Here is a 54,192-nt window from a genome sequence, read left to right as displayed (position 1 = left end):
CGCCAACTGGCCCGGAGGCGCCCGCATCGCCGTACAGTTCGTGCTGAATTACGAGGAAGGCGCTGAAAACTGCATCCTGCACGGCGACGCCGCCTCGGAAGCCTTCCTGTCCGAAATCGTGGCGGCGCGGCCTTACGAGGGCGTGCGCCATCCCAGCATGGAATCGATTTACGAATACGGCAGCCGCGCCGGGTTCTGGCGCATCCTGCACTATTTCCGGCAACGCGAGATTCCGCTGACCGTGTTTGGCGTGGCGATGGCGCTGGAGCGCAACCCGCAGGCGGTCGAGGCCATGCTGGAAAATGGCCATGAAATTTGCAGCCACGGCTGGCGCTGGATCGACCACCAGTGGATGAGCCGCGAACAGGAGCGCGAACACATGCAGCGCGCCATCGACAGCATTGAGCACATGACTGGCGAAAAGCCCAAAGGCTGGTACACCGGGCGCAACAGCCCGCATACCCGCGAATTGTTGCTGGAACATGATGGTTTTTTGTATGACTCGGATGATTACAGCGATGATTTGCCCTTCTGGGTCAAGGTCAGCGGCAAGCACCATCTGGTGGTGCCGTACACGCTGGACAGCAACGACATGCGGTTCGCCACGCCGCAGGGCTTCAATAGCGGCGAGCAGTTTTTCCAGTACCTGAAAGATGCCTTTGATGTGCTGTACGCCGAAGGTGAGGAAGCGCCGAAAATGCTGTCAATCGGGATGCATTGCCGCCTGATTGGCCGCCCTGGCCGTTTCCGCGCCCTGCAACGCTTTGTCGAATACGCCCAGCAACAGCAGGATGTGTGGTTCTGCCGCCGCATTGACATTGCCCGCCACTGGATCAAGGAACACCCGGTAAGCTGATATGAAAACATCGATTGCAACATTGAACCAACTCAACCAGGCAGCGTTTGTGGCGCTGCTCGGCGGCGTTTACGAGCATTCCCCTTGGATGGCCGAACGCTGTTCCGCACAAGCGCCGTTTGCCGATGTGGAGGCGCTCTTGCAAGCCATGCGCGCCACGCTGGCGGCAGCCAGCCACCAGGAGCAGCTTGCCTTGTTGCGGGCGCACCCCGATTTGGCGGGCAAGGCCGCCCTGCGCGGCGAATTGACGGCGGAATCCACCCGCGAACAGGCAGGCGCCGGGCTTGGCACCCTGACGCCGGACGAGTTTGCCCGTTTCACCGCATTGAATGAAGGGTATCAGGCCCGTTTCGGCTTCCCGTTCATCATGGCAGTGAAAAACGCCAGCAAACACCAAATCCTAGGCGGTTTTGAACAGCGCATTGACCATACGCCAGAGGCGGAATTCACCATGGCGCTGGAACAGGTCAACCGCATCGCCGCTTTCCGTATTGCCGACCTTATTGAGTGATCCACCCATGCCATCCATGACTGAAATATTGCAGACTTTGCAGAGCTACTGGATTGATCTGGCCCAGCCCCGGCTGGGGGCGGAGGCAGTGTTCGCCACCGACGAATTCTTTGCGCCGCTGGAGCGCCTGATCCAGCCCGAAGAGCCGGTGTTCATCCCCGGCAAATACGACGACAACGGCAAGTGGATGGATGGCTGGGAAACCCGCCGCAAACGCGGTGACGGTTACGACTACGCCATCCTGAAAATCTGCCCTGGGGTCATTTACGGTTTTGACCTGGACACCTCGCACTTCACCGGCAATTTTGCCCCATCGGCCAGCATTGAAGCCTGTTACAGCAAGACCCCGCCGGATGAGAACACCCGCTGGTTTCCGCTGCTGCATGCGCGCGCGCTCCAGGGTGACACGCACAATGTGTTTGAAATCGGTTCCCGCGAGGTGTGGAATTACCTGCGCCTGAACATTTACCCGGATGGTGGCATCGCGCGGTTGCGGGTGTACGGCCAAGTTCGGCGCGAGCTGGGCAATATCCAGCCTGATGAGGAATTCGATCTGGCGGCGATGCGCAACGGCGGCAAAGCCCTATGCGCCAGTGACATGCATTTTGGCCATATCAGCAACCTGATTGCACCCGGCAAGGGCGTGAATATGGGCGATGGCTGGGAAACCCGCCGCCGCCGCGAACCCGGCTTTGACTGGATCATCCTGCGGCTGGCCTATGTGGGGGAAATTTCCCGGCTGGTCATCGACACCGCGCATTTCAAGGGGAACTACCCGTATGAATGCTCGGTGTGCGCCACCCTATATCGCGGTGGCAATGAAGACAGCATCGCCACCCAGAGCCTGTATTGGGAGGAAATTTTGCCACCGCAGCGGATGGCGCCCGACACGGAATTCACCTTTGTCGAGCAATTGCGGAATATCGGCCCAGTCTCGCACCTGCGCGTCAACATTTACCCCGATGGCGGCCTCAGCCGCCTGCGGGCCTTCGGCAAGATTCGGATGATTTGAGATGATGCTGATTCCTGAGCCGCTGACGGCGGCGGCGTTTGCGCCATTCGGCGACGTGATCGAAGCGGGTGATGAAAAAACGCATTACACCATCAACTACGGGCGCACCGAACGCTTCCACGATCTGGCGCAACTGGACGTGCTCGCCAACGGCGGCAAGCCCACCGTCAGCATTTTCCGTTCGCAACCCGCCAATTTCCCGTTGCGGGTGGAAGTGATGGAACGCCATCCGCACAGCAGCCAGGCGTTCATTTCCCTGCAACGCAAGCCGTTCCTGGTGCTGGTCGCCCCGCCGGGTGAAAAGCCGGAACCAGACCAGTTGCGGTTGTTTGAAGTCGGGCCGGAGCAAGGCGTCAATTACCATCCGGGTGTCTGGCACCACTACCAGTTCAGCCTGGATGAGGTGCGGGATTTCCTCTGCATCGACCGCAGCGGCGGCTACGGGGACAATTGCGACGAACACCCTTTCAGCGAGGAAATTTTCATCCAACGCAGCTGAAGCAGGCGCGCCTGAAAATCTGGCCCACACCAAACCAAATAAAAACGCCCGCCACATGAATGGCGGGCGTTTTTTATGGGCTAACCCAAGCGTATTTCAGCCGTTGGATGGCTTAATGTTGGCCGCCTGCTTCAACACTGGCCTTGATCGCCGCTTCTTCATCATGGCGGGCACCGTTGAAATACAGGTTCAGCAACACCGCACTGAATGACGCCAGCAAAATGCCGGATTCAATCAGGGAGTGGATGCTGTGCGGCATCCATTGCTTGAAGTTGGGGGCGACCAGCGGGATCATGCCCACGCCGACAGAAATGGCCACGATCATGCCGTTATTGCGGTTGTGCTTGAAATCCACGCCACCAAGGATGCGGATGCCCGTCGCCGCCACCATGCCGAACATGACCAGCCCGGCACCGCCCAACACGACGGTCGGTAAGGATTCAATCAACGCCGCCATTTTCGGCAACAGGCCAAGGAACACCATGATCAGGCCGCCCGCCACGCACACAAAGCGGCTCATGACGCCGGTCACAGCCACCAAGCCCACGTTTTGCGAGAAACTGGTGTAGGGGAAAGTATTGAAGATGCCGCCGATCAAGGTGCCCAGGCCATCCGTGCGCAGGCCGCGCGCCAGCCGTTTCTGGTCAACCTTGCTGCCGGTCATTTCGCCCAATGCGAGGAACATCCCGGTGGATTCGATCATCACCACAATCATCACCAGGGTCATGGTCAGGATCAGGATCGGGTCAAACTTGGGCAAACCGAACTGGAAAGGCAACACCAAACCAAACCAATGGGCCGCCGCCACTTTTTCAAACGTCATCATGCCCATGGAGGCGGTGATCACGGCACCGATAATGATGCCCAGCAACACCGAAATATTGGCCAAGAAGCCTTTGGCAAATTTGGCGATCAGCAGGATGGAAGCCAGCACAGCCGAAGCAATGCCAAGGTTGATCAGGGAAGCGTATTTGGGGTTAGGCACAGATGGAGCCAGCGCCAGGCCTTCCGGCAAGGGGGGGACTGTGCTGCCCATGGTCGCCGCCGTCTTGGCAGCGTCCAACCATTGCTGGTACTCAGGGTTGATGATGGTCGGCGCGGTCGGCCCCACCGGGTTGCCGAAAATCCAGTTGATGCCGATCCGCATCAGGGTGATGCCGATGACGGTGATGATGGTGCCGGTGACCACGGGCGGGAAAAAGCGCAACATGCGGCTGACCACCGGGGCAATCAGGATCGAGACAATCCCCGCACCAATAATGGAGCCGAAAATCATCTGGGCACCTTCTATGCCTGGCGTAGTCTTGGCCATGGAGACAATCGGGGCGACGGCAGCAAACGTGACGCCCATCATGACCGGCAACTGCACGCCAAACCATTGGGTCAGGCCAAATGACTGGATGATGGTCGCAATGCCGCATACGAACAAGTCCGCTGAAATCAGCATGGAAATTTGTTCCGGCGTCAACTGCAAGGCCCGGCCGATAATCAAGGGCACTGCCACCGCGCCCGCATACATGATCAGCACATGTTGCAGCCCCAAGGTCGCCAGCTGGGTCGCTGGTAACCGTTCATTGACAGGATCAGTCGCCATATTCATAGGAAGCTCCTTGGTAAGTAAGGGGTTATGGATAAAAAATGTCTGCACATTGGGGAATCTCCGGGCTACAGCCGCCATGAAACCATCGCCTGGCGCTTCAGGAATAAGGGCGCATGGCGCACGCATGGTTTATATTTTCTTAGTCTAGACATGTACGGCTACGATCTCTGCTTTATGGCACCTGACACGGGGATTGACAGGGGCGAAAAAAAAGTTGTCTACTCGGACAGGTTTTTCCAATGCAAAATGCCTGCCATCTAGAAAGGAAATCGTTAAATGCATGATCTTCAAACAATCTGGATCAAGAACCCACTGGCGATCCTGACGGCTGATGGGCAGCAAGCGGGCGGCGGCGTCGTGGTGGCAGGCGGCAAAATCGTCGAATTGGTGCCAACCGGCCAGCAGCCTTCCATACCGGCCACGCAAGCCACCGATGCCCATGAGCATGTTGTGCTGCCGGGGCTGATCAACACCCATCACCACTTCTACCAGACCTTGACCCGGGCGTATCCGGGCGCGCTGGACAAGGAGCTGTTCGGCTGGCTGACCGCGCTGTATCCAGTATGGGCCGGGCTGGAGCCGGAAATGCTGGCCATCGCCACCCGGCTGGCGTTGAACGAACTGCTGCTGTCCGGCTGCACCACGGCGGCAGACCACCACTACCTGTTCCCCACCGGGATGGAAAACGCCATCGACATCCAGGCGGAAGCGGCGCAAGCGGTTGGCATGCGGGTCACGCTGACGCGCGGCTCCATGAGCCTGGGCCAGGAACAGGGCGGCCTGCCCCCGCAGCATACCGTGCAGCAGGAAAGCGTCATCCTGGAAGACAGCGAGCGGGTGATCCGCGCCTATCACGACCCTGGCGAAGGCTCCCGGTTGCAGATTGCGCTGGCGCCCTGTTCGCCGTTTTCAGTCACGACCGAACTGATGCAAGCCAGCGCGGAACTGGCGGCGCAACATCAAGTCCGCCTGCATACGCATCTGGCCGAAACCCTGGATGAAGAAGCGTTCTGCCTGAAAAATTTCGGCATGCGCACCGTGGATTACCTGGAAAGCGTCGGCTGGCTGCATGAACGCACTTGGCTGGCGCATGGCATCCACTTCGATGACGGGGAAATCCAGCGGCTGGGGGCGGCGGGCGTGGGCGTTTGCCATTGCCCCAACTCCAATATGATGCTGGCTTCCGGCATCTGCCGCACACTGGAGCTGGAAGCGGCGGGCAGCCCGGTCGGGCTGGGGGTGGACGGCTCCGCCTCCAACGACCATTCCAACCTGATCAGCGAAGTGCGCCAGGCCATGTACCTGCAACGGCTGCGCTACGGCGCGGGGCGGGTTTCCCACTTCGATGCCTACCGCTGGGCGACGGCGGGTTCGGCGCGGGTGCTCGGGCGCAGCGATATTGGCGAAATTGCACTGGGCAAGCAGGCGGATTTGGCACTGTTCAAGCTGGACGAACTGCGTTTTTCCGGCAGCCACGACCCACTGGCGGCGTTGCTGCTGGCTGGCGCGCAGCAGGCTGACCGTGTCATGATAGCCGGGCAATGGAAAGTTACGGACGGGCGGCTGGTGGACACAGACATCCAGGAACTGATGTCCGCACACCGGCAAGCGGCGCGAAAACTGGCCAGTAAAATGTAAGGGCCGCCATGACCCGCCTATTTATGGTGCAACAAACGCCAGCGTGCACAACCGTAATGCCCATAACAGGCATGCAAACCCGCAAGTAGTGTTCAAGTTGCTGGCATGAAATATGCCTTGAGAACTGGCGCTGATTTTGAATGGATCAACAAGGAGCTCAGAAACATGCTGAAATCGCTGAAATGGCCGTTATTCACCCTACTGGCGTTGTTCTGCGGCAGTGCTTTCGCCCACAACAGCCCCTTTCCCCACCCGGAAACCGCTTCGGAATGGGCGCACATGGGCATGCATCTGCTGATGGCCCTGCCATTGGGCGCGGGTGTGTTTTTCTTGGGGCGCTGGTTGGCGCGCCGCCATCTTCAGGCCAAAACCCTGCCGTTGCATAAACGCTGATTGGCGGACTGGTGACAGCGCCCGTTCCGCCGCAACAGGCATCCGGCTGGCAGGCCGAACTGACGCTCGGATTTGAAGCCCGCGCAGACAAGACCGTCTTGGGCAAGCGCAGCCAGCGCGGGCCGTTGGCGGTGCAGCGTCCTTTTTACCCGGAAGGCCCGGTGTGCCATGCCTATGTGCTGCACCCGCCCGGCGGCGTGGTGGGCGGCGACCAACTGACGCTTAACGCCACAGTTGCACCTGCGGCCAGCGCCCTGCTGACCACGCCGGGAGCCACCAAGTTCTACCGCTCCAACGGCCAGCAGGCCAGCCAGCAACAACATTTCCGCGTGACCGGCGGCGTGCTGGAATGGCTGCCGCAGGAAAACATATTCTTTCCCGGCGGCAACAGTGTTTTGTCCACCAACATCCATCTGGATGCGGCGGCGCGCTACATTGGCTGGGAAATCCATTGCCTGGGAAGGCCGGTGATCCATGAGCCGTTTGCGCACGGCAACCTGTTGTCCAGCACCCGCCTATACCGGGAACGGCAGCCGCAATTCATTGACCGGCTGTCCATTGGCGGCGGCCAGGATTTGCACGGTGCCGCCGGATTGCGCCAACAGCCAGTCATCGCCACCTTGCTGGCCACCCCTGCCGGACGGGACACGCTGGCGGGCGTGCAGCCGCTATGCGCAACACCCCTGGCACACGGGCAAGCGGGCGTCACCCTATTGCATGACGTGCTGGTCGTGCGCTACCTGGGCGCGAGCACGGCTGAAGCCCACCACCTGTTCCGCCATATCTGGCACCATATCCGCCCGCTGGTGACAGGCCGCGCCGCCGTCACCCCCCGCATCTGGAATACCTAGGAGGATCTTCATGGAACTGACCCCCCGCGAAAAAGACAAGCTCTTGCTGTTCACCGCCGGACTGCTGGCGGAACGGCGCAAGGCGCGCGGTTTGAAACTCAATTACCCCGAATCGGTGGCGCTGATCAGCTGCGCCATCCTGGAAGGCGCACGCGATGGCAGAAGCGTGGCCGAACTGATGGATTATGGCCGCACCCTGCTGACCCGTGAGGACGTGATGGAGGGCATTCCTGAAATGATCCATGACGTGCAGGTGGAAGCCACCTTTCCCGACGGCACCAAGCTGGTGACCGTGCATGAACCGATTGTTTAAGGAGACGCCGCCATGATCCCCGGAGAAATCTTTCCCGCCGACGGTGAAATCGAACTCAACGCAGGCCGTGAAACCGTCACCCTCAGCGTCGCCAATACCGGCGACCGCCCGATCCAAGTCGGTTCGCATTACCACTTTTTTGAAACCAATAACGCCCTGACTTTCGAACGCGATAAAGCCCGGGGTTTCCGCCTCAACATCCCGGCAGGCACGGCGGTGCGTTTCGAACCCGGCCAGACCCGCGAAGTCGAGCTGGTGGCGTATGCTGGCAACCGTGAAGTCTACGGTTTCCAGGGCAAAATCATGGGCAAACTGTAAGGAGCGACGGCATGGCGACAATCAGCAGGCAGGCATATGCCGAAATGTACGGCCCCACCACCGGCGACCGCGTGCGCCTGGGCGACACTGAACTGATCATCGAAGTGGAAAAAGACCACACTGTTTACGGCGATGAAGTCAAATTTGGCGGCGGCAAAGTGATCCGTGACGGCATGGGCCAATGCCAGCGGGAAAGCGCCGAGGTGGTGGATGTGGTGATCACCAACGTCCTGATCCTCGATCACTGGGGCATTGTGAAAGCCGACATCGGCATCAAGAACGGGCGTATCAGCGGCATCGGCAAGGCAGGCAACCCCGATACCCAGGCAGGCGTGAACATCGTGGTCGGCCCTGGCACCGAAGCGATTGCGGGTGAAGGCCAGATCATCACCGCAGGCGGCATCGATTCGCACATCCATTTCATCTGCCCGCAGCAAATCGACGACGCGCTCATGTCCGGGGTGACCACCATGATCGGCGGCGGCACCGGGCCTGCCACCGGCACCAATGCCACCACCTGCACCCCAGGGCCGTGGAATATCCACCGCATGCTGGAAGCTGCCGACGCGCTGCCCATGAACCTCGGTTTTCTCGGCAAGGGCAACGCCAGCCAACCGGGCGGCTTGCGCGAACAGATTGCGGCGGGCGCCATTGGCCTGAAGCTGCACGAAGACTGGGGCACGACACCCGCAGCCATCGACACTTGCCTGAGCGTGGCGGAAGAAACCGATGTGCAGGTGGCGATCCACACCGACACGCTGAATGAATCTGGCTTTGTGGAAGACACGCTGGCGGCGATGAAAGGCCGCACCATCCACACCTACCACACGGAAGGCGCAGGCGGCGGCCACGCACCCGACATTATCAAGGCGGCGGGGCAGGCGAATATCCTGCCTTCTTCCACCAACCCGACCCGGCCTTACACCGTCAATACGGTGGACGAACACCTTGACATGCTGATGGTCTGCCACCACCTGTCACCCGCCATTGCCGAAGACGTCGCCTTTGCCGAAAGCCGTATCCGCCGCGAAACCATTGCAGCGGAAGACATCCTGCACGATCTGGGGGCATTCTCGATGATTTCTTCTGACTCACAAGCCATGGGGCGGGTGGGCGAAGTCATCACCCGCACTTGGCAGACCGCGCACAAAATGAAGGTGCAACGCGGCAGCCTGAAGGAAGATTCCGACCGCAGCGACAACTTCCGCGCCAAACGTTACGTCTCCAAATACACCATCAACCCGGCCATCACCCACGGCGTGGCGCACGAAATCGGTTCGGTGGAAGTCGGCAAGCTAGCTGACCTGGTGCTATGGAAACCGGCCTTTTTCGGCGCAAAGCCCAGCCTGATCATCAAGGGCGGGCTGATTATCGCCGCACCGATGGGCGACCCGAACGCCAGTATCCCCACCCCGCAGCCGGTGCATTACCGCCCGATGTTCGGTGCGCTGGGCAAAGCCAAGCACGCCACCACCATGACTTTCCTGTCGGGCGCGGCGCATGCGGCGGGCATCCACCAGCAACTGGGCCTGCACAGCCTGATTGGCGTGGTGAAAAACTGCCGCACCATCACCAAGGCCAATATGGTGCTGAATGACTACCAGCCGGTGATTGAAGTCGATTCGCAAACCTATGAAGTGCGCGCCGATGGCGAACTGCTGGTGTGTGAACCGGCGGCGGAACTGCCTCTGGCGCAACGCTATTTCTTATTCTGATTCTTTCCTCCTTGGGTGGTAGGCAGAATCATTGCCTATCATCTACTCACTACATCATTGGTATTTACGCAAAAAAACGTACTGCCACACCTCTGCGGGCTTGCTATTGTTATTACATCAGCATTGAGTTACCCGCATTCTTGGTGTGGTGGCTAAACCAATACCCTAGTCAGCAATACTTTCAGCGTGAAGCCGAAGGCAGTGTGACCAAAAGCATCCGCCGCAGTGTGCTGGAAAATGTCCCTATCGTTGTGCCGTCGCCAGGCAAACAATACGCCATTATCCAACTTGCCAACACGCTTGCACGGGAACAACAAGCGCTTGCACAACTACGGCGTAGCGGTGAACACCTGATGAATACCATTGCCAATGACCTGCTCAACAACAAGTGAGGTAGCAGCATGAACGAACAGCACCAATCTTTTGAACAATTGAGGCAGCTCACAACCGATGGCTTCGAGTACTGGTCGGCACGGGATTTAGCCCCACTCCTCGAATACCGTGACTGGCGAAATTTTCACAAAGTCATCGGAAAAGCGATGCAAGCCTGTACAACTAGCAACCAGCTCAGCCGTTTCCGGCGCTGCATTCCGCCCAAAACCAAGGGTGACTATGCCTTCATCCTGCACATGATCGAAACACTGAAACCGGATACAGGGCGCATAGGCGTGGTTGTGCCCCCTCTTCACTCCTCCCCCTGGCAAGGAGGGGGGAGGGAGGGGGTCTTCTTCAGATTGAGGAAAAACGTATGTTGACATTCCCCATTAAAATCGAAGGACTCAAAGGCGTAGGCAGCGTCGAGTTGAACCTACAGGATAACCAGCGGGTTTATACGCTGATAGGTGCTAATGGTGTAGGCAAAACCAAGACACTCGAAGCGTTGTTTCAGATTTTGTTTTATAGCCACCAACTAGTCAGTCAACCGACAAATAACATAGCAATTAGAGTAGATAGTTGGGTTTTTAGGGCACTAGGAACAGGAAAGAGTAGCTTTAATGTTCCTTCACAGAACATCGTTCCAAATAGCCTGAATGTTTTGGCAAAGCACATGCTCCACAGCTTACCCGTTGTGTTTCTCGCTTCGCAAAACCGAGGATTTATCCAACACGACAACAAACCAGCCAAAGCCATTGGCACATTGGAACAACGCCGTAATGCCTATTTCAGCCGTTTGATCCAGGGCATGAACAACAGTTTCACCAGCCTGAATATGGATACGGGCATTGAAGAATGGTTTGTCACCCTAGCCCAATCCGCTAACCCTTACCAAAAGCAGGAAGATAACCGCGACATCGAAATCCGGGTGGTGCTGGAGTTGCTAAACAAGATCGACAGCCGTATCGACCCCAAATACATGCAAATCAGCGGTGATGGCCGGGTCAATCTGAAAATTGATGGTCAGCCGCGTGAGCTTTCCCATTTGAGCACCGGCTTTGCTTCCATCCTGAAAATGCTACAGGCGATTGTTTCCGGTTACGGCTATTTCACCAATGAAACCCGCTTGCAACAGGTGAAGGGCATCGTGCTGATTGACGAAATCGAAAGCCACCTGCATCTGTCTTGGCAAGCAAAGATCATCCCCTTGCTCAAACAGTTATTCCCGAATACCACGTTTTATATCACCACCCATTCTTCCATCGTGCTGTCACAACTCAAGGCGGGAGAAGCCTACCGCCTGCAACGTGATTCCGATGGCGTGGTGCGCACTCAAGCGATTACTTCGCCCAATACCACCTCGTTGATTGATGTGTTGCAAGAAGCCTTTGATATTGACCTGAATCGCCTGAAACTGGACAGTCTCGTTCCCGTTGATCAACAACAAGCGAAACAGCAGTTGTTGGATCTGATCAATAGGCAAGGGGTGTAGTGACCATGCGCAAGGTTTTATTGGACGCAAACTTATTGATCGCCGCCTTGGATGACAGTAGCACAACATCTGAAGCCGACCGTACCAAAGCCAAGCAGACCTTGGCAGCCTTATTGAGCAATGCGGAGGTGACACTGATTATCACCCCACTGATTCGCTACGAAGTGCTGCGCGGCATTGGCTGGCAAGATCAGGTACGTTTTGCCCAGTTAAAACAATCACTGGATGGCTTGGCCGAGTTGGATGTCAACCGCCATGTCTCCGAATTGGCAGCCAACTTATTCCGCTTTGACCGTGCAGAGAATACAGGCCAGCAACGCAATATTGAAAAGCGCAAGTTTGATGTGTTCCACCTTGCCAGTGCCAAGTGCCATGATTTGGAACTGGCATCACAGGATTCAGATATTGCTGGGTTGGAAGGGTTGTATGAGCGTTATACGCAGGCAAGCTCATGAAGCGATCACGAATTCAGCAAGCCACCTCTTCTTCAGTGAGCCAACCATGCTAATTTTTAACTGCACCAAAGCCGCCACCGAGTTTTTCACCGTCACCCGCAAAGGTGTGAAGCAATCGTTTGTACACGCACCGCCTAACAAAGACATCGCCGCAGATGGCCAATACCTGCAAAATGACGAAGGCAAGCCGACGCTGGCTTTCCAGTGGGTACTGCACGCCATCACGGTCAAGCGCAAACATTGCCTGATAGCGATGGAAATCAACACCCGTTTCAGCGTCATCCTCACCGCCATGCCCAAAGGCAACCCTGATGCGTTCATTGACCGCTTCAAACCCCGTCTGCTGGATCAGCTATTCGGGTTTGCGTTGCAATCTGGCATCTTGAAGGAGGAGCAGTTCGCCATCTTCATTGACGAATTCATGGCACAAACTGCCGATATTTTCTTGTGCCAGCGTTCCGACCGCAGCGTACAAACTCATATCAACGATGTGGTTTCACAGTTCACCGAAACCGTGGATGCCAGCGGATACGTGCCGGATAACGAAGGCGAAATGCTGCATTTCAGCAGTTACATCAACCGTCTATTGCGTAAAACCAAGCAAAGCAGGGACTATACCCAGCCAGATGAGCAAATGCTGTTGTTTTGGCTACAGCAATTTTGCGGTTTCACACCAGAACAGGCTGCGGGCATCAAGCAACATTTTGCTGACCTGCACCGCAGCCGTTTTAGCGCATGGAATGACATACCGGATGATGTGAAGCTGCCGCCATATACGGATAAAATTGTGATATTGGAAGACTTCAAGGCACAAAAAGGGAATAAATAATGCCAGCCTTACCACGCTTTCAGGAAGAATACAGTGCCAAACTCCCAGCCTTGGCACTGTTAAGCAGCAGGGCGGTATGTGTTGGCATGAAAACTGCCTCGCTACGTGTACAACGATGGTTTCTTCTATTAGGTTGAATAATGCTCAAAATCGAACGTATCCTCGACAAAAGCAGCGTGCTGCCCCGCCAGCCGTACCTGTCGCTGACCCTGCCACATGAGCGCCGCATCATCAGCCGCCAGCGCGTCACCCTCGACGATGGCAGCGATGCAGGCTTGTTCCTGCCACGCGGTTCCAACCTGCAACACGGTGATGTCTTGCAAGGCGCAAGCGGCGAACTGATCCGGGTGCAAGCCGCCGCCGAAACCGTTTCCACCCTGCATTGCGACGACCCGCTGTTGCTGGCGCGCGCCTGCTACCACCTGGGCAACCGCCATGTGCCCTTGCAGATTGCGCCGGGCCTGATCCGCTACCAGCACGACCATGTGCTGGACGAAATGCTGCACGGCATGGGCTTGCATGTGGTGGTGGAACAAGCGCCGTTCGAGCCGGAAACAGGGGCTTATGCGGGCGGGCATTCGCACAGCCACGAACACTCGCACGCTCACGGACACGGCCATTCCCATGACTACTGATCTTGCTTTGCTGCGGCTGCTGCATCTGGTCAGCCCAACCTTGCCCATCGGTTCCTTCACCTATTCGCAGGGGATCGAATGGGCGGTGGAGTGCGGCTGGATCAAAACGGCGGACGATTTGGAAAACTGGCTGGAAAACCTGCTGCACACCGGCATGGCCCATCTGGATTTGCCCATCCTGCAACGCCTGTATGCCGCAGTGGAGCAGCAAGATCGTGACCTGCTGCAATACTGGATCAGCTACCTCAACGCCAGCCGCGAAACCGGCGAGCTGTTGCAGGAAGAAAAAAACCGGGGGCGGGCGCTGACCGACCTGCTGATCGCGCTGGAGATCCCGCAGGCGGCAACGTGGAAACCGCAACTGGCGCAGAACCAAGCCGCCGCTTTCGCCTTCGCCGCAGTGCACTGGCGGATTCCACTGCAACAGGCGGCTTACGGCTATGTGTGGAGCTGGCTGGAAAACCTGGTGCTGGCAGCAGTGAAAATCATCCCGCTCGGCCAGACACAGGGGCAGAAAATCCTGCACAGCATGACGCCGTTGCTGCCCGCCGTGGTGCAAGCCGGGCTGGCGGTTGGTGATGAGGACATCGGTGCCTCTTCCCCTGCGTTGGCGATCGCCAGCAGCCGCCACGAAACCCAATACACGCGCTTGTTTAGATCGTAGTTTTACCCCCCATCCCCAACCCTTCCCCCGCAAGGGGGGAAGGGAGTAAGAAAACCAGTAAAGACGCTTTGGTTCATATTGTCGTTTGGCTCCTTCCCCCCTAGTGGGGGAAGGGCTGGGGAAGGGGGGAACATTTGACAAAGGAGAAAATCATGTCCACCCCCTTGAGAATTGGCGTCGGCGGCCCGGTCGGCTCCGGCAAAACCGCCCTGCTGGATGCGCTGTGCAAGGCGATGCGCAACGACTACGACATCGCCGTGGTCACCAATGACATTTACACCCAGGAAGACGCCCAGTTCCTGACCCGCAGCGAAGCCCTGCCGCCAGAGCGCATTGTCGGCGTGGAAACCGGCGGCTGCCCGCATACCGCCATCCGCGAAGACGCCTCCATGAATCTGGCGGCAGTGGAAGATTTGCAGGCAAAGTTCCCCACCCTGGATGCGGTCTTCATCGAAAGCGGCGGCGACAACCTGTCCGCCACCTTCAGCCCGGAATTGGCCGACCTGACCATTTATGTGATCGATGTGGCGGAAGGCGAAAAAATCCCACGCAAGGGCGGCCCCGGCATCACCCGTTCCGACCTGCTGGTGATCAACAAGATCGATCTGGCACCGTATGTGGGCGCGTCGCTGGAGGTGATGGCAAGCGACACCAAACGGATGCGCGGCGACAAACCGTTTGTGTTCAGCAACCTCAAGGAAAAAACCGGCTTGCAGGACATTATCGGTTTCATCGTCGACAAGGGTATGCTGGGCAGTTGATCCCACTGTTAGGTACGCCGCCATGTGTTTTGCCCTGCTCGCCCTCCAGCAACGCCCGGATTACCCCTTCATCCTGGCCGCCAACCGCGATGAGTTTTTTCACCGGGCAGCGTTGCCGCTGCACGCCTGGGAGGATTTCCCCGGCGTGGTCGGCGGGCGCGATGTCGAATCCGCCGGTTCCTGGCTGGTGTTGAACCAGCAGGATGCGCGGCTGGCGCTGGTCACCAACCACCGTTCCGGCTCGCCGCAAACGGCGGAACGTTCCCGTGGCCTGCTGGTGCGCGACATGGTGACGGCGACGACAGAGGTGGAAACCAGCCTGCAAACACTGGCGGACGGACAACAGCGTTACGCCGGTTTCAATTTGATTACCGGCAAGCTGCCTGACCAGTTGTACTACTTTTCCAACCGCAATGGGCAAGCCGCCACACGCCTGCAACCCGGCGTCCACGCCCTCAGCAACGCCTTTCTGGATACGCCTTGGCCGAAAGTGCAACGTGGCAAACAGCACTTCACCCGACTGGTGCATGACCCGGCGGAACTGCTGGTGGAAGACCTGTTCGCCCTGCTGGCGGACAAAACTCCAGCGGCTGACGCCGAGCTGCCGGACACCGGCATTGGCCTGGACAAGGAACGCTGGCTTTCCCCCATTTTTATCAGCGGCGAACATTACGGCACCCGCTGCTCCACCGTCATCCTGCTGGACGCAGCAGGCCGGGTCAGCCTGCACGAACGAACTTTTCAAGCCGGTCAGCCGGTTTCCACCACAATGCTGGCATTCCCCCTCCCCACCTGAATGTGGCAAACACGACAAAACGTCTTGAACCCGCCATTCACAGCGCTTGCCGGAAAACCATAACCCATTATTGAAAAAGGGAAATTTCCGGATGGCACATTTCCTGCTCCAACCCTGGCATTTGTCATACAACAGGAGATTGCCCCCATGCTGCTGGATACCTACAAAGCCCAAGACCTGATCTGGCTCACCACCGTCAACGCCAAAACCTCAAGCGGCGCTTACGCTTTCCGTGGCGACATGGTTGTGAAAGAAGGCGAAATGAATGAAGCGGCAGGCAAACGCAACCCGCCCATCGCCATGATCAAGGAAGCGGTCATGCTGGCGACCGAAGACAAACTGCTGATGGTGGTCGGCAACTTCGCCGATGTGGTCGAACTGGGCGAATTCGTGGCCCGTTTCACGCCGGATTTGGCGGACGATTGCAAGCCAGTGTTCTACGTCGACAATATCAAGGACGGCATGGTGGCGGATGTGGATGGCCGCCCTTACACCCTGATCCCGATCCATTCCGGCATGGTGTGGAACGAGTTGCTGGATCTGTGCTACCTGGAAAAATCCGACCTCAAAGGGCAGTCCACGGAAGACAAAGTGGTGACTGCTTACGAAGCGCTGAAAGACTTCAAACCCAAGTACACAACCGTTTCCCTGGAAGCTGCACTGGCTTCCGGCACCGGTTCCAAACGTGAAGCCTGGGGCGCGGTATAGGAGGGTCAGTCATGAGTTCCAAAACCCTGGAAACCATCCAGAAACAGGTGGATGAAAACCCTGTGATCATTTACATGAAAGGCACACCTGAAGCGCCTGAGTGCGGTTTTTCCGGCAAGGCTGTCGGCTACCTGAAAAAAGCCGGTGCTGAGTTTGCCTACGTCAATGTGCTGAAAGCGCCCTTCATTTACGAATACTTGCCACGCTTTTCCCAGTTCCCGACGTTCCCGCAGGTGTACATCGGCGGCGAACTGGTCGGTGGCAGCGACATCGTGGAAGAGCTGTACAACAGCGGTGAGCTGAACGCCATGCTGGCCAAATTGGTGGAGCAAGGTAAATTGCCTGCGTTGAAAATTCCGGCTACAACAGAGGAAACGGCCAAAGCGCCCACCAATGACCTGATACAGCTGACGCTTTAAACTTATGGACATAACGGTACGCGACTACCACGAACGCACCAAACACAGCCTGCAAGCCTACGCCAAGGGGCCGCAGTACCTGGATTGGGATCAGCAGCCGAACCCGTTCCGGCGGTTTGCTGGCGCGGACGTGGTGGAGCTGCCGTTTTATTCCCCCCCATCCCCGCCCCTTCCCCCGCAAGGGGGGCAGGGAGTGAGGAAGGGGGGAATAACCGCCATCGCCGCCCTGCTGGAACTTTCCCTTGGCCTTTCGGCCTGGAAACAGTTCGGCCCTGATCGTTGGTCACTGCGCTGCAACCCTTCCAGCGGCAACCTGCACCCTACCGAAGGCTACATCGTTGCGACCGGCATCGAAGGCCTGGGCGATGGCGTCTATCACTACGCGCCGCACGAACATGCGCTGGAACTGCGCGGCAAAATCACGCCGAATCCGGATTCCCACCCGCAATGCCTGTTAGGCCTGAGCAGTGTTGCCTGGCGCGAAGCCTGGAAATACGGCGAACGCGCCTTCCGTTATGTGCAACTGGACGCCGGACATGCGCTCGGAGCCATCCGCTACGCCGCCGCCGCGCTGGGTTTGCAGGTGGAGTTGTTGGCAGTGACGGATGCAGAAATTGCCACCCTGCTGGGTTTGAACCGGGCGGAGGATTTCGCAGGGGCAGAAGCGGAACACCCGGACATGCTGCTGCGCATCCATGCGGGAGACGCCGAGCGCCCTGCCCTGCCAACTGCCAACACTTGGTATGGACGCGCCAACCAATTGGGCGGCCATCCTTCCCTGCAATGGCCGGTCATCGATGCAGTGACCGCCGCCGCCGTCTGTGAAACGCGCAAGGAGCCTGGGCTAACCCTGCCCCCATCCGCCGCCGCGCCGCAACCGGAGCTGATTCCCCTGATCCGCCAGCGCCGCAGCGCCCAGGCGTTCAGCGGCAAGCAGAGCACCCTGTCGGCGGATACTTTTTTCCACATGCTCCAGGCGCTGCTGCCGGAAGCTGGTATGCCGTGGGATGTATGGGGGAGCCTGCCGGTGCGCCTGCATCCCGTCTTCTTCGTCCACCGGGTGGAAGGCTTGCCGCCCGGCCTGTATGCCCTGCCCCGCCGCCCGGACGCCACCGCCCTGCTACAAGCCGCCATGAACCCCGATTTCCGCTGGCGACCACCGCCGGATTGCCCGGACGACTTGCCGCTATACCAATTGCTGGAAGCCGATGCCCGCAAAGCCGCCCGCACACTTTCCTGCCATCAGGACATCGCCTCCACCAGCGCTTTCAGCCTCGGCATGCTGGCGGAATTCGACGCCGGGCTGGCGGATGGCGCGCACGTTTACCGCCAGCTCTACTGGGAAGCCGGGCTGCTGGGGCAAGTGTTATATTTGCAGGCGGAAGCCATCGGCATGCGCGGCACCGGCATCGGCTGCTTCTTCGATGACGATGTGCATCAGGTGTTGGGCCTGCACGGCACACAATTCCAGAGCCTGTACCACTTCACGGTCGGCAGCCCGCAGGTGGACACCCGTCTGGAAACCCTGCCCCCTTATGCACATTTACCCACGGAGCGCTTCCACCATGGCTGACACTGAGGAAATGGCCGACCTGCGGGCGCGGATCGCTACCGTGTTCGCCCGCCGGGAACAACTCAAACAGGCCATGGGGGAAGGTTCCATACCACCCCGGCAGGGTTTCCGCGAGCTGGAAAACGTGGACGCCGAATTGTCGGCGCTGGATTCACGTTTCAAGCAACTGTGGGACGCCCAACAGACGAGGGACAAACGCATGTAGGGGGATTCTATGAAGGTACTGGTTTTGGGTGGCGGCGTTATCGGTGTGTGTACGGCTTATTATCTGGCCAAGGCAGGGCATGAAGTCCATCTGGTTGAACGCAACACAAGTGTGGCCATGGAAACCAGCCATGCCAACGCCGGGGAAATTTCGCCCGGATACGCCGCGCCATGGGCGGCTCCCGGCATTCCCGCCAAAGCCCTCAAATGGATGCTGATGAAACACAGCCCGCTGGCGTTGCGTCCGTGGGCCGACTGGCGGATGTGGCCATGGCTGCAAGCCTTCTGGCACCAATGCACCGCCGAAAACTACCAGACCAACAAGGCGCGGATGGTGCGGCTGGCGGAATACAGCCGCGATTGCCTGCGGGAATTGCGCGCGGAAACTGGCATCCGCTACGACGAACGCAGCCAGGGCACCCTGCAATTGTTCCGCACCCAAAAGCAGTTGGAACACAGCGCCTATGACGCGGAGGTGCTTAAGGAGCAAGGTGTCCCGTTCACCGTGCTGGACCGGGTTGGCGTCATCCGGCGCGAACCGGGGCTGGCGCAGGTGCAAGAAAAATTCGTCGGCGGCCTGCACCTGCCGGATGATGAAACCGGCGACTGCTTCAAGTTCACCGAAGCGTTGGCTGACATGGCGGAAAAGCTGGGCGTGGCCTTCCATTACGGGGTGTCAATCCAGCAGTTTTTGACCAGCGGCAACCGTTGGGAAGGCGTCATCACCAGCAAGGGCATCCTGCAAGCGGACGCCTGCGTGGTCGCGCTGGGCAGTTACTCGCCGCACCTGCTCAAACCCTTGCAGATTCACCTGCCGGTGTATCCGGTGAAAGGCTATTCCCTGACTGTGCCGGTGACACATCCGGGGCAAGCCCCCGAATCCACCGTGATGGACGAAACCCACAAGGTCGCCATCACGCGGCTGGGCAACCGTATCCGCTTGGGCGGGACAGCGGAACTGGGCGGTTTCGACCTGCGGCTTACCCCCAGCCGCATCGCCACACTGAAGCACGTCCTGACCGATTTGTTCCCGGATGGCGGCGATGTGGAAAGGGCGACCGCCTGGGCTGGCCTGCGCCCGATGACGCCGGACGGCCCGCCCATTCTTGGCAAGACGCCCTACATGAACCTGTTCCTCAATACCGGCCACGGCACCTTGGGTTGGACGATGGCGGCAGGCAGCGGGCGGGTGCTGGCGGACATGATTTCCGGCCTGCATCCGCCGATTGCGCTGGACGGGCTGGGGCTGGAACGTTACGGATAAGGATGATGAGATGAAAACCTTCCTCGACTGGTCTGCATACAAGGACGCCGGAATGGGCGACGCCTACGCCGACATCCCCAAAACCGGCGGCAATTTCGCCAAAGCCGTGGCGGTTTGCATCAATAGCCGCCAGTGCGAGGCCGAAGGCAAACAGGTGATGTGCCCGAGTTACCGGGTCAGCGGCAATACGCATTTTTCCACCGGCGGGCGGGTGCGGCTGCTGAAAACCGCGCTCAACAGCGAACTGGCGGAAACCGCACTGGCTGACCCCACCTTGGCCGAAGCGATGGATTTGTGCGTCGGCTGCAAGGGCTGCAAGCGCGAATGTGAAGCCAATGTCGATATGCCGCTGATCAAGGCGGAATACCTCGCCCAGCGTATTGCCCGTGATGGCCTGAGCCTGCGCAGCCGCTTGTTTGCGCATACCCCGCGCTGGCTGCATCAGCAGCCGTGGCTGGGCAAGCTGGTCGCCTGGCGTAACCGTAGCCCGTTGCTGGCGGGTTTGGGGCAACGTTTCCTCGGTTTGGGCGCGGAAGTTGCCTTGCCGGAACCTGCCGCCACCCCGTTCCAAGCGCCTGCGCCGCCTGAAGCTGTGGCAAGCAATGCGCCGGAAATCGTGCTGTGGGTCGACACCTTCAGCCGCCATTTCGAGCCGGAAATCCCCACTGCCGCAATCGAGGTGTTGCAGGCGGCGGGTTACCGCATCCATATCGCCGCACCGGCTGAAGGCGTGGCGGATGCGGAGCGGCCTTTATGCTGCGGGCGCACCTACCTTGCCCAGGGGATGGTGGAACAGGCGCGCACCGAAGTTTCCCGGTTGGCCGACAGCCTGCTGCCGCATGTGCAGGCCGGGCGCGCCGTCATTGGCCTGGAAGCCTCCTGCGTGCTCGGCTTACGCGATGATGCACAGGCTCTGGGGTTGGGGGAAACGGTTGCCGTTGTGGCAAAAAACGTGTTGCTGCTGGAAGAGTTCCTGGCGCGTGAAAGCACCGCCAAACGCCTGAACCTGCCCTTGCAAGCCCTGCCTGCCGGTGAAACCCTGATCCACGGCCATTGCCACCAGAAGGCAGTTGGGGCGATGAAAGCCATGCGCCGGGTGCTGAAGCTGATTCCTGGGCATCAGTTTGAAATGATCGAAGCAGGCTGTTGTGGCATGGCGGGCACATTCGGCATCGAAGCGGAGCATTCCGCAATGGCTGGCACAATGGCGGAACAGGCGCTGTTGCCAGCGTTGCGGGCAAATCCGCAGGCGCGGGTGGTGGCAAACGGTTTCTCCTGCCGCCATCAGATGCGGGCGCATGGCGATACCCGTGCGCAGCACTTGGCCTTGTTGCTGCGCGAGGCGCTATAAGGCATGGAATTTGCTTCTTTCTCCCCATAGCGGGGGAGACCAGTTCTGCGCCCGCCTAAACCCACCGGCGACAACGACTGAGGAGGCACTATGGCCTTGTTTCATCAGACTGCCGAAGATTTTACCCAACGCGCCCAGGTGCGGCGCAGCCTTCCCTCACACAACGCTTGTCTGGCGTGCATCGGGCATAAAAACCGCACTGGCTCAGTGCGCGGTTTGTCGCCCGTAATCGAGGCGATGGCTTGGCGGCCCACCATGCAGGAGAGCAGACCATGACCCAACCACCTGTTTCCAACCCCCTGCTGGCTGGCCTACAAGAAGACCAATTGGCCCAGCCTTGCACCTTAGTGATCTTCGGGGGCGGGGGCGACCTTTCCAAGCGCAAGCTGTTGCCAGCGGTTTATAACCAGTCCCTGGATGGCGCGCTGCCCGCCAGCTTCGCCCTGCTGGGCGTGGCGTTGCAGGAAATGGATGACCAGGGCTATCGGCAGTTCGCCCGCGAAGGCATTGAGCGTTTCTCGCGCCAACCCCTGGATGAGCAATACTGGCCCGACTTTGAGCGCATGCTGCACTATGAGTCCGGCTCCTTCACTGACCCACAGACCTACCAGCGGCTCAAGCAGCGCTTGGAAGAAATCGACCAGACCTTCGGCATCCCAGGCAACCGGGTGTTTTACTTGGCCATCCCGCCTGCCCTGATCGAAACCTGCGTGCAGAACCTCAATGACGCCGGGCTGGTTTATCCGGTTGATGATGCCCAGCATTTCTCACGCGTGATTGTGGAGAAGCCGATCGGCCACGACCTGCAAAGCGCCCGTCAGGTGAATGATGTGCTGGGGCGCAACCTCGACGAGAGCCAGATTTACCGCATCGACCATTACCTCGGCAAAGAGACGGTGCAGAACATTTTGGTGATGCGCTTCGGCAACTCGATCTTCGAGCCGCTGTGGAACCACAAATACATCGAACATGTGCAGATCACTGTGGCTGAAGCGGAAGGTGTCGGCACACGCGCCGGTTATTACGACCATGCCGGGGCGCTGCGCGACATGGTGCAAAACCACATCCTGCAATTGCTGACCCTGATCGCCATGGAACCGCCTTGGGCGATGCGCGCCGACGTCATCCGCGACCATCGCCAGGATGTGCTGAACTGCCTGCGCCCCATCACCCCGGACATCGTCAACCAGCATGTGGTGCGCGCGCAATACGGGCCGGGTTACCACGAAGGCTTTGATGTGCCCGGCTACCGCCGCGAGGAAGGCGTCGGGCCGGATTCCACCACCGAAACCTTCGTCGCGCTGAAGGTGTTCATCGACAACTGGCGCTGGGCCGGGGTGCCTTTCTACATCCGCACCGGCAAGCGCATGACCAAGCGTGCCAGCGAGATTGCGGTGCATTTCCGGGGCGTCCCGCCGGTGTTGTTCAATGCCGACCCCAGCCATCCGATTGCACAGAACGTGCTGGCGTTGAGCATCCAGCCCAACGAGGGGCTGTCACTGGGCATATCCACCAAACTGCCAGGGCCGAAGGTGCGCATCTTCCCGGTGAAAATGGACTTCCGTTACGGCTCCACCTTCGGCGACCAGTCGCCCGAAGCCTACGAGCGCCTGATGCTGGATGTGATGGCCGGTGACGCGACCCTGTTCATGCGGCGCGATGCGGTGGAGCGCTCCTGGGTGTTCATTGAAGACATCCTGGACGCCTGGAACAGCAGTGGGGTGCGCTGGCTGCCTGAATACACGGCTGGCTCCTGGGGGCCGGTCGAGGCGGAGCGCATGATCGAAAATGATGGTTTCAAATGGCGGCTGCTATGAACGAAAAACCGCGCCATCGCCTCCTCCGGGTCGAGGAAAAAAACGTCCGTATCCGCCACATACCGCGTGAACTGGACACCATCTGGGCCGGATTGAACCAGGAACTGGGTGAAAACCAAGTGGTCACCCGCGCCTGCATGTCCAATCTGATCATTTATTGCGACGACGACGAGCAGACCCTGAAAGTCAATGAAGCCCTGCCACGCATCGTCTCGGCGCACCCGTGCCGCGTGATCCTGCTGACCGGCCTGGGCCATACCGGCGAACCGGGGCTGGATGTGTTTGTCTCCGGGCTGTACAGCAAGCTGTCCAGCGGCTTGCAGGTCAGCGCCGAGCTGATCCGCGTCATCGCTGATGCCAGCGCGCGCAAGCGCCTTGCCCCAGTGGCACGCGCCCATCTGGTCGGCGACCTGCCAACCACCCTATGGTGGGCGTCACTGGAGCCAGCCCCTTCCCTCAGCGAAACCTTCAACCCGCTCACCGCCATGGCTGACCAGATCATCTACGACAGCTTCGGCTGGAAATCGCCGACCAAGGGGATGCAGGCGATGTCACGCTGGGTAAAGGCGCAAGGCGCTGACTATGTGGTCTATAACTTGGCCTGGCGACGCCTGAAGCATTGGCGCAACCTACTTAGCCAGATGCTTGACCCGACAGTGCAGCCCAATGCCCTGTCTGCCGTCAGCAACCTGCAAATTGAGCATGGACCGCACACCGTGGCCATGTCAGCCCTGCTGGTGGGGTGGCTGGCCTCGCTGTTGGGCTGGCGGGTCGAGGGCGGCAAAGTGGTTGCAGGCAAACAGACCGTGTGGCAATTCAGCATTGCCAACCGCCGGGTGCCCGTCACCCTGACGCGGGTGGCTGATGTACCGCCGGGGCTGGCGCGCATTGATTGGCGCTGGCGGGAAGGCACTGTGGAGCGCCGTGCCGTGTTCGCCAACCTTGGCGCAGAGCGTCTCGGCGTGGTCGAAGCCGAATCGGATATCCCGGTGCGGCTGATCCATGCGCCTGCCGCCAGCCAGGCCGATTTGGTGGCGGCGCAAATGGCGCACCGGGCGCGTGACAAGGTGTTCGAGCGCGCCCTGGAAACCGGCAACAGCATGACAAACGTGCTGCTGGGCTGAGATTTCACTGCCCGCACCGGCTAGATGCTTATACAATCGACTCCTGAAACACGACCCCACCTCTATAGCCTGTAGCCGGAGCATACAATGGCGCATCCTAATTACTCCGCCGCCCCTGGGACTTGGAACCAGGGCGGTGCCACCATCACCGAAAATGGTGTGAATTTCTGCGTCTTTTCCCAGCACGCGGAGCGCCTGGAATTGCTGCTGTTCGAGGCTGATGACAGCCTGGAGCCGTTTCAGGTCATTGGGCTGGACCCTGACACCCACCGCACCTTTTTCTTCTGGCATGTGCTGGTGCTTGGCCTGCCAATGGGGGTCTATTACAACTGGCGCGCCCACGGCCCGAGCGACACCCGTGCAACGGGCTGCCGCTTCGACGGCGAAAAGGCGCTGCTGGATCCGTGGGCCACCACCATCAGCGACCGGCTGTGGAGCCGTCAGGCGGCTTCCCTGCCCGGCAACAACATTGCCCAGGCAATGCGGGCGTTGGTGCAGGACGACAGCTACGACTGGGAAGGCGACACCCCGCTGTATATCCCGTTGAACGAATCGGTCATCTACGAAATGCATGTCGGCGGCTTCACCCGGCACCCGTCATCCGGCGTGGCGCATCCTGGCACCTTTGCCGGGGTCATTGAAAAAATTCCCCATTTGCAGGCGCTGGGCATCACCCATGTGGAGCTGATGCCGGTGATGGCTTTCGACCGCCAGGATTTGCCGCCCAAAACGTCATCCTTTGGCCTCAGCAACTATTGGGGCTACAGCACCCACAGTTTCTATGCGCCCCACCCACACTTTGCGGTGAGCCCGGCGCGCGCCCGCGACGAATTCCGCGATATGGTCAAGGCGTTGCACCGGGCGGGTATCGGCGTGATCCTGGATGTTGTCTTCAACCACACATCCGAGGGCAGCCCCTTTGGCCCCACCATCAGCTTTAAGGCCTTCGGCAACGAGATGTTCTACCACCTCGATTTCTTCGACCGCAGCCGTTACCGGGATTACACCGGCTGCGGCAATACGGTGAACTGCAACCATCCGGTGGTGAACCGCTTCCTGGTGGACGCCCTGCGCTACTGGGTGGAAGAGATGCATGTGGATGGCTTCCGCTTCGACCTTGCCAGCGCCATGGCACGCGGCGAGGATGGCAACCCGCAACGCCATGCGCCGATGCTGTGGCACATCGAGCTGTCGCCATTCTTGAGCCGCACCCATATCATCGCCGAAGCCTGGGACGCCGTCGGCCTTTACCAGTTGGGGGATTTCCCCGGCTTTCGCTGGGCGGAATGGAATGGCCGCTACCGGGACGTGATCCGGGCGTTTGTGCGGGGCGATGGTGGCCTGATTGCGGAGGTCGCCACCCGCCTGTGCGGCTCCAGCGACCTGTACCAGTCCCGTGGGCGCCTGCCGTGGAACTCGATCAATTTCGTCACCTGCCACGACGGTTACACCCTGTGGGATCTGGTCAGTTTCGAAGGCAAACATAATGAAGCCAATGGCGAGGACAACCGCGACGGCCACAACCATAACCTGAGCGCCAACTACGGCGTGGAGGGGCCGACCGCTGACCCGCGTATCGACCGGGTGCGCCGCCGTCAGGCCAAAAATTTCATCGCCATCCTGATGCTTAGTCAGGGTGTGCCGATGCTGCACGGCAGTGATGAGGTGCTCGCCACCAAACAGGGCAACAACAACACCTATTGCCAGGACAACACCCTTTCCTGGCAGGACTGGAGCCTGCTGGAACGCAACGCTGACATGCTCGCGTTTGTCCAGGGCATGGTACGGTTGCGCCGCCGCCATCCGAGCCTGAGCCGGGCACGTTTCCTCACAGGCCGGATTAACCCCAGCCATGACCTGCCCGACATTAGCTGGCATGGGACCAAACTCAATACCGTGCCTTGGAACGACCCGAACGCCCGCCATCTCGCTTTCACGCTGGCAGGCTTGGCACCCGACGAACCGTTGCTGCATGCCGTGCTGAACATGTCTGAGGAAGCGCAAACCTTCGCTTTGCCGCCCTTCCCCGGCAAACAGTGGCACCTCGCCATCGACACCGCCAGCACGCCAGGAATCCATGAACCCGGCGCGCAACCCGCCATCAGTTCGCCCCAGCTCAGGGTGGAGGGGCGCTGCATCGTGGTTCTGGAATTGGCCTGACTGTCAGCGGCGGAAACGGGACATCGCCATGTGCGCAGCGCCCAACAATGGGGCTTCAGGGTTCAACGACAGGCGCACCGGGATGTGCTCGATGGCGCGCGCCATGCGCCCCTTGTCGAGGAAACCCTGCATGAACACGCCGGTTTCCAGCGCTGCCCGAATCTTGGGGCCAATGCCGCCGCCGATGTAAATGCCGCCCCGAGGCAAGCATTTCAAGGCAAGATTGCCCGCCTCACTGCCGTAGATGCGCACAAACAAACGCATGGTTTCGGCGCATAACGGGTCGGAGCCTGCAAGGCCATGGCGGCTGATCACGGCGTTACGGTCTTCGTGCAGCATTTCAGCCTCGACCTCCGGGTTCGGCGCAGCATGGCTGGACGCGCGCAGAAAATCGTACAGGTTGCCAAAACCATTACCGGCCAGGATGCGCTCGCCACTGACATGCCCCCCGAAACGTTTGCGCAGGAACAGCAACAGCGCATCTTCCTGACTGGAATTGGGGCCAAAATCACTATGACCGCCTTCGGTCGGCATGACGATATGGCGCTGGCCATCCCACGCCAGGATGGCTTCACCCAGCCCAGTCCCGGCGGCGATCACGGCTGCATGCCCGGCCTGGGATACGGCATGCGGATTAAGTTCAACGAATTCGTCAGCCGCCAAATGCAGCATGCCGTAAGCCGCCGCCTCCAGGTCATTCAGCAGGCATACGTCACTGAAGCCAAAGCTGGTGGCCAGTGTGTGCGCATCAATCACCCATGGCAGGTTGGTGGCGTCACAACGCTGATCCTGGATCGGCCCGGCGATGCCGAAACAGGCGGCGGCGGGGCGGTGCAGCGGCACCTCAGCCAGAAACCCGCTGACCAAATCGCTGAACAGCGCATAACCTGAGCTGGGGTAGACCGCCTTATGGACAGCTTGCAGCGGCGCACTGCCTGACTTGCCGTCATCCGCAAGGTACAGGCCTAAAACGGTTTTGGTGCCGCCCACATCGCCTGCCAATAGATATGTCATGGTGTTTCCCTTGTGCCATTGTTCAGTAGATACGCCAGCGCAGCGACCACATGGTTGGCGACCCTGGAGGGCGGGTACAGGTAAAACTCGCTCCAGGCACTGCCCCGGTATTGGTCGTAATCTGCGCTCTGCCCTGGGTTGCCTTGCTCCCAAGCCAGACGCACAGCATGGCCGATAATGACATCGATGAACAGCGTATCGTCAATCCGCAGCCCAGGGTTTTTCCGCATCACCACCATCAGCACCTGCAAGGCTTCGGTGTACAGTTGGCGGCTGTCCGGCGCTGGCGTCTTGTTGAGGATATGTTCGACGCGATCCTTGAAAAGCTTTTCGCCGCGTGTCATGTCGGCACACAACTTGTGGTCGAGGCGCAATTTGGGGTTCCACTGATCCCCGATCACCAAGCCCTGGCTTTGGTTGACGATGTCCCAGACACCCTCAAAGAAGCTTTCCCGGTAACGCCCGATGCTGCCCTGGATGGAGCGCCACTCGTGCCAGTTCGCGGCATCAGCAAGATCCGGGTCCAGGCTGGCGTCGAACTTGACTGTGACCATGCCGCCTGAATCCGCTGACACATTCATCAGCTCCATTTGCAACAGGGTGTCCCTGGCGTCCTGGTAATGTTCGAGCACATCACGCACCGTCCTGGCCAATTCATACGGCGCCATTTCCATCAGCACATCCATCGCGTCATTGATCGACAGGCGCTTTTCACGCTCCAGGCGCACTGCAATCAGCTGCAACAGTTGCCCGGTGCGGATCATGGTCATATTGGCCAACAGTTCAGGGTGCGAGCGCAACAACTGCCCCAGGTTAATGATCAGCTCCAGGGTCAGGATTTGCGCGCGCAAATCGTCGGGGTTGAATTGGCGGATGGCCTGCAACAGTTCGTCGGCCCCCATCGGGCGGCGGAAGGTCGAATCACGGCTGTACGAACGCGACACGCTCAACGCCCGCTGGTGCGCCACGATTTCGGTGGCGGCGCCTTCCAGGTTGATGTCGTGCTTGCCCAGCACCGCCGCACTCAACCGGATCAAACGCCAGCAGCGCGCCTCACAGGCACGCGCATAAACCTCTTCAAGCAGGTTGCCCACCCGCGCGGGTTGACCCTCCAGGTCGCGCAGGCCGGTATCAAAACCGAGGCCGTGGCGGGAAGCCAGCTGCCGCAAAGCGTCGAACTGCACCTGCAAGTCCGCCCGCGTCGTCACCAGCCCGATCAGGTCACCATCACCCAGCGGTTCAGGGGAAGGCGCGGCGGCGGATTCCGTATGGCTTCCGTTGTCCGTCAGCGGCATCAGCGCAAAACAGGGGCGGATCCCCTCGTCGCCGCTGCCATCCGGAAACTGGTAACCGTGCAAAGCATCGATGCGTTCACGTCCAGCGGTCGGCAAAAAGCTCGCAACCCGGCCCAGTTGCACCGGTGTGCCGTCAACCTGGCCTTCGCGGCATTGGTCCATGAAATTCAGCAGCGCAGCACTGCCCTCCGCCGTCAACATGCGTTCGCTGACAACCAGGACGACCAGTGGCCTCCCGGGGGCATCCCATTGCTTACTGACATACGCAAGGATCATCTTCAAGCGTTCGACCAGCATCACATTGTCGAGGCTCAGGTAGAAATCGTGCCGGTTCATGAACTGCGGCTGGAACAGCATGCGCTTGCCCGCGAAGGTATAGACGCTGCTGGTCGCCAGCCCACGCAAATGGCGCAAAGGTCGGCCGCTGAGGCCGAGGCGCGGGTTACGGCCAAGCTGGCAGTAAGCTTCAGCCAAGGCGGTGGCTTCATGGATGACGACAGGGGAAACTTCGCTGCGCGTCTCCGCCTTGATGCCCTTTTCCTCCAGGCGCTGTTTGATGCTGGGCGAATCGGCCAGCAGCGCAAACTGCACGCGCCGCCCACGCCGCCGCCCCACCCGCAGGCGGCGGCCCAGCGGGTCGATGTCGGCCACGTCGAGCAACCCATCCTGGATCAGTGCGCCGAGGATATACAGGCTCTGCGCCCACACCAGCGGCACGTTTTCGTTGGGTTCGCGCTCCTGGCTGCGGGGATTGTTGCGTTCCGCCTCAATGCGCCCAAGCGGCACCCGGTACAACTCCGGCAACAACAGGTCGCCGTCACGCTCGACCAGCAACCCTTCCAGTTTGTCGCGGTAGCTTCTGGCCTGTTGCTCATCACCCCGGAACAGGTGGTAAAGCAGCAGGTAGGTGAAAAACAGCGGCCATTCACATTCGATGTGCTCGAACTGCAACATTTCCTCGGGTTCGTAATGCAGCCGGTTGTGGTCTTCGATCACGGTCTGGTGGCCATCGCGCAGGAAGCGCTTGCAGCCGTAACGGCCTTCCAGCTTGCTTACGACTTCATGGATGGTTTCTTCGACCAAAGCAGTGTCTTCGACTGCGAAAGCCGGGTAGCCGACCACGCTCAGGGTGGCAGCATCGACTTCTTTCGACAGGGATTCACTCGGCAGACTGGATTCGAGCGTGATGCGGGCGCGCGCCACCTCATCAGGCACCACATGCACAACCGACGCCTGCCCGCCGCCTGTGCCAAACAGGTTGAAGCCGTTCATGGCCTCCAGCGCCGCTTTCGCCATGCCGACCGAACTGCTGTTGATTTCAGCAATGCCATGGTTGATCTTGTTGCCGCGCTCCCAAATGCCATAATCCGGCGTGCGGTAGGCGCGGCCAATGTAGTGCACCAGATTCTGCACGAAATTGACTTCATCGATGGTGAAGATAATGCGTAGACCTGAAGCAATCATCTGTGCCAGCATCAGCAGGAACAAGGAAGTTGCATCGAGTTGCAGGTGACCCCACTCATCATCACCCACCACTGGGTACCCAGTACTTGTGTCATACTTTGCATGTAAGGCATCGAGTGGGTTCTGCGTCTGCTTGAAGCGTTCCACCTTGGCGGATTGGCGCATCATCGCAAGCAATAGGCCGCGCATGAGTTTGACCACGCTCTGTTCCAGCAGCACGGTGCGGCCATCACTTTCGTCAAGCCGACGGTAGGCCAAGCTCAGGCCCCATACCGCCAAGATGCTGTAGACGTTGTCACGCACCCACGCATCGGTGTAATCGCCGTGGGCGGTGACCGCCGTACTGGCGGGCAACAACCCAGTGATCGGGTGCTGGCGTGACAGGATAATGCGGGTGACCTGCTGGTAGTAGTGATCAAGTTTGTCAAAGGATAGGTTCATACCGTGTTTTCACAAATTGGAGCTTCAGGCTTCAGAACAAAAGCAAGAAATGTTCCAAACCTGGTGGCTTGTCAACGGCGCCAACGTTCATGGAAATATCCCTGCAACTCACAATCATGGCATGATTATTGCGCCACATCCCTGGCGCGCTTACATGAGGAGAGGAAGTTATGTCCGCAGTTGTCAATTATGGTGACACGCCATCCAACAAATATGTGATCAATCACGACATTATGAATTGCACGGCTGAAGGGGTGACGGGTAATCACCTGTATTCCGGCCGGGCGCTGGGAATGTCAGAACCCGAGGATATTATCCAGATTCACCCGGAACTGGAGCGCTTGTGGGAGGATATTTCCCGGCACTATCAGCGTATCGGTTTGAGCCACAGTGACAATGTGTTGTGGGATCTGGATTTGAAACATCTGGGTTCCCACAGCGGCTACCTGCCTTCGGTCTTTTACTTCGGACCGCAGGAATGCCGGTATTGGGACGATACCCGCTGGATGGAAACCGTTGAATTCATCAATTCCAAAAACAATTTCATGGCCCTGGCGGCAGAGCTGGGTGTGCCTGTGCCGCAAACCCGTTGCTTTGACAGTGTGCTAGCCATTACCCCGCAAGTCATTCAGGAGACGGTGTTTCCCTGTTACCTGAAAGCCGCCGTTTCGGTTTCCGGCGTGGGGATTTACCGTTGTGCGGATGAGGCTGAATTTGCAGAAGCGCTTGGCAGGTTTGACCCGGATGTGCCGGTACAGGTGCAGGAGGAAGTCACCACCGAGACCTTCCTCAACCTGCAATATCAGGTGTCCGGCAACCGTCTGGCGCGGCTGGCGGCCAGTGAGCAGATACTGGATGGTTTCGTCCATCAGGGTAACCGGGTGCCTGCCAGGCATGCGCCCTGGGATGTGGTGGAGCCGATGGCGGCATGGCTGCAAGCGCATGGTATGCACGGTATTTTTGCGTTTGATGTGGCGGTTGTCCAGACGGATCAGGGGCTGCGTTTTCCGGCAATAGAATGTAACCCGCGTTTCAACGGGGCCAGCTACCCCACCCTGATTGCGCAAAAGCTGAAGATACCGGCGTGGAGCGCTGTGACGGTAACAACGCAATACCGGACATTGGCGGATATCGACCTGAGCGGGCTTGAGTTCGATCAGCAAACCGGCAGCGGCGTCATCCTGGTGAACTGGGGAACGGTTTTGGTCGGCAAGCTAATTGTCTTGCTGGCGGGTACGCCTGCAATCCAACAAAGTTTGCTGCTGGAACTGGGCAAACGACTTTGATAGGGTGAACACTTTTTTGGGGTAGTCTTTATGCAGGGCTCTTACTCACTGATGGTCCATGGTGGTGCAGGCGCACTGGATAATGTCAAAGATGACAAGACCGCCGTGCGTTATCTGGAAAGCATCCGCCGAATTTTGGAGCATGGACGCGATGTGCTGGAACTGGGTGGGTCGGCGTTACAGGCGGTGGAAGCCTGCGCCTCCCTGCTGGAAGACGACCCCGTGTTCAACGCCGGTTGTGGTTCCGTCCTGAACGAAAGCGGCAAGGTGGAAATGGACGCGGCCATCATGGATGGCCGCGACTTGTCTGCCGGTGCGGTGGCTTGCGTCAGCAATATTGCCAACCCAGTGCAACTGGCGCGGCTGGTGATGACGGAAAGCGAGCATGTCATGTTGATTGCGGAAGGCGCCATGCGCTTTGCCGATCATTGCGGCATGCCACGGGCACCGGAACATTATTTCTCTACTCCCGAACGTATCCAGCAATTTGAGGAAGCCCGCCTCAAGCACAAGATCATGCTGGACCATGACGATACTGAAGCGGCCAGCGAAGACCAGAAATATGGCACCATCGGCGCGATTGCGCGTGACCGGGGGGGAAACCTGGCAGCAGCGACTTCCACCGGCGGCATCGTCAACAAGCGGATGGGTCGGGTCGGCGATTCCCCCATCATTGGCGCTGGCGTTTATGCCGACAATGAAACCTGCGCCGTGTCCGCCACCGGTTTTGGGGAAGATTTCATGCGTTCCGTCATTGCCAAAACCATTGCCGACTTCATCTACATGAAAGGCATGGATGCGAAAGAAGCAACAGAGGCAGGTATTGAATATCTGGTGCGCAAAGTGAAAGGGCGAGGCGGCGTGATTGTCATCGACAAGGATGGCAATTGCTCCAGTGGCTTCACCACCAAGAAAATGATCCATGGCTGGATCGAGCAGGGTGGTGAAGCCGTCGCCCGTTTTTAAGCGTTAAGCACGCCTTTGCCAGTTAAAGGCGTTGCAGCAATTCAGCCTTTTTGGTGGCGAATTCTTCTTCGCTGAGTACGCCTTTCTGTTTCAGGTCAGCCAGCTTTTCGATCAGGGAGAATATGTCGCTTTCCGACACGTTTTGATTGCCCGCCGGTGATTGTTGCGGCGCCGGGGTGAAGGCGGGCTGCGTGTTTTGCGGCGGGGCTTGTGTTTGCGGCGCAGCACCATCCACGGAAACAACCGGCAGGTTTTCCAGGTACACGAGGCCGTACTGGCTGGTGAAACTCAGCGAGGAACCGCCGCCCTGTTGCTGGGAAACGCCGCCAATCTGATGATCCAGCGTGTCATAGACGGTGACGTGCCCGTTCACCTCCACTGCCAGCCGGTGGGCTGCCGGGAAATACGCGTAACGGGTGCTGTTCTGTGCGCCGGTGGAGGCCGCCATGCCCAAATCGCCCGGCCACCAGTTGCCGGAGCTGCTTGAGTTGCTGACAAACAGGCTGCTTTGCCCGTAATTGCCTTGCGGCTGGCCACTGCCCTGGTATTGGGATTGGTAACTGCCGGTGGACATGAACAGCGGCGGATTCTGGTTGGCCAGAATATTGGAAAGCTCGCTGCACAGGTTGTTGACGGTCGTTTTCAGGCTGTAATTGAACATGTCGCCCACCATGGTCATGCCGCCCTGCATCCATTGGCCAGAGCCGCCGAATTCAGGGTGGTTGAATTGCGCCATGGTGCCATTGCCGTTCATGACGGCGTAGAGCATGTGGGTGATGGCGTCGGTGGACACGCCGTAGCGCTGGCTCAGGTCATTGACAATGCGCTGGCCTTGTTCGGTAAATGTTTGCACGAAAAAATGTCTCCGGTAATGATTGTGGTGGTTTCCTTTCCTGCCCGGCGGATTGTTTGTGATTGTGCTTTGCACCATTCCGCCGTTACCTGCATTATCAGGGCTGAATAATGAATTGCAATGTCTTGCTGAAAAGGTAGCACTAATGAATATAAGCATAACCGCCAGCGCAGGCCTGCCTGCGGGCGGTCTGGCGCGGGGCGCGGCGCTGATCATGGCCTCGGAATTCTTTCTGGTCTGTTCCGGCATGGTGATCAAACACCTGCATGGCGAGGTCTCCAATGAGCAGACCGTGTTTTTCCGCAACCTGTTCGGGCTGGTGCTGATGCTGCCATGGCTGTGGCGCAGCGGCGGTGTGCAGGCGCTGAAAACCTCCTGCCTGCACCTGCATTTCGTGCGCGCGCTGACCGGCGTGGTCGCCATGAGCTGCATGTATTACGCCTGGGCGCACCTGCCCTTGGCGGAGGCGGCGCTGCTGAAACAGACCATGCCGTTTTTCGTGCCCATCGTGGCGTTTTTCTGGGTAAAGGAACGCCTGTCGTGGCATGCCATCGCCGCCATCCTGCTGGGTTTCGCTGGGGTGGTGCTGGTGCTGAACCCGACGCAGGAAGCAGGTGTGTTCAATGTGGCTGTGCTGGCGGCGCTGGCGGGGGCAGTGCTGGGCGGCTCCACCAAGGTCAGCATCCGGCGGATGCGTTCCGGCGAGGAACCGGCGCGGCGGGTGGTGTTTTATTTCGCGCTGTTCGCCAGCCTGCTGTCGCTAGTCCCCGCCGTGCTGAACTGGCAGCCGCTGCATGGCGCGGAACTGGGCTGGCTGATCCTGCTGGGCGCATTCGCCACCCTGGCGCAATTGCTGCTGACGGCGGCCTATGGACATGCGCCTGCCGGGCAATTGGGGCCGTTTTCCTATTCATCGGTGGTGTCCGCCGCGCTGCTGGGCTGGTTGCTGTGGGATGAAACCCTGACGCCGCTGGCGGTGCTGGGCATGTGCGTGATTATCACGGCGGGTGTGCTGGTGATGATGGGGCAACGGGGGCGAGCATGATGACGATTGGTTTTGCCACCCAGGCTGACATTCCAGAACTGTGCGGCCTACTGGATTTGCTGTTCACGCAGGAAGCCGAATTTCAGCCTGACCGGGACGCGCAACAGCGGGGGCTGGCGGCAATTGTCGGCAATCCGGCGGTGGGGCATATTCTCGTTGCCCGGCAGGATGATGAAACCGTTGGCATGGTCAACCTGCTGTACACGGTTTCCACCGCCTTGGGCGGCAAGGTCGCCGTGCTGGAGGACATGGTGATTGCACCGCAAGTGCGCAGGCAGGGTGTAGGCAAGCAATTGCTGGCGGCGGCGGTTGGGCATGCGCGGGGGCAAGGTTGCCTGCGCATCACCCTGCTGACGGATACGAACAACCAAGCGGCGCAGGCTTTGTACCGGCGACTGGGGTTTGCTGCGTCCGGCATGTTGCCGATGCGGTTGATGCTGCCGCTGAAGTAAGCCGCCCCTGTAGGGAAAGGCTTGTGGCAAAGCTGACAATGCCATTCGCGCAGAATGGTTGTTGTTCCGTATCTATCGAATAGATATGGATTTATTCCGTTGGCCTGCTTATTGCTCCTATGTTGGGGGAACCCAACGGAGGCAAGCCGGATGTATGTATGTGTGTGCAACGCAATCAATGACCGCCAGGTAAAACAGGCATTAAACGCAGGCATGTTGTCAGTGCGGGCATTACGCCAGCACTTCGACTACCCGGAAAAGTGCTGCGGCAAGTGTAACCGCTGCCTGCGCGAGATGATCAATGACCATTTGCAGGTATCGGCGGATACATGTTCCGGCCCCATGTGCATAGGTGGCGAGTGTCCGGCGTGACCGCATCGAAGCGCCAGAAAGTCCTGGTCTGCGCTGCTGAAGACTTGCAGGAAAAACAGTTTCGGCTGGTTGATTTGTCATACCGGGGCGAGCCGCATTCGGCCATCGTGTTGCGCTATGAGGGTGCGGCATTCGCGTACCTAAACCAATGTGTGCACATGCCCCGTCCGCTGACCTGCGAGCGGGACGCCATCTTTGATGCACAGGCCAATCGACTGCGCTGCTCCATGCATGGTATCGTCTACGACCCCCAGACTGGGGAATCCCTCAGCGCCCTGTGCCAAGGGGAACGCTTGCAGGCGCTGCGCCTGGAAGAGCTGGATGGGGAAATTTTCATTACGGACAAGCGGGTGGCGCCACGCGGAAACAATTGACCGCCAAGGCTTTTCGCCTTCCCGCCAAGCCAATGCCAACCATCCGATACTGGAGCAATGCGCCATGCCCACCGCCGATGCAAACGAACAGAAAAAACCCGTTGTGAAACTGCTCGAAACCGCCAAAGGGCTGGCCGAATACAGCGAATATGGGCAAGGCCCCGTGGTGGTGTCCATACATGGGGCCATGGGTGGCTATGACCAAAGCCTGATCCTGGCGAAAACGGTGCTGACCGGGGATTTCCGGGTGATTGCCATTTCGCGCCCTGGTTATTTGGGGACGCCGCTGGCCTCTGGCGCATCGCCGGAAGCGCAGGCGGATTTGCTGGCCGCCTTGCTGGACGCCTTGGCTATCCCTGCCGCCATCGTCATCGCCATTTCCGGCGGTGGCCCTACCGCAATCCAGTTTGCGTTGCGTCACCCGCAGCGCTGCCAGAGCTTGGTCTTGGTTTCGACGGTCAGTTGCCCCAACACGTACAAGGTTCCCGGCAGGTTCCAGATGCTGAAATTCATGGCGCAGTTGCCTGGCCTACCGACCTTGCTGCGCAAGTCCACGCTCAAGAATATGGAAAAGTCCATGCAGCGTTCTGTTTCCGACCTGAGCCTGCTGCAACAGCTCAAGGCCAACCAGGAATGTGGCGCACTGTTCCAGGCTTTGATCCTGAGCACCTTTGAGCAGATGGGCAAAAGGATACAGGGTTCCGAGAATGACTTTCACAATACCCAGACCGGGGTTTATCCCTTGGAGGCCGTCCAGGTGCCGACCCTCATCGTGCATGGGACGAATGACCCCCTGGTGAATTTCGAAGAGCATGCGCTAACCGCGCAACAACGCATCCCTGGGGCTGAACTGCTGGTGCTGGAACATGGCGAACATGCGGCAATCTTTACGCATTGCGCCCTGGTGCGGGCGAAGGTTGCTGCGTTCCTGAAGACTTTTCAAACCAATCCGCAAGTTCCATCTCCGTAATATTGCCTGCCGCCAGTTGTTCGAACGTGATGACAGCTTCCGGTTCAGGGGCGTCCAACGTAAAACCATTGAGCTCCAGAAACACTGCCCCCACTGCCAACGCCACCCGCTTGTTGCCATCAATGAAGGGATGATTCCTGGCGATGCCGTAGCTGTAGGCAGCGGCAAGTTCAAACAAGGTGGAATCCGGTTGGTAGGCAAAGCGTTGCTGGGGTCTGGCGAGGGCGGAATCCAGCAATGCATGATCACGGACGCCGGGGCTGCCACCGTGTTCTGCGAGCAGCATTTGATGCACTGCCACGGCAATGCTTTCCAGCACCCATATCGGCCCGTTCATTTCGCCAGTTCACGGAAGGCATTGCGGTATTTCTTTAGCACTTTTTCCGCAGCCTGCATTTGCTCATCAAAATCCTGCTGATAAGGCGTGAGGGTGAAACCTTCCGGGCTTTCCACCAGGTATAGGCTATCGCCCTTGCCTACCTTCAGTTTGGCCAATGCTTCTTTGGGCAGCACAAGGCCAACGGAATTGCCAATGGCGGTGAGTTTGACTTGCAGCATGGGATGTTACCGTTAGTACAAATGTAATAACGGTAGTGTAAGTACAGCGGGCACAGGGAGCAAGCAGGTTGTCAGCAATCAGAAGGACAGATGGCTGACTTCCCCATCCGCATCCGTGATTTCCGCCTGCTTGAGCTTGCCGGATGCGTCATAGGTGTACTTATGCTCCAGCTCGACTTCGCCGTACACCATTTTCTGGAAACCCAGCAACACGCCATCCGCATCGAAATGCCCCTGGAAAAAGGTGTTCCGGTTGCGGATTTCATGCGCCCCCAATTCGGAGACGAGTTTGAACGGCAATTTGACGCCGCTGTAAGTGGTGAAATAGCGGCGGATAATGTTGGCGTCGTCAGTCATGATGGGTTTCAGTTTGCAAGTTTTGCCAGCAAGGTGGGTTTGATACGGTTGATCCAAGCAGCCAGGCGTTCGTCCGTCAGCAGGCTTTGCGAGCGCTGGTCGAGGATCAGGCCGACGAATTCCCCATCCACCACGGACGGCGAATGGTCGAAGGCATACCCCTCCGTGCTCCAGCGCCCAATGACATCCGCACCGCCAGCCACACACCAGTCATACAAATGGATCAGCGAATGCGCAAACCGGTCGGGGTATTTTTCCTGATCACCCAGGCCATACAGCGCAATGGTCTTGCCGGAAAGGTCAGCGCCTTGCAGTTGTGGCATGAACTCTTCCCAACAACCATCCGCCACCTTGGTGCTCTTGCCCGGCAACTGATTGATGCCATAGCTCGGCGTACCCAGGATCAGCGCGTCGTATTGCAGCAGGTCATCCGCCGTGCTGCGGTTGACATTGACCGGCTTGGCGGCGGCATCCCCCAGCAGCTTGGACATTTTCTTGGCCATCAGCCGTGTGGTGCCGGAATCCGTACCGAAAAAGATGCCGATCTTATTCATGCTCGACTCCGTAACGCATTTCGTGCAGGTTTTCCTTCAACATACGGCGATATTGCTCGGTGTAATAATCAACCGCAGCCGCTTCCTTGTCCGGGTCCCCATTGGTTTCCATGAAGTGGAAGGCGTTGTAGCGCGCCGCCGCATACAGGATCGCCGCACTGAGGAAGTTGGGTGCCCATTCGTTGCTCATATCATTCGCCAGATTGACGAATTCATCCGCGACTTCGTGAAAATCCAGTTCTTGCATCGTCAATCTCCCAGTTATTCCAGGCCAAGCGGTTTCGCCCGTGCGCTTTTGTCTGCGAACCAGCCCTCGCTGGCTTGTGGAAAACAGTCAAAACGTTTCACATACGGTTTGATGTCAAGCAGTGGGGTGCCATCCAGCATATCCACTCCCCGCACATGCAGCACATTACCTTCACGCGCCAGCAGTTCCACCACCGTCAACCCCAGCGGATTGGGTCGGGCCGGATGGCGGGTGGAAAACAAGCCACGCGGCACATCATCCAGAAACGGCTGGCGCACCAGTTCCACCTTGCCTGCGCGATGGAACTGATACAGCAGGATCAGGTGCGAAAACCCGCTGATGTCCTGCAAACCTTGCTCGTATCGGGCGTCCAGCTCCACCCAGCCTTCCACCGCCTCCGCATAAGCGCCCTGGATCGGCGCATCCGGCTTATCCGCGAATGGCGTGCGTATGATGCCAATAGGGTGAAAAATGTTCGCCAGGTCACTCATACGCTGTAAGGCCGTTTTTCCCATTCACGCAGGATCTTGAGGTCGCGCGCAGGCAGGTAGTCATACGCCTCCATCTGGTCACGCAGCACCGCATCAGCCACGCTGGCCGGTACGCCACGGCGGTTCAACATCAGGAAAAACCAGGCAAACGGATACCCCACCTGACGGTCAAACGCATGGATGGTTTTCGCCAGTTCCGCCCCATGCAAGCCTGCTGCATGGTCAAATGCGGTGACTTTCTGCGCGAAGGTGCTGGTTGGCTTGATATTGAAGTGGCTTTCCTTGTCGCTGCCCTGATACTCCTGCAACACCATTACCCAGTGGGAACAAAACGGTGGCGCATCCTCGTTTTGCCCAGCGCTGCTGTCGCGCCAGTCCTGCATGAAGCGGTTGAGGTTCTGCACATGGCGGCTGTGCGGGTTCTGTCCGAGAAAGATGTCGACCATCTTGTGCAGGCTGCGGAAATGGTATTGCGCCTGCCCGATCAGCTCCGGCTCCAGACGCGGATAGTCGATTGGGTCAAGGAATTCCTCAAGATTGTCCGGCAGGAAATCCGGGTCGAACAGCGGACGGTCGAGCATTTCCTGGCAGATTTCGATTTCAATCTGGAGGAAATATTCTGGCCTGTCGCCCGTCGGCGCGGTGAAATACAGGGTATGCCCTTCCAGACGGGTGGCGAACAACGGCTGCCCGGCGTATTTGTCGAGCAACACCTCCACATCGCCGCCGGATTCCGCTTCCGCCCAAGCGCGCAAGTGGCTGGCGACAGGTTTCATATCCAGGTCGACCACACCGCCCAACCGATGCCATCCGGCGCGTTCCAACACCAAGTCAAATTCCAGGTTGAGGGGGGCAAACAAGGCGTTGAGGGTTTTCAGCAGTTCCTGATGCCCCGTGCTGACCAGCAGTTCCGGGCATTGTGTCGTCAATTTTTTGGCTTGCCAGTCAAATTCATTCATCGGCTTGTATCTCCCGAAGCCGCTGGCGGGCGACTTCTTTCACATCGGGGTCGGGGTCGTAAACCAGCGTTTCCAGCGCCGCCGCCGTGGCACGTTCGGCGACCTTGACACGCACACTCCAGTCAGGGTCATTGAGCAGGGCGTTGAGGGCTTCCGGCTGGATGCGTTCGGCGACGATGCGGCGGATTTCCGGCTCCTGATCATGCAGCAGCAAGCCGAGGCTCTCCTCCGGCAGCCGCCTCGCCACCGTCATCCGCACTTCGCGGTCGTCATCACAAATCATACGGAACAAACGGCCTGGCGGCATCCGGCGCGCCACGTATTTGCGCACCAGATAATCGCTATCGCTGGCCAGCCGCTCCAGTTGTTCCGGCGGCAGGCGGTCGGCCACGGTAATGCGCACTTCGCGGTCACTGTCATCGATCAGGCGGTGAAGCTCTTCCACCGGCAACCTGTAGGCCAGCACCCGCCGCACCACTTCATCCGGGTCGCCAATCATTTCCAGCAAACGCTGCTGGGAAATGTAGCGCGCCGCAATCGCCCGCCGCTCCCAGAAATCGTCACCGGCGTAATCCTGCGCCAGGTCAGGGTTTTCGCGGAAAAAGCGCTCAATTTGCCGCCCACTCATGGCTTTCACGCAACGGTCGCCGGGCTGGCAACGGCCTGCCGCCAAGCGGTCACCACGGTGCGGACAATGGCTGCAATCCGCAGTCGGGGTCAGCAGTTCCATGGGCTGGGCTTCAGTCATCGTCCTCCCCCAGTTCGGCAATGACCACGCCGCTGGCGGCTTCCAGACTGGGGGTGAAACACAGGCAGTGGCTGCTGCTGTCGACCAGGTACACATTGAAACCTTGGCCGTGCGCGGCAGGCGCCGCACCGCACACATCGTCATCCATGCACCAAGTAAAGTGCAGCCCCGGAAACGCCGCCCGCAAATCCGTCAGGTAGGTGTCGGCCAACCCCGCGCGTTCAGCTTCCGCCACAATGCCGTCGAGTTGCTCCTGGGTAATCATCCTTCGGCCTCAAGCAGGTCATCATCGTCATCATCGCCACTGAAACGGGCGCGGCTTGCAGCATCCTTGCCCATGACCTTGCCCAGCCACGGCGATGGATTGGCCAGCGCGGTTTGCAGTTTTGTCAGCAGTTCGCTGGTCGGGACAACGGTGGGTTGCTTGATTGGGTGAATGCCTTTCTTGACGATTTTGGCCGCCGCCGGACCGCCTACAGAGGCGATGAACACCACTTGGCAATCCAGGATCAGGCTGGCACGGTAGGCGTTTTTGTCTTCTTCGGCTTCGTCGTCGCCCACTTCACGCACATCAACCAGACGGTATTCGGTTTGTGACACCTGATAGACCAGGAAACGTTCGCAAGAACCGAAATGGCCGTTCAACAGTTCACCGCTGTTGGAAGCGCAGGCTACGCGGATGGAGTCAGGCATGTCGCCGTCGGTATAGGCTTGGGGAGTCGGAATGTCGCTCATGATCGGCTCCTTGGTTGAGCTTCCCCCCTGATAACGGGGGGAAGAGGGAATGTCCTTAGTCGATGTATTCGATGCAGCCGTCTTCCATGCACACTTTCAGGCATTGGGGCTCATCATGATCACCGTCGCACTCGGTGCAGGTGTCAGCTTCGATCTTGTAGGCGCCTTTGAACGGCTTGATGGATTTGGTTGGGCAAACAGGTTCGCAATCACCACAGGATGTGCAGATGTCGCGGTTGATTTTCAGTGCCATGACTAGTCTCCTTCAAAGGATGTTGCAGTATTCAGTCAGCGCGTTTGAAGCGCAGGGTGGTCGGAAATGCGGGTGGGGGGCTGATTGGGTCGATATACCAACGTGAACCGTCAGTTAGCTCAACTTCCCCGCCCCATTCTTCGGCGGTGTCTTTCTCGACAGAGGCGATGGTTTCTTCCATGTCTTTCTTGGCGACGTAGAAGAGCAGGCTGCCGCTGTCGTTACGTCTGATCATCACGCTAGGCATAAGGCTTTTTTCTCCTTGGGTTTTGCCGGGAGTTCCGTTCTTCCCCCCTTCCCCGACCCTTCCCCCACAAGGGGGGAAGGGAGTAAGAAGGCCGTGCCTCTTGTCCCCTCCACCCCTTGCGGGGGGAGGGTTAGGGAGGGGGGGAAGTCCGGAGGGGAATCAAACCAACTCTTAACGGACCAGGTCGTAGTTGTAGTCAGTTGTACCCATGCCGCGGGTTTCTTCGTCCAGACGTTCCAGCACCGCATTGACCAGGGTGCGCAGCATGTACATGGCGCCTTCGTAACCCAGGGTGGTGTCACGGTGCATGTGGTGGCGGTCGAAGATCGGGAAGCCGATGCGGATCAGCGGAACTTCGAACTCTTTACCTTTGTGCAGCGTGTCGCGCTGGATGAACTTGCCGTAGCTGTTGCCGATCATGAAGTCAGGCTTGTTGGTGAACACCAGTGAGCGGAAGTGCCACAGGTCTTTGCCGATATGGACTTCACTGTTGGCGCCGTATGGGGAAGATGCCAGGTTCTGCTCCATCGCTTTCTTCCAACGCTTGTTGGCGTGGTTGCACAGCACATGGATAGGTTCAGCACCGACTTCCAGCAGGAACTTGGTCATACCCATGACGAAGTCTGCATCACCGTACAGGCCGAATTTCTTGCCGTGCAGCCAGGCGTGGGAGTCGGTCATCATGTCAACCAGACGGCCGCGTTCCAGCGCCAGCTTGTCAGAAATTGGCTTGCCGGTGACTTCAGAAACCTTCATCAGGAATTCGTCAGTCCAGTCCAGACCCATCGGAATGTTCAACTTGGGCGTTTCGTGCTTCCAAGTGTTGTTGACATACTTTTTGGTCTTTTCCAACTGCCAGGGTTGCAGCAGGAAGGTGTTGTGGGCGTTGGGCGCATCCTTGACCTCATCCATGGTGGTGCCGCCAGCGTACATGCGGAAATGGCCGTCAGCAGGGGTGTCCAGCACTTCAGTCGGGTCGCACAGCAGGGTGGCGTCCACGTCCATATCCGCCATCATGCGCTTGAGCACACGGTAGTTGCCGAGGTAGGTCTCAAAACCAGGCACCAGGTTGATCTTGCCGTTGCTGCCGACTTCCTTGCCTTCCATGTAGTTCAGGGTGAAGTAACGGATGATCCCTTCGAACATATTGTCCCAGCCAGTGGTGTGTGAACCGACGAAGCTTGGGGTATGCGCGAATGGCACCGGGTAATCCTGTGGGATATGCCCTTCCTTCTTGGAGTTATTGATGAACGCGTTCAGGTCGTCACCGATAACTTCCGCCATACAGGTGGTGGAAACAGCGATCATGTTGGGTTTGTACATCGCCTTGGCGTTTTCCAAACCATCAAACATGTTTTTCTGGCCGCCGAATACTGCCGCATCTTCCGTCATGGAGTCGGATACGCAAGCAACAGGCTCCTTGAAATGACGGTTGAAGTAAGTGCGGAAGTAAGCAACACAACCTTGTGAACCGTGCACATAAGGCAGGGTCTTTTCAAAGCCCAGCGCGCACAAAACAGCGCCCAGTGGTTGGCAGGCTTTGGCAGGGTTGACGGTCAGGGCTTCACGGGAAAAGTTCAGTTGCTTGTATTCTTCGGTGGTCGTCCAGTTGAAGATTTCCTGGATTTTTTCCGGAGAGTGACGTTCTTCAAAGTTGTCCTGTTTGTTTTTCAGGCTGGCTTTGTAGTCTTCGTCACGGAACAAGGGGTAGCTTGGCTTGATGTTTTCAACAGCTTGGCTCATTTTCGTATCTCCTCCCGCGCCGCTAATCTGCGGACTACGGGCAGCAGGTTAAATCTGGTTGGATGCAGGCCGGGTTATACGGCCTGTATCCGTTGGCAATTACGTGTGCAATTACGCAGCAGCTGCTTGCGTTTCGCTGGCTTCATCCTTCTGCCATGGCGCTTTCAGCTTGGCCCAGCAAGGGTTGTTCAGCGTCATGTCCATGTCACGGGCGAAGATGGCGAAACCGTCATAGCCGTGGTATGGGCCGGAGTAGTCCCAGGAGTGCATCTGACGGAATGGGATACCCATTTTCTGGAAGATGTACTTTTCCTTGATACCGGAACCGATCAGGTCAGGCTTGACACGTTTGACGAACTCTTCGAATTCGTAGCCAGTCACGTCGTCATAGATCAGGGTGGCGTTACCCATTTCCTTGATGGTGCGGTCGTAGTCGTCGTTATGGGCAAACTCATAACCCGTACCGACAACTTCCATACCCAGGTCTTCGTAAGCGCCGATAACGTGGCGAGGACGCAGGCCACCGACGTACAGCATGACGCGCTTGCCTTCCAGACGTGGGCGATACTTGGCGATGACCGCTTCGTATTCAGCCTTGTAGCGTTCGATGACGCGTTCAGCGCCTTCCTTAATGTTGTCGTCGAAGTAGCTGGCGATTTTGCGCAGGGATTCAGCGATTTTGGTTGGGCCAAAGAAGTTGTACTCAACCCATGGGATGCCGTACTTCTCTTCCATGTGACGGGAGATGTAGTTCATGGAACGGTAGCAGTGCAGCAGGTTCAGCTTCACTTTTGGGGTCAGTTCCATTTCAGCCAGGGTGCCGTCACCAGACCACTGTGCAACCACACGCAGACCCATTTCTTCGAGCAGGGTACGGGAAGACCATGCGTCACCACCGATGTTGTAGTCACCGATGATGGAAACATCATAAGGGGTGGATTCGAAGCTGGTGTCGTTGTCGCGCTTGTCCAGCACCCAGTCACGGATCGCGTCATTGGCGATGTGGTGGCCGAGCGACTGGGAAACACCGCGGAAACCTTCGCAGCGGACCGGCACGACAGTTTTGCCGATTTCTTTGGTGGCTTTCTTGGAAACCGCTTCGATGTCGTCACCGATCAGGCCGATTGGGCATTCAGACTGTACGGAGATACCTTTGTGCAGCGGGAACAGCTGTTCAATTTCGTTGATCAGCTTGGCCAGTTTCTTGTCGCCGCCGAACACAATGTCTTTTTCCTGGAAGTCGGAAGTGAAGTTCATTGTGCCGAAAGTGTTTACGCCGGTAGTGCCAACGTAGTAGTTACGGCGGCCTGCGCGGGAATATTGGCCGCAGCCGACCGGGCCGTGGGAAATGTGGATCATGTCCTTGATGGGGCCCCAGACCACACCTTTGGAACCTGCATACGCGCAACCACGGATGGTCATGACGCCCGGCAGGGACTTACGGTTGGAGGTGATGCATTTCTTGGACTGTTCGATGCTCTGGTCGTTGACGGTCAAGTGCTTTTTACGGTCTTTTTTGGCTTTGTCAGGATAAACTTCCAGCACCTCGGAGATGAGGGCTTCCGTTTCTTCGCGTGTCAGGTTGGTCATGTCGTATCTCCTGATGTCACCGCCACTAATCCGTGGACGCGTGATTGCAGAATTTTGGAAAACGGTGGGCCAGCTAAGCCTTGCCCACCCTACATACCCGGTCTGGATTAAGCAGTTGCTTCGTCAGCCGCAGTTTTGCCGACAATGTTTTCGTCTTCGGCTTCCATGATGCCGAATTCCATCAGCAGGTCTTCCAGTTCATCCATGGTGATTGGCGTTGGGATAATCAGACGTTTGTTGTCGATGATTTTCTGCGCCAGTTGACGGTATTCATCAGCCTGTTTGGCTGCCGGATCGTATTCGATAACGGTCATACGGCGGATTTCAGCGCGCTGTACAACGTTGTCGCGTGGAACGAAGTGGATCATGAAAGTGCCCATTTTTTCAGCCAGAGCCATGATCAGTTCGTCTTCACGGTCAGTGTTACGGGAGTTGCAGATCAGGCCAGCCAAACGGACGCCGCCAGAGTTGGCGTATTTCACGATGCCTTTGGCGATGTTGTTGGCAGCGTACATTGCCATCATTTCGCCAGAACATACGATGTAGATTTCCTGTGCTTTGTTTTCGCGGATAGGCATCGCGAAACCGCCGCATACAACGTCACCCAGCACGTCATAGAATACGAAGTCGAGGTCGTCTTCATACGCGCCTTCTTCTTCCAGGAAGTTGATGGCGGTGATAACGCCACGGCCTGCACAGCCAACGCCTGGCTCTGGGCCGCCGGATTCAACGCACTTGATGTCGCCGTAGCCCACTTTCAGCACGTCTTCCAGTTCCAGGTCTTCAACGGAACCGGCTTCAGCAGCCAAGTGCATGATGGTGTTTTGTGCTTTGGAGTGGAGGATCAGGCGAGTGGAGTCAGCCTTAGGGTCGCAGCCCACGATCATGACTTTCTTGCCCAGTTCAGCCAAGCCTGCAACCAGGTTCTGGGTTGTGGTAGACTTGCCGATGCCGCCTTTACCGTAGATTGCACATTGACGCAGTGCCATATCTTGGTCTCCTTGTGTTAATGGATCAGAGTGATTGTGACAATGACCTCGTTGCAAGCTGCGTGCCAAGGCGGCACCTTTCTTTTAAGTCGTTGATTCCATTTCGATAAAATATTTTTGGCGGCGAAATGTCAGCTTCTGTTTCAAGTCGTGTTCCCGACAATACCGATACAATTTGTATGGGTAAGGACAGCGCATTCCTACCGTTCAACCGCTGCAACCTGCCTGCTGGCCTATTGGGCAGCCTGAGCTTCCAACAACATCCCGTGTCGCTACAACTGGATGGCCTGGAAGCCCTGCATCGTTCCCTATTCAAACACCTACATGGCCTGCCGGATCGGGCTGCGCGGGCGCAACGTTTCATGGATTACATGACCGTCCATTTCTGCCTGGAAGCCTTGGAAGAAGCGGGTTTGGAAGCGCACAAGCCGCGCAAACGCGCCAATGCCAATTACTTGCGGGTGCTGCGTGGCTGGGGGTTTGATTCCAACGGACGTGAAGGCGCTGTGCTGAAAGGCTGGGTGGAATCACGCTTTGGCCTGACGGTGCAATACCATCAAGGGAATTTCGAGTTTGACCGTTGCAAGGGCTTGTACGGCACCAATGCGCTGGAAAGCCAACTTGACCTTGTTTACACGTATTGTCAGTACGAACTGGCTTTGTCGTATTCGTTACAAAGCCACCTGACATTGTATCGGGGGGTGAATGCGCTGGATGAGTACCGCATCCTCAAGCGTGATGGCAAGCAGGCGCTGCTGCTGAACAATGTCAGTTCCTTTACCCACAGCCGCGAGCGGGCGGATGAGTTCGGGGATTACATTATTGAGGTGCGGGTGCCACTGGTGAAGGTGCTGGCGTATTACGACCTGCTGCCGAAGTTGTTGCGGGGGGAGGGGGAGTATCTGGTGATTGGTGGGGTGTATGAGGTGGGGATTGCCGCCTGATAGATATGGCGTCCTTAGCCACCCGTAAACGGATTAATCAACTCCAGCCCACACTGCTCAAAATCTTTGGTATTCCGGGTTGCAACAGCAAAATGATGGGCACTGGCAATCGCAGCAATCTGCCCATCCGCCATACTCATGGGCAGCCCCGTCCTCCGGCGATGCGCCATGATGTCTGCGTAGCGGCTGGCGGCATCGGCGGTGAAATCCAGGATGCGCCCTTCAAACGCCTTATCAATGTAGGCTTCAAAGCGGTTGATGAGGCGCTGTTTGCGTTCTCCATCCGGCAGGATGCCAAGGCCATAGCGGATTTCAGCCAGGGTAATGGTGGTGAGATAGAGCAGAGGTGTTTCCTGTTGATCCAGCCATTGAATGACAGCGGGGTCAGGCTGCGGGCGCATCACTTCGGAAATGATGTTGGTGTCGACAACGATCATGCATCAAAACTCACCGGCTCGTAGACTTCGCGTTGCGGTAACTCCAGCTCGACACCTTCCTCACCAAAATAAGTGACGGCCAATGAACCCAAACGCTCAGGCGGCATGACGGCTTGACGTAAAATGCGACGGACTTCCTCTTCCATGGATACCTGATGGTGGGCAGCACGAATGCGCAGACGTTGCAGCGTATCGTCTTCCAGTTTGCGGATACTCAGACTTGCCATATATCAACCTCTAATTGCTAGCATATGAAAGCATTGTAGTCGCCTGCTGTCATGCTGCAAATCATATTGTTGGCGGCGTGAGCCTTGATGCTTAACGGATACATTGAACCTGCGCTTTCTCGGCCAATGCCATCCAGACCCGATCCGCAGTCATCACCGGTAAATCCATAGCCAACCCCAAAGCCAGACAAGCTCGATCCCCCAACGACAAACCAATCGATTTACTGACAGAACGTAATTCCCCTGTCAGCCGCGCCTGCTGTTCATCCTGCGGAATAAACTCAAGCTCCAGACTGCTGATAACCGCCAGAATTTCTTCCATCGGCATTTTCTCGTCGACCAGTTTGGTCACTAGCTCGGCATAGTTGGAGCTGCCAATGACACCGCGCCCTTCTTCAAGGATCGGCGCTACCTTGTCGGAGCCGTCTTCTTCAAACAAATAAGCGAGTAGGGCGGAGGTGTCCAGAACAACCTTACTCATCTGTCGCTGCCTCGCGCCGCTCCTGAATCAATTCGTCCACGATCGAACCCTCTTTGCGGGCGTATTTCCGTACTAGGTCGCGGGCGTATTGCAGGCGTTGCTTGCGGGTGAATACCCGTAGTTCGTGGGTTTCCTCTGACCAGTCCAACAAGACCTGATCGCCGATTTCTATGCCCATCTTCTGGCGGATTTCAGCCGGTATGACGATTCTGCCACCTTGCGAGACATTGGCTGCCATAGATGTCATTCCTGTCTCCTTGTGTCATCTTGCAAAGATAATGGCATAAGTTTAGCAGTATGCAATCTGAAGTGCATTTCATGGGCAAAACGAGTGACGCCAACCCGTGAATCACCTCCCGACCTGGAAGCCACTACCCGCTTGTTCTTGCTTCACGCGGATGAGATTCAGGCAATCAATATCGCCCAGGAATGTCAGGCCGACTTGTTGTTGACGGACGATACGGCCGCCCGCCTTGCTGCTGCCTCAGCCGGACTAATGGCAACGTCTCATCAGCGATGCCTTGCCCCACCACAAAACCTCCTGGTACTTTCCTGTAAGCTTGCCATGGTGACCCCTTAACATAAGCCAGCCTACGCCCAGACAGATTTTTGGGCAGAATATGTGGCCAACACGTCTGCATATTACCCAAAGCTTTCCCGCTGTATTGAATTCCTTTCATTCTATTGAAGTTATTGCTTGCCAAGTGGAGGGGACGGGCAATGCTTCAGGCGATTGGCGCGGGCAAGTTAGGGACTTTTGAGTGTGATTACCTGCGGGCGTGACACTGGCTCCGCTTAACACAAAGGAGACACTCCAATGCCTTACATTACCACCCAAGACGATACGGAAATCTTCTACAAGGATTGGGGCCCGCAAGATGCGCAACCCATTGTCTTCCACCATGGCTGGCCGCTCACCGCTGATGATTGGGACAGCCAGATGCTGTTTTTCCTAGCCCAGGGTTTCCGCGTCATCGCCCATGACCGGCGCGGGCATGGCCGCTCCACCCAAACCTGGACCGGCAATGAAATGGACACCTACGCAGCCGATGTCGCCGAGCTTGCCGAAACACTCGGTCTGCGTAATGCGGTGCACATCGGCCACTCGACCGGCGGTGGCGAAGTCGCACGTTACGTCGCACAGCATGGCAAAGGCCGAGTCGCCAAGGCCGTGCTGATCGGTGCCGTACCTCCCATTATGGTCAAAACCGACAAGAATCCAGGCGGCTTGCCGCTTGAGGTGTTTGACGGGTTCCGCCAGGCGCTGGCAGCCAATCGCGCGCAATTCTTCCTCGATGTGGCCAGCGGGCCGTTTTACGGCTTTAACCGCCCCGGTGCTGAAGTCAGCGAAGGGGTTATCCGCAATTGGTGGCGGCAAGGGATGATGGGCGGAACCAAAGCCCATTACGACTGCATCAAAGCCTTTTCAGAAACAGACTTTACCGACGACCTCAAGGCTATCGAGGTGCCAACGCTGATCATGCATGGCGATGATGACCAGATTGTGCCGATTGCTGATTCCGCGCTGCTCAGTGTGGAACTGGTGAAAGGCGCTGAACTGAAAGTGTATGCAGGCTTGCCGCATGGGATGTGTACAACACACCCGGACACCATCAATCAGGATCTGCTGGCCTTCATCCGAAAATGAGGCGTATGCCTGCTGGAAACCCCATCAGGAGGCTTCCATGTAGTCATATTTTTTCAGTAACCGGTAGACATTACGCTCGCTGATGCCCAGTGCCCGCGCCACTTTGCCACGGTGCCCTTCGTACCGATCCAGCAGCAGGCTCAGGTAATACCGTTCCAGGTCCTCAAGGGTCGGCAGGTCGTCAAAGCTTAGGTTGACGCCCTTGCGGACGGGTGCCGCAATCGCCGTTGCAACAGCCTCATTGCTGAGGGTGATATGTTCCGGTTGGATCGGCTCGGCATCACCGGAAAGGATGATGGAGCGCTCCACCATGTTCTTGAGTTCGCGGATATTGCCCGGCCACGGATAAGCCAGCAGCTTGTCTAGCGCCTTGTCCGTCGGGTGCTTGTTCACCCGGCGGGAAAAGCCGTGGTTGTTGATGAAATGCGCCACCAGCGCGGGGATGTCATCCTTGCGTTCCCGCAACGGCGGCACATAGATGGTGAAGGCATTCAGGCGATAGAACAGGTCGGCGCGGAATTCGCCTTCCTGCGACATGGCCAACAGGTCACGGTTGGTGGCCGCGACAATGCGGACATTGGCGGTCAGGTCACGGTTGCCGCCAACCCGGCGGAAACGGCCAGTTTCCAGCACCCGCAACAGTTTGGCCTGGATCGCGGGGGTGATTTCACCAATTTCATCCAGAAACAGGGTGCCGCCCTCAGCGCTTTCGATCAGCCCCTGCTTTTGCCGGTCAGCGCCGGTGAAGGAGCCTTTTTCATGCCCGAACAGCTCTGACTCGAACAGGCTTTCTTGCATAGTGCAGCAATCCAGCGCCACGTAGCCATGTTTGGCAACTTGGCTGCGCTCGTGGATTTCGCGTGCCACCAGTTCCTTGCCTACGCCGCTTTCGCCTTGGATCAGCACGGTCATCATGCTGGGGGCGACAGCGTCAATCATCTTTTCAACTTCTTTGAGCGCGGCGCTTTGCCCAACCATGAATGATTTGCGCTTTTGCACCTGCCCCTTAAGGTAAAGGAATTCGCGTTTCATGCTGTGCGTGTCCAACACCCTATGGATGACCAGTTCCAACTCATCCATATTGACGGGCTTTAGTAGGTATTCCGCCGCCCCAGTTTGCATCGCCCCCACAGCCTCCTTGACGCTACCAAAAGCGGTAATGATGATCACTGGATAATCAGTAACCAGATTCGGCAATATATCCCTACCCCGAGCATCCGGCAACTGGCAGTCGAGCAACACCAGATGCGGGTCATGCTGTTGTAGGTAAGTCTGCCCTTCCGCCCAGGAATGTACGCCTGCTGCGGCGTAGCCCATGCGGTTCAATTGCCCCACCATTAATCGGTTCAGGGTCACATCATCATCAATCACCAGTATCAGGGGAATCATCATTGGCTGCCTCCTCGTTGGCGGCGTCGGCGTCAGGGAATCTCAGGACAAATTCGGTATTACCTGGGGTGTGTGCGGCCACGTCGATGTGCCCACCATGCTGCTGGACCAAGGAACGGGTAATGGTCAACCCCAATCCCGAACCGCGTTGGTCGCAACGGCGGCTGAAAAATGGGTCAAAAATGTACGGCAACACTTCATTGGCGATGCCAGTGCCTGTGTCCCTGAAACGGATGACCACCTCGTCGCCCTGACAGCGGCTGACGATGCACAGTTCACCGCCTGTCGGCATGGCGTGGAAGGCGTTCTGCGCCAGATTGAGGACAACCATGCGTAAATCGTTATCGGCGGCCAAAATGCGCGGATTGCAAGGGGCCAAATCCAGCCGTTCCCGAATGCCACGCTGCTCACGCTCAAAACGCAGCAGCGACAAGGTCTCGCAAATGACCGTGTTCACCTCCACCAATTCGGGGTGGCCGCTGGAAAGGCTCCCCAACTTCATCAGGCGGTGGGTCACATCCAGGCACTGCTCCACCTGCTCATCCACCAAGTGCAGGTAATCCCTCAGCTCACTCACATCCTCCTGCGAGGCGTCCAGTATCCGGTCACTGGCCTGCAAGGCGATGCGCACCGACCCCAGCGGGTTATGGATTTCATGCGCCACACCAGCCGCCAGCTCCCCCAATGACGCCAATTTTTGTTCGTGGGAATACTGGGCGGCCTTTTCCAAATCACGCACGGACTCCACCACCAGGAATTCAGACGGGGCCGCTACGTTATCGGCCAACAACAAACGGGCAGCGTAGACTTCCGTGGAAAGCAGCGAGCCATCCTCCCGCTGCAAAGTTTCCATGAACTTCACGCCAGCCTGCTGCTCCTTAAGGATTTCCAACGGGCAAGTGCATAGGGAAGGCGGGCACGGCGCATCACGCTGATGCGCCACCTTGTAGCAATATTGCTGACGTAGGTCGGCAGGCGAAGCAATCCCGCTCAATTCGGCGTAAGCGCGGTTGGCGACCACAATCTGGTAATACGGATCAATCACCCTCACACCGTCAGGCACAGCATCAACCAACCCTTGCAGAAATTTTTCGCGGCTGTGCAACACTTGGTGATTATGCTGTAAACGTTCCGCCATGTGGTTGAAAGTGGATGCCAGATTGGCCATTTCATCCTGCCCGGCGACCGGCACCCGGGTCGCCAGTTCCCCACGCGACAAGGCGCGGCTGGCGGTATCCAATTGGCGGACAGGCAGCAGGACATAACGCTGCATAAACCACCACGCCGCCCAAGCACTGAACAAAACAGCGATACTGCCAGCGCCCGCCAGCACCAAAACGTTCATCAGCCCTTTCTGGCGAATGGGTGCCGCATCATGATCCACCACCAAAATGCCGTTGACCGGATGTGTCCCAGCATCACCATGGCACTCCATGCATTGCGGCCTGTTCCGCACGGGTTGGAAAGTCCGCAATATTTCACCTTTATCCGTCACCAGGAAGCGGCTGACCGGCTCCACCGGCAGGCGGGCGGACGTACAGCCAGGACAGAATTGCTGGATGACATCAGCAGCTTGCTGCCCCAAATATTCCTCGTGGGAGGCAAAACGCACCTCCCCCGCCGGATTCAGGATCATGACATCCCGCACCCCGTCCTCTTTGCCCAGATCATGGATGATGTCACGCAATCCTGGCAGGTCACGCCGCAACATGGCGCGCTGCAATGAAGACTCCAGCAACAAACTAACCGCATGGGAAGCCTGGGTGCGTTCGCCAGCCAATTGGGAATTGTAGAAATAATAAAACATCAGCAGAAAACATACCGACACCAGCCCCAGCACCCCAAACAAGAACACAATAAATCGGTGACTTAAATGTTGCTCATGAAATATCCGTACCGAATCGGACATCACCTGGGTTCTCCCGTTAATAACGATACCATTGAGTGTAAACCACTCCCTGACAAAATGTCCTACCACACAGTTAATATGACACAATGTCACCCTTTGCTCTGACATTATGGCATGAGTTAAAATGCAAAACGGCATTTACAGGCCAATAAAATTTACTAAAATATTCATTACTTTCATATCCTTATTTAAAATTAACCATACTTGGCATACATCCTGCTACTAATAGTTTTTGAGTGAAGGAAGAGAGAAGAGGTACTCCAATATGCAAATGCGCCATTTCATTTACCCCTTGGTGCAAATTGCCTTGCTGTCATTGGGTGCAAACAGCGTACAGGCAGATGACATTACCTATGTTGCAGGCACAGACCCATCGGAACGTCCCATAGGCGCTCCTGTTGTCACTGAGGTGCATCACGATGCAGCTTGGTATACAACCGCCCTAACAGGAGTGGAACAACCCTACCCTGCCTCGCTGCATTTTCTTGAAAACCAGGGAAACTGGTTTATCCCCTTCATTCATCCTGGCATGACGGCACGCTATGACATTCGCGGCTGGCATGCTGGTAAATAAGTTGGCATCACACTCAATATCCACTTCAAGGAGGTTTACATGAAGCAATTAGTCAAGAAAGTCCTGGCGGCAATGGTTGGTGCAACGCTGTTGGCTCCAGTCGCATTTGCCGAACAACAGGGCATGTCTGGCATGAGCGGCATGTCTGGCATGGGCGGCATGAGCGGCATGTCTGGCATGGGCGGCATGAGCGGCATGTCTGGCATGAGCGGCATGTCTGGCATGGGCGGCATGAGCGGCATGTCTG

General features: G+C 58.0%; 65 protein-coding genes (1 of these 65 only partly in view). 40 read left to right on the top strand and 25 right to left on the bottom strand.

All coding sequences use genetic code 11. The features are described from left to right. The 4 genes in view from puuE to VSS37_RS19660 are tightly spaced (at most 7 nt apart) and all read left to right on the top strand, a layout consistent with a single transcriptional unit that may run on beyond the window. On the top strand, window positions 1–856 hold the 3' portion of the coding sequence (gene puuE / locus VSS37_RS19675) for an allantoinase PuuE (protein WP_324697982.1). The gene continues 59 nt to the left of window position 1, outside the view; the window shows 856 of its 915 coding nt (coding positions 60–915); its start codon lies off the left edge, out of view; it ends in the stop codon at window positions 854–856. Window position 857: 1 nt separating this feature from the next. Then, complete coding sequence (uraD, locus tag VSS37_RS19670; RefSeq protein WP_324697980.1) at window positions 858–1,367, top strand: 2-oxo-4-hydroxy-4-carboxy-5-ureidoimidazoline decarboxylase; 510 nt, start codon at window positions 858–860, stop codon at window positions 1,365–1,367. 7 nt (window positions 1,368–1,374) lie between these two features. Continuing rightward, complete coding sequence (alc, locus tag VSS37_RS19665; protein WP_324697978.1) at window positions 1,375–2,379, top strand: allantoicase; 1,005 nt, start codon at window positions 1,375–1,377, stop codon at window positions 2,377–2,379. A 1-nt stretch (window position 2,380) separates the two neighbouring features. Further along, window positions 2,381–2,878, top strand: coding sequence for an ureidoglycolate lyase (locus VSS37_RS19660; RefSeq protein ID WP_324697976.1), 498 nt, complete (start codon window positions 2,381–2,383; stop codon window positions 2,876–2,878). A gap of 112 nt (window positions 2,879–2,990) precedes the next feature. Here the strand turns inward: VSS37_RS19660 and VSS37_RS19655 are convergent, their stop codons facing one another. Then, on the bottom strand, window positions 2,991–4,478 hold the full coding sequence (locus tag VSS37_RS19655; protein WP_324697974.1) for a nucleobase:cation symporter-2 family protein: 1,488 nt from the start codon (window positions 4,476–4,478) through the stop codon (window positions 2,991–2,993). A gap of 276 nt (window positions 4,479–4,754) precedes the next feature. Between VSS37_RS19655 and VSS37_RS19650 the strand changes: the two genes are divergently transcribed. From VSS37_RS19650 to glgX, 25 genes are all read left to right on the top strand, one after another. Beyond that, on the top strand, window positions 4,755–6,116 hold the full coding sequence (locus VSS37_RS19650; RefSeq protein WP_324697972.1) for an 8-oxoguanine deaminase: 1,362 nt from the start codon (window positions 4,755–4,757) through the stop codon (window positions 6,114–6,116). Window positions 6,117–6,281: 165 nt separating this feature from the next. Continuing rightward, window positions 6,282–6,509: a hypothetical protein gene (locus VSS37_RS19645; protein ID WP_324697970.1), complete on the top strand. Its 228-nt coding sequence runs from the start codon at window positions 6,282–6,284 to the stop codon at window positions 6,507–6,509. An 11-nt stretch (window positions 6,510–6,520) separates the two neighbouring features. Then, window positions 6,521–7,360 (top strand): urease accessory protein UreD, encoded by an 840-nt coding sequence (locus tag VSS37_RS19640; protein WP_324697968.1) that lies wholly within the window; start codon window positions 6,521–6,523, stop codon window positions 7,358–7,360. Between the two features lie 10 nt (window positions 7,361–7,370). Then, window positions 7,371–7,673, top strand: coding sequence for an urease subunit gamma (gene ureA, locus VSS37_RS19635; RefSeq protein WP_324697967.1), 303 nt, complete (start codon window positions 7,371–7,373; stop codon window positions 7,671–7,673). Window positions 7,674–7,685: 12 nt separating this feature from the next. Further along, window positions 7,686–7,991 carry an urease subunit beta gene (locus tag VSS37_RS19630; protein WP_324697966.1) on the top strand — a complete coding sequence of 102 codons (306 nt, stop codon included), beginning with the start codon at window positions 7,686–7,688 and terminating at the stop codon, window positions 7,989–7,991. 11 nt (window positions 7,992–8,002) lie between these two features. Continuing rightward, window positions 8,003–9,706: an urease subunit alpha gene (ureC, locus tag VSS37_RS19625; protein WP_324697965.1), complete on the top strand. Its 1,704-nt coding sequence runs from the start codon at window positions 8,003–8,005 to the stop codon at window positions 9,704–9,706. Between the two features lie 143 nt (window positions 9,707–9,849). Beyond that, a complete protein-coding gene (locus VSS37_RS19620; protein WP_324697963.1) occupies window positions 9,850–10,098 on the top strand; it encodes a restriction endonuclease subunit S in 249 nt (82 codons plus the stop codon). 9 nt (window positions 10,099–10,107) lie between these two features. Then, entirely contained in the window at window positions 10,108–10,461 is a 354-nt protein-coding gene (locus VSS37_RS19615) for an N-6 DNA methylase (protein ID WP_324697961.1), read from the top strand. Beyond that, window positions 10,455–11,573: an AAA family ATPase gene (locus VSS37_RS19610; RefSeq protein WP_324697959.1), complete on the top strand. Its 1,119-nt coding sequence runs from the start codon at window positions 10,455–10,457 to the stop codon at window positions 11,571–11,573. Before VSS37_RS19615 ends, VSS37_RS19610 begins: the two co-directional genes overlap by 7 nt. Window positions 11,574–11,578: 5 nt before the next feature. Further along, entirely contained in the window at window positions 11,579–12,028 is a 450-nt protein-coding gene (locus VSS37_RS19605) for a type II toxin-antitoxin system VapC family toxin (RefSeq protein WP_324697957.1), read from the top strand. 46 nt (window positions 12,029–12,074) lie between these two features. Beyond that, window positions 12,075–12,857 (top strand): DUF6933 domain-containing protein, encoded by a 783-nt coding sequence (locus VSS37_RS19600; protein ID WP_324697955.1) that lies wholly within the window; start codon window positions 12,075–12,077, stop codon window positions 12,855–12,857. A gap of 140 nt (window positions 12,858–12,997) precedes the next feature. Then, window positions 12,998–13,492, top strand: a complete 495-nt coding sequence (gene ureE, locus VSS37_RS19595; protein ID WP_324697953.1) for an urease accessory protein UreE — start codon at window positions 12,998–13,000, stop codon at window positions 13,490–13,492. Further along, the gene (locus VSS37_RS19590; protein WP_324697951.1) at window positions 13,482–14,156 is read left to right on the top strand and encodes an urease accessory protein UreF; all 675 of its coding nucleotides are present in this window, start codon (window positions 13,482–13,484) and stop codon (window positions 14,154–14,156) included. Before ureE ends, VSS37_RS19590 begins: the two co-directional genes overlap by 11 nt. A 152-nt stretch (window positions 14,157–14,308) precedes the next feature. Beyond that, window positions 14,309–14,917 (top strand): urease accessory protein UreG, encoded by a 609-nt coding sequence (ureG, locus tag VSS37_RS19585; RefSeq protein ID WP_324697949.1) that lies wholly within the window; start codon window positions 14,309–14,311, stop codon window positions 14,915–14,917. Window positions 14,918–14,939: 22 nt separating this feature from the next. After that, window positions 14,940–15,713 (top strand): NRDE family protein, encoded by a 774-nt coding sequence (locus VSS37_RS19580; protein ID WP_324697948.1) that lies wholly within the window; start codon window positions 14,940–14,942, stop codon window positions 15,711–15,713. Window positions 15,714–15,860: 147 nt separating this feature from the next. Further along, a complete protein-coding gene (locus VSS37_RS19575; protein WP_324697947.1) occupies window positions 15,861–16,421 on the top strand; it encodes a hypothetical protein in 561 nt (186 codons plus the stop codon). 11 nt (window positions 16,422–16,432) lie between these two features. Continuing rightward, window positions 16,433–16,840, top strand: coding sequence for a Grx4 family monothiol glutaredoxin (grxD, locus tag VSS37_RS19570; RefSeq protein WP_375339157.1), 408 nt, complete (start codon window positions 16,433–16,435; stop codon window positions 16,838–16,840). Between the two features lie 4 nt (window positions 16,841–16,844). Next, on the top strand, window positions 16,845–18,413 hold the full coding sequence (locus VSS37_RS19565; RefSeq protein ID WP_324697945.1) for a SagB/ThcOx family dehydrogenase: 1,569 nt from the start codon (window positions 16,845–16,847) through the stop codon (window positions 18,411–18,413). Next, window positions 18,406–18,618 carry a hypothetical protein gene (locus tag VSS37_RS19560; RefSeq protein ID WP_324697944.1) on the top strand — a complete coding sequence of 71 codons (213 nt, stop codon included), beginning with the start codon at window positions 18,406–18,408 and terminating at the stop codon, window positions 18,616–18,618. The genes VSS37_RS19565 and VSS37_RS19560 overlap by 8 nt, the downstream gene beginning before the upstream one ends. A gap of 9 nt (window positions 18,619–18,627) precedes the next feature. Next, window positions 18,628–19,881, top strand: a complete 1,254-nt coding sequence (locus tag VSS37_RS19555; protein ID WP_324697943.1) for a D-amino acid dehydrogenase — start codon at window positions 18,628–18,630, stop codon at window positions 19,879–19,881. A 10-nt stretch (window positions 19,882–19,891) separates the two neighbouring features. After that, complete coding sequence (locus tag VSS37_RS19550; protein WP_324697942.1) at window positions 19,892–21,232, top strand: (Fe-S)-binding protein; 1,341 nt, start codon at window positions 19,892–19,894, stop codon at window positions 21,230–21,232. Window positions 21,233–21,322: 90 nt separating this feature from the next. Next, entirely contained in the window at window positions 21,323–21,508 is a 186-nt protein-coding gene (locus VSS37_RS19545; protein ID WP_324697940.1) for a hypothetical protein, read from the top strand. Further along, window positions 21,505–23,049 carry a glucose-6-phosphate dehydrogenase gene (zwf, locus tag VSS37_RS19540; protein ID WP_324697938.1) on the top strand — a complete coding sequence of 515 codons (1,545 nt, stop codon included), beginning with the start codon at window positions 21,505–21,507 and terminating at the stop codon, window positions 23,047–23,049. Before VSS37_RS19545 ends, zwf begins: the two co-directional genes overlap by 4 nt. Continuing rightward, window positions 23,046–24,173 carry a glucose-6-phosphate dehydrogenase assembly protein OpcA gene (locus tag VSS37_RS19535; protein ID WP_324697936.1) on the top strand — a complete coding sequence of 376 codons (1,128 nt, stop codon included), beginning with the start codon at window positions 23,046–23,048 and terminating at the stop codon, window positions 24,171–24,173. The genes zwf and VSS37_RS19535 overlap by 4 nt, the downstream gene beginning before the upstream one ends. An 87-nt stretch (window positions 24,174–24,260) precedes the next feature. Next, complete coding sequence (glgX, locus tag VSS37_RS19530; protein ID WP_324697934.1) at window positions 24,261–26,333, top strand: glycogen debranching protein GlgX; 2,073 nt, start codon at window positions 24,261–24,263, stop codon at window positions 26,331–26,333. A 3-nt stretch (window positions 26,334–26,336) separates the two neighbouring features. Here glgX and glk read toward each other — a convergent pair whose 3' ends face one another. Next, on the bottom strand, window positions 26,337–27,347 hold the full coding sequence (gene glk / locus VSS37_RS19525) for a glucokinase (RefSeq protein WP_324697933.1): 1,011 nt from the start codon (window positions 27,345–27,347) through the stop codon (window positions 26,337–26,339). After that, window positions 27,344–30,547 carry a phosphorylase b kinase regulatory subunit alpha/beta gene (locus VSS37_RS19520; protein ID WP_324697932.1) on the bottom strand — a complete coding sequence of 1,068 codons (3,204 nt, stop codon included), beginning with the start codon at window positions 30,545–30,547 and terminating at the stop codon, window positions 27,344–27,346. The genes glk and VSS37_RS19520 overlap by 4 nt, the downstream gene beginning before the upstream one ends. A 170-nt stretch (window positions 30,548–30,717) precedes the next feature. Here VSS37_RS19520 and VSS37_RS19515 point away from each other — a divergent pair, with 170 nt between their 5' ends. Then, entirely contained in the window at window positions 30,718–31,833 is a 1,116-nt protein-coding gene (locus VSS37_RS19515) for a hypothetical protein (protein WP_324697930.1), read from the top strand. A 30-nt stretch (window positions 31,834–31,863) separates the two neighbouring features. Beyond that, window positions 31,864–32,799 (top strand): isoaspartyl peptidase/L-asparaginase family protein, encoded by a 936-nt coding sequence (locus VSS37_RS19510; RefSeq protein WP_324697929.1) that lies wholly within the window; start codon window positions 31,864–31,866, stop codon window positions 32,797–32,799. A gap of 22 nt (window positions 32,800–32,821) precedes the next feature. Here the strand turns inward: VSS37_RS19510 and VSS37_RS19505 are convergent, their stop codons facing one another. After that, a complete protein-coding gene (locus VSS37_RS19505) occupies window positions 32,822–33,652 on the bottom strand; it encodes an SHOCT domain-containing protein (protein WP_324697927.1) in 831 nt (276 codons plus the stop codon). Window positions 33,653–33,797: 145 nt separating this feature from the next. Here VSS37_RS19505 and VSS37_RS19500 point away from each other — a divergent pair, with 145 nt between their 5' ends. The 5 genes from VSS37_RS19500 to VSS37_RS19480 all read left to right on the top strand — a co-directional run bounded on the left by VSS37_RS19500 (window position 33,798) and on the right by VSS37_RS19480 (window position 36,865). Then, window positions 33,798–34,697, top strand: a complete 900-nt coding sequence (locus tag VSS37_RS19500) for a DMT family transporter (protein ID WP_324697925.1) — start codon at window positions 33,798–33,800, stop codon at window positions 34,695–34,697. Then, window positions 34,694–35,149, top strand: coding sequence for a GNAT family N-acetyltransferase (locus VSS37_RS19495; protein ID WP_324697923.1), 456 nt, complete (start codon window positions 34,694–34,696; stop codon window positions 35,147–35,149). The genes VSS37_RS19500 and VSS37_RS19495 overlap by 4 nt, the downstream gene beginning before the upstream one ends. Before the next feature lie 162 nt (window positions 35,150–35,311). Next, complete coding sequence (locus tag VSS37_RS19490; RefSeq protein WP_324697921.1) at window positions 35,312–35,521, top strand: (2Fe-2S)-binding protein; 210 nt, start codon at window positions 35,312–35,314, stop codon at window positions 35,519–35,521. Further along, complete coding sequence (locus VSS37_RS19485; RefSeq protein ID WP_324697920.1) at window positions 35,518–35,895, top strand: Rieske (2Fe-2S) protein; 378 nt, start codon at window positions 35,518–35,520, stop codon at window positions 35,893–35,895. Before VSS37_RS19490 ends, VSS37_RS19485 begins: the two co-directional genes overlap by 4 nt. After that, window positions 35,843–36,865, top strand: a complete 1,023-nt coding sequence (locus VSS37_RS19480) for an alpha/beta fold hydrolase (RefSeq protein ID WP_324697919.1) — start codon at window positions 35,843–35,845, stop codon at window positions 36,863–36,865. Before VSS37_RS19485 ends, VSS37_RS19480 begins: the two co-directional genes overlap by 53 nt. Here the strand turns inward: VSS37_RS19480 and VSS37_RS19475 are convergent. From VSS37_RS19475 to nifH, 15 genes are all read right to left on the bottom strand, one after another. Further along, window positions 36,783–37,202 carry a type II toxin-antitoxin system death-on-curing family toxin gene (locus VSS37_RS19475; protein ID WP_324697917.1) on the bottom strand — a complete coding sequence of 140 codons (420 nt, stop codon included), beginning with the start codon at window positions 37,200–37,202 and terminating at the stop codon, window positions 36,783–36,785. The two genes, VSS37_RS19480 and VSS37_RS19475, sit on opposite strands and share 83 nt — an antisense overlap. Further along, on the bottom strand, window positions 37,199–37,423 hold the full coding sequence (locus tag VSS37_RS19470) for an AbrB/MazE/SpoVT family DNA-binding domain-containing protein (RefSeq protein WP_324697916.1): 225 nt from the start codon (window positions 37,421–37,423) through the stop codon (window positions 37,199–37,201). Before VSS37_RS19470 ends, VSS37_RS19475 begins: the two co-directional genes overlap by 4 nt. Before the next feature lie 78 nt (window positions 37,424–37,501). Next, a complete protein-coding gene (locus tag VSS37_RS19465; RefSeq protein ID WP_324697915.1) occupies window positions 37,502–37,780 on the bottom strand; it encodes a DUF6156 family protein in 279 nt (92 codons plus the stop codon). 8 nt (window positions 37,781–37,788) lie between these two features. Then, window positions 37,789–38,334 (bottom strand): flavodoxin, encoded by a 546-nt coding sequence (locus VSS37_RS19460; RefSeq protein WP_324697914.1) that lies wholly within the window; start codon window positions 38,332–38,334, stop codon window positions 37,789–37,791. Then, complete coding sequence (locus VSS37_RS19455; protein WP_324697913.1) at window positions 38,327–38,581, bottom strand: DUF3144 domain-containing protein; 255 nt, start codon at window positions 38,579–38,581, stop codon at window positions 38,327–38,329. The genes VSS37_RS19460 and VSS37_RS19455 overlap by 8 nt, the downstream gene beginning before the upstream one ends. A gap of 14 nt (window positions 38,582–38,595) precedes the next feature. Continuing rightward, window positions 38,596–39,072, bottom strand: coding sequence for a tRNA (N6-threonylcarbamoyladenosine(37)-N6)-methyltransferase TrmO (tsaA, locus tag VSS37_RS19450; RefSeq protein WP_324697911.1), 477 nt, complete (start codon window positions 39,070–39,072; stop codon window positions 38,596–38,598). After that, the gene (locus VSS37_RS19445) at window positions 39,069–40,031 is read right to left on the bottom strand and encodes a hypothetical protein (protein ID WP_324697909.1); all 963 of its coding nucleotides are present in this window, start codon (window positions 40,029–40,031) and stop codon (window positions 39,069–39,071) included. Before VSS37_RS19445 ends, tsaA begins: the two co-directional genes overlap by 4 nt. Beyond that, entirely contained in the window at window positions 40,024–40,779 is a 756-nt protein-coding gene (locus VSS37_RS19440; RefSeq protein WP_324697907.1) for a 4Fe4S-binding leucine-rich repeat protein, read from the bottom strand. Before VSS37_RS19440 ends, VSS37_RS19445 begins: the two co-directional genes overlap by 8 nt. Continuing rightward, entirely contained in the window at window positions 40,772–41,044 is a 273-nt protein-coding gene (locus VSS37_RS19435) for a DUF6129 family protein (RefSeq protein ID WP_324697906.1), read from the bottom strand. The genes VSS37_RS19440 and VSS37_RS19435 overlap by 8 nt, the downstream gene beginning before the upstream one ends. After that, a complete protein-coding gene (locus tag VSS37_RS19430; protein WP_324697905.1) occupies window positions 41,041–41,514 on the bottom strand; it encodes a NifB/NifX family molybdenum-iron cluster-binding protein in 474 nt (157 codons plus the stop codon). Before VSS37_RS19430 ends, VSS37_RS19435 begins: the two co-directional genes overlap by 4 nt. Window positions 41,515–41,569: 55 nt before the next feature. Beyond that, window positions 41,570–41,767 (bottom strand): 4Fe-4S binding protein, encoded by a 198-nt coding sequence (locus VSS37_RS19425; RefSeq protein WP_324697903.1) that lies wholly within the window; start codon window positions 41,765–41,767, stop codon window positions 41,570–41,572. Between the two features lie 31 nt (window positions 41,768–41,798). Next, a complete protein-coding gene (nifT, locus tag VSS37_RS19420) occupies window positions 41,799–42,014 on the bottom strand; it encodes a putative nitrogen fixation protein NifT (RefSeq protein WP_324697901.1) in 216 nt (71 codons plus the stop codon). A 171-nt stretch (window positions 42,015–42,185) separates the two neighbouring features. Further along, the gene (gene nifK / locus VSS37_RS19415; RefSeq protein ID WP_324697900.1) at window positions 42,186–43,757 is read right to left on the bottom strand and encodes a nitrogenase molybdenum-iron protein subunit beta; all 1,572 of its coding nucleotides are present in this window, start codon (window positions 43,755–43,757) and stop codon (window positions 42,186–42,188) included. Window positions 43,758–43,868: 111 nt separating this feature from the next. Further along, window positions 43,869–45,347, bottom strand: a complete 1,479-nt coding sequence (gene nifD / locus VSS37_RS19410) for a nitrogenase molybdenum-iron protein alpha chain (protein WP_324697899.1) — start codon at window positions 45,345–45,347, stop codon at window positions 43,869–43,871. 107 nt (window positions 45,348–45,454) lie between these two features. Continuing rightward, window positions 45,455–46,336: a nitrogenase iron protein gene (gene nifH, locus VSS37_RS19405; protein ID WP_324697898.1), complete on the bottom strand. Its 882-nt coding sequence runs from the start codon at window positions 46,334–46,336 to the stop codon at window positions 45,455–45,457. Window positions 46,337–46,515: 179 nt separating this feature from the next. Here nifH and VSS37_RS19400 point away from each other — a divergent pair, with 179 nt between their 5' ends. After that, window positions 46,516–47,280, top strand: coding sequence for an NAD(+)--dinitrogen-reductase ADP-D-ribosyltransferase (locus tag VSS37_RS19400; RefSeq protein WP_324697897.1), 765 nt, complete (start codon window positions 46,516–46,518; stop codon window positions 47,278–47,280). Window positions 47,281–47,294: 14 nt separating this feature from the next. Here VSS37_RS19400 and VSS37_RS19395 read toward each other — a convergent pair whose 3' ends face one another. From VSS37_RS19395 to VSS37_RS19380, 4 genes are all read right to left on the bottom strand, one after another. Next, window positions 47,295–47,717, bottom strand: a complete 423-nt coding sequence (locus VSS37_RS19395) for a type II toxin-antitoxin system VapC family toxin (RefSeq protein ID WP_324697896.1) — start codon at window positions 47,715–47,717, stop codon at window positions 47,295–47,297. Beyond that, window positions 47,714–47,944 (bottom strand): FitA-like ribbon-helix-helix domain-containing protein, encoded by a 231-nt coding sequence (locus VSS37_RS19390; RefSeq protein ID WP_324697894.1) that lies wholly within the window; start codon window positions 47,942–47,944, stop codon window positions 47,714–47,716. The genes VSS37_RS19395 and VSS37_RS19390 overlap by 4 nt, the downstream gene beginning before the upstream one ends. 91 nt (window positions 47,945–48,035) lie before the next feature. Next, window positions 48,036–48,425, bottom strand: coding sequence for a type II toxin-antitoxin system VapC family toxin (locus VSS37_RS19385; protein ID WP_324697892.1), 390 nt, complete (start codon window positions 48,423–48,425; stop codon window positions 48,036–48,038). Beyond that, on the bottom strand, window positions 48,418–48,672 hold the full coding sequence (locus VSS37_RS19380; protein ID WP_324697891.1) for an AbrB/MazE/SpoVT family DNA-binding domain-containing protein: 255 nt from the start codon (window positions 48,670–48,672) through the stop codon (window positions 48,418–48,420). Before VSS37_RS19380 ends, VSS37_RS19385 begins: the two co-directional genes overlap by 8 nt. Window positions 48,673–49,242: 570 nt before the next feature. Here VSS37_RS19380 and VSS37_RS19375 point away from each other — a divergent pair. Continuing rightward, entirely contained in the window at window positions 49,243–50,073 is an 831-nt protein-coding gene (locus VSS37_RS19375) for an alpha/beta fold hydrolase (RefSeq protein ID WP_324697890.1), read from the top strand. Between the two features lie 24 nt (window positions 50,074–50,097). Here the strand turns inward: VSS37_RS19375 and VSS37_RS19370 are convergent, their stop codons facing one another. Both VSS37_RS19370 and VSS37_RS19365 read right to left on the bottom strand, forming a co-directional pair. After that, the gene (locus VSS37_RS19370) at window positions 50,098–51,465 is read right to left on the bottom strand and encodes a sigma-54-dependent transcriptional regulator (RefSeq protein WP_324697889.1); all 1,368 of its coding nucleotides are present in this window, start codon (window positions 51,463–51,465) and stop codon (window positions 50,098–50,100) included. Continuing rightward, complete coding sequence (locus VSS37_RS19365) at window positions 51,437–53,371, bottom strand: ATP-binding protein (protein ID WP_324697887.1); 1,935 nt, start codon at window positions 53,369–53,371, stop codon at window positions 51,437–51,439. The genes VSS37_RS19370 and VSS37_RS19365 overlap by 29 nt, the downstream gene beginning before the upstream one ends. Window positions 53,372–53,636: 265 nt before the next feature. Between VSS37_RS19365 and VSS37_RS19360 the strand changes: the two genes are divergently transcribed. Then, window positions 53,637–53,945 (top strand): hypothetical protein, encoded by a 309-nt coding sequence (locus VSS37_RS19360; protein ID WP_324697886.1) that lies wholly within the window; start codon window positions 53,637–53,639, stop codon window positions 53,943–53,945. A 39-nt stretch (window positions 53,946–53,984) separates the two neighbouring features. Next, window positions 53,985–54,192 (top strand): hypothetical protein (locus VSS37_RS19355; RefSeq protein WP_324697884.1); only part of this gene is annotated, 208 nt, incomplete at its 3' end.

The sequence above is a fragment of the Candidatus Thiothrix phosphatis genome, assembly GCF_035668035.1.
In the GTDB taxonomy this organism is placed as follows: Bacteria; Pseudomonadota; Gammaproteobacteria; order Thiotrichales; family Thiotrichaceae; genus Thiothrix; species Thiothrix phosphatis.
Note: the sequence above shows the minus strand (reverse complement) of the source record. Positions and strands in the feature narration are given on the sequence as shown.

What these genes read in the sequence shown, in the direction of transcription:
- uraD (WP_324697980.1), top strand. Translation starts at nt 858, where the DNA reads ATGAAAACATCGATTGCAACATTGAACCAACTCAACCAGGCAGCGTTT.
- alc (WP_324697978.1), top strand. Translation starts at nt 1,375, where the DNA reads ATGCCATCCATGACTGAAATATTGCAGACTTTGCAGAGCTACTGGATT.
- VSS37_RS19660 (WP_324697976.1), top strand. Translation starts at nt 2,381, where the DNA reads ATGATGCTGATTCCTGAGCCGCTGACGGCGGCGGCGTTTGCGCCATTC.
- VSS37_RS19655 (WP_324697974.1), bottom strand. Translation starts at nt 4,478, where the DNA reads ATGAATATGGCGACTGATCCTGTCAATGAACGGTTACCAGCGACCCAG.
- VSS37_RS19650 (WP_324697972.1), top strand. Translation starts at nt 4,755, where the DNA reads ATGCATGATCTTCAAACAATCTGGATCAAGAACCCACTGGCGATCCTG.
- VSS37_RS19645 (WP_324697970.1), top strand. Translation starts at nt 6,282, where the DNA reads ATGCTGAAATCGCTGAAATGGCCGTTATTCACCCTACTGGCGTTGTTC.
- ureA (WP_324697967.1), top strand. Translation starts at nt 7,371, where the DNA reads ATGGAACTGACCCCCCGCGAAAAAGACAAGCTCTTGCTGTTCACCGCC.
- VSS37_RS19630 (WP_324697966.1), top strand. Translation starts at nt 7,686, where the DNA reads ATGATCCCCGGAGAAATCTTTCCCGCCGACGGTGAAATCGAACTCAAC.
- ureC (WP_324697965.1), top strand. Translation starts at nt 8,003, where the DNA reads ATGGCGACAATCAGCAGGCAGGCATATGCCGAAATGTACGGCCCCACC.
- VSS37_RS19615 (WP_324697961.1), top strand. Translation starts at nt 10,108, where the DNA reads ATGAACGAACAGCACCAATCTTTTGAACAATTGAGGCAGCTCACAACC.
- VSS37_RS19610 (WP_324697959.1), top strand. Translation starts at nt 10,455, where the DNA reads ATGTTGACATTCCCCATTAAAATCGAAGGACTCAAAGGCGTAGGCAGC.
- VSS37_RS19605 (WP_324697957.1), top strand. Translation starts at nt 11,579, where the DNA reads ATGCGCAAGGTTTTATTGGACGCAAACTTATTGATCGCCGCCTTGGAT.
- VSS37_RS19600 (WP_324697955.1), top strand. Translation starts at nt 12,075, where the DNA reads ATGCTAATTTTTAACTGCACCAAAGCCGCCACCGAGTTTTTCACCGTC.
- ureE (WP_324697953.1), top strand. Translation starts at nt 12,998, where the DNA reads ATGCTCAAAATCGAACGTATCCTCGACAAAAGCAGCGTGCTGCCCCGC.
- VSS37_RS19590 (WP_324697951.1), top strand. Translation starts at nt 13,482, where the DNA reads ATGACTACTGATCTTGCTTTGCTGCGGCTGCTGCATCTGGTCAGCCCA.
- ureG (WP_324697949.1), top strand. Translation starts at nt 14,309, where the DNA reads ATGTCCACCCCCTTGAGAATTGGCGTCGGCGGCCCGGTCGGCTCCGGC.
- VSS37_RS19580 (WP_324697948.1), top strand. Translation starts at nt 14,940, where the DNA reads ATGTGTTTTGCCCTGCTCGCCCTCCAGCAACGCCCGGATTACCCCTTC.
- VSS37_RS19575 (WP_324697947.1), top strand. Translation starts at nt 15,861, where the DNA reads ATGCTGCTGGATACCTACAAAGCCCAAGACCTGATCTGGCTCACCACC.
- grxD (WP_375339157.1), top strand. Translation starts at nt 16,433, where the DNA reads ATGAGTTCCAAAACCCTGGAAACCATCCAGAAACAGGTGGATGAAAAC.
- VSS37_RS19565 (WP_324697945.1), top strand. Translation starts at nt 16,845, where the DNA reads ATGGACATAACGGTACGCGACTACCACGAACGCACCAAACACAGCCTG.
- VSS37_RS19560 (WP_324697944.1), top strand. Translation starts at nt 18,406, where the DNA reads ATGGCTGACACTGAGGAAATGGCCGACCTGCGGGCGCGGATCGCTACC.
- VSS37_RS19555 (WP_324697943.1), top strand. Translation starts at nt 18,628, where the DNA reads ATGAAGGTACTGGTTTTGGGTGGCGGCGTTATCGGTGTGTGTACGGCT.
- VSS37_RS19550 (WP_324697942.1), top strand. Translation starts at nt 19,892, where the DNA reads ATGAAAACCTTCCTCGACTGGTCTGCATACAAGGACGCCGGAATGGGC.
- VSS37_RS19545 (WP_324697940.1), top strand. Translation starts at nt 21,323, where the DNA reads ATGGCCTTGTTTCATCAGACTGCCGAAGATTTTACCCAACGCGCCCAG.
- zwf (WP_324697938.1), top strand. Translation starts at nt 21,505, where the DNA reads ATGACCCAACCACCTGTTTCCAACCCCCTGCTGGCTGGCCTACAAGAA.
- VSS37_RS19535 (WP_324697936.1), top strand. Translation starts at nt 23,046, where the DNA reads ATGAACGAAAAACCGCGCCATCGCCTCCTCCGGGTCGAGGAAAAAAAC.
- glgX (WP_324697934.1), top strand. Translation starts at nt 24,261, where the DNA reads ATGGCGCATCCTAATTACTCCGCCGCCCCTGGGACTTGGAACCAGGGC.
- glk (WP_324697933.1), bottom strand. Translation starts at nt 27,347, where the DNA reads ATGACATATCTATTGGCAGGCGATGTGGGCGGCACCAAAACCGTTTTA.
- VSS37_RS19520 (WP_324697932.1), bottom strand. Translation starts at nt 30,547, where the DNA reads ATGAACCTATCCTTTGACAAACTTGATCACTACTACCAGCAGGTCACC.
- VSS37_RS19515 (WP_324697930.1), top strand. Translation starts at nt 30,718, where the DNA reads ATGTCCGCAGTTGTCAATTATGGTGACACGCCATCCAACAAATATGTG.
- VSS37_RS19510 (WP_324697929.1), top strand. Translation starts at nt 31,864, where the DNA reads ATGCAGGGCTCTTACTCACTGATGGTCCATGGTGGTGCAGGCGCACTG.
- VSS37_RS19500 (WP_324697925.1), top strand. Translation starts at nt 33,798, where the DNA reads ATGAATATAAGCATAACCGCCAGCGCAGGCCTGCCTGCGGGCGGTCTG.
- VSS37_RS19495 (WP_324697923.1), top strand. Translation starts at nt 34,694, where the DNA reads ATGATGACGATTGGTTTTGCCACCCAGGCTGACATTCCAGAACTGTGC.
- VSS37_RS19480 (WP_324697919.1), top strand. Translation starts at nt 35,843, where the DNA reads ATGGGGAAATTTTCATTACGGACAAGCGGGTGGCGCCACGCGGAAACA.
- VSS37_RS19475 (WP_324697917.1), bottom strand. Translation starts at nt 37,202, where the DNA reads ATGAACGGGCCGATATGGGTGCTGGAAAGCATTGCCGTGGCAGTGCAT.
- VSS37_RS19470 (WP_324697916.1), bottom strand. Translation starts at nt 37,423, where the DNA reads ATGCTGCAAGTCAAACTCACCGCCATTGGCAATTCCGTTGGCCTTGTG.
- VSS37_RS19465 (WP_324697915.1), bottom strand. Translation starts at nt 37,780, where the DNA reads ATGACTGACGACGCCAACATTATCCGCCGCTATTTCACCACTTACAGC.
- VSS37_RS19460 (WP_324697914.1), bottom strand. Translation starts at nt 38,334, where the DNA reads ATGAATAAGATCGGCATCTTTTTCGGTACGGATTCCGGCACCACACGG.
- VSS37_RS19455 (WP_324697913.1), bottom strand. Translation starts at nt 38,581, where the DNA reads ATGCAAGAACTGGATTTTCACGAAGTCGCGGATGAATTCGTCAATCTG.
- tsaA (WP_324697911.1), bottom strand. Translation starts at nt 39,072, where the DNA reads ATGAGTGACCTGGCGAACATTTTTCACCCTATTGGCATCATACGCACG.
- VSS37_RS19445 (WP_324697909.1), bottom strand. Translation starts at nt 40,031, where the DNA reads ATGAATGAATTTGACTGGCAAGCCAAAAAATTGACGACACAATGCCCG.
- VSS37_RS19440 (WP_324697907.1), bottom strand. Translation starts at nt 40,779, where the DNA reads ATGACTGAAGCCCAGCCCATGGAACTGCTGACCCCGACTGCGGATTGC.
- VSS37_RS19435 (WP_324697906.1), bottom strand. Translation starts at nt 41,044, where the DNA reads ATGATTACCCAGGAGCAACTCGACGGCATTGTGGCGGAAGCTGAACGC.
- VSS37_RS19430 (WP_324697905.1), bottom strand. Translation starts at nt 41,514, where the DNA reads ATGAGCGACATTCCGACTCCCCAAGCCTATACCGACGGCGACATGCCT.
- VSS37_RS19425 (WP_324697903.1), bottom strand. Translation starts at nt 41,767, where the DNA reads ATGGCACTGAAAATCAACCGCGACATCTGCACATCCTGTGGTGATTGC.
- nifT (WP_324697901.1), bottom strand. Translation starts at nt 42,014, where the DNA reads ATGCCTAGCGTGATGATCAGACGTAACGACAGCGGCAGCCTGCTCTTC.
- nifK (WP_324697900.1), bottom strand. Translation starts at nt 43,757, where the DNA reads ATGAGCCAAGCTGTTGAAAACATCAAGCCAAGCTACCCCTTGTTCCGT.
- nifD (WP_324697899.1), bottom strand. Translation starts at nt 45,347, where the DNA reads ATGACCAACCTGACACGCGAAGAAACGGAAGCCCTCATCTCCGAGGTG.
- nifH (WP_324697898.1), bottom strand. Translation starts at nt 46,336, where the DNA reads ATGGCACTGCGTCAATGTGCAATCTACGGTAAAGGCGGCATCGGCAAG.
- VSS37_RS19400 (WP_324697897.1), top strand. Translation starts at nt 46,516, where the DNA reads ATGGGTAAGGACAGCGCATTCCTACCGTTCAACCGCTGCAACCTGCCT.
- VSS37_RS19395 (WP_324697896.1), bottom strand. Translation starts at nt 47,717, where the DNA reads ATGATCGTTGTCGACACCAACATCATTTCCGAAGTGATGCGCCCGCAG.
- VSS37_RS19390 (WP_324697894.1), bottom strand. Translation starts at nt 47,944, where the DNA reads ATGGCAAGTCTGAGTATCCGCAAACTGGAAGACGATACGCTGCAACGT.
- VSS37_RS19385 (WP_324697892.1), bottom strand. Translation starts at nt 48,425, where the DNA reads ATGAGTAAGGTTGTTCTGGACACCTCCGCCCTACTCGCTTATTTGTTT.
- VSS37_RS19380 (WP_324697891.1), bottom strand. Translation starts at nt 48,672, where the DNA reads ATGACATCTATGGCAGCCAATGTCTCGCAAGGTGGCAGAATCGTCATA.
- VSS37_RS19375 (WP_324697890.1), top strand. Translation starts at nt 49,243, where the DNA reads ATGCCTTACATTACCACCCAAGACGATACGGAAATCTTCTACAAGGAT.
- VSS37_RS19370 (WP_324697889.1), bottom strand. Translation starts at nt 51,465, where the DNA reads ATGATGATTCCCCTGATACTGGTGATTGATGATGATGTGACCCTGAAC.
- VSS37_RS19365 (WP_324697887.1), bottom strand. Translation starts at nt 53,371, where the DNA reads ATGTCCGATTCGGTACGGATATTTCATGAGCAACATTTAAGTCACCGA.
- VSS37_RS19360 (WP_324697886.1), top strand. Translation starts at nt 53,637, where the DNA reads ATGCAAATGCGCCATTTCATTTACCCCTTGGTGCAAATTGCCTTGCTG.